General features: G+C 67.9%; 50 protein-coding genes, 1 tRNA gene and 1 pseudogene (2 of these 52 running past the window's edge). 26 read left to right on the top strand and 26 right to left on the bottom strand.

Features of this window, described 5'->3' with window-relative positions; all coding sequences use genetic code 11:
* Together IE187_RS04285 and IE187_RS04280 are read right to left on the bottom strand one after the other, a co-directional pair.
* Positions 1-467: the 5' end (the start) of a carboxylesterase/lipase family protein gene (locus IE187_RS04285; protein WP_189675228.1), read on the bottom strand. The gene continues 976 nt to the left of window position 1, outside the view; only the first 467 of its 1,443 coding nucleotides appear in the window; its start codon is at positions 465-467; the stop codon falls past the left edge of the window.
* 239 nt (positions 468-706) lie between these two features.
* Entirely contained in the window at positions 707-3,769 is a 3,063-nt protein-coding gene (locus tag IE187_RS04280; RefSeq protein ID WP_189675227.1) for a TonB-dependent receptor domain-containing protein, read from the bottom strand.
* A gap of 171 nt (positions 3,770-3,940) precedes the next feature.
* Here IE187_RS04280 and IE187_RS04275 point away from each other — a divergent pair, with 171 nt between their 5' ends.
* From IE187_RS04275 to nagE, 6 genes are read left to right on the top strand one after another with little or no spacing between them, the layout of a single operon-like run.
* Positions 3,941-4,948, top strand: a complete 1,008-nt coding sequence (locus IE187_RS04275; RefSeq protein ID WP_189675226.1) for a glycosylasparaginase — start codon at positions 3,941-3,943, stop codon at positions 4,946-4,948.
* 10 nt (positions 4,949-4,958) lie between these two features.
* On the top strand, positions 4,959-5,714 hold the full coding sequence (locus IE187_RS04270; protein ID WP_229839219.1) for a copper homeostasis protein CutC: 756 nt from the start codon (positions 4,959-4,961) through the stop codon (positions 5,712-5,714).
* Between the two features lie 50 nt (positions 5,715-5,764).
* The gene (locus IE187_RS04265) at positions 5,765-6,799 is read left to right on the top strand and encodes an SIS domain-containing protein (protein ID WP_189675225.1); all 1,035 of its coding nucleotides are present in this window, start codon (positions 5,765-5,767) and stop codon (positions 6,797-6,799) included.
* The gene (nagA, locus tag IE187_RS04260; RefSeq protein WP_189675224.1) at positions 6,796-7,953 is read left to right on the top strand and encodes an N-acetylglucosamine-6-phosphate deacetylase; all 1,158 of its coding nucleotides are present in this window, start codon (positions 6,796-6,798) and stop codon (positions 7,951-7,953) included. The genes IE187_RS04265 and nagA overlap by 4 nt, the downstream gene beginning before the upstream one ends.
* Before the next feature lie 27 nt (positions 7,954-7,980).
* The gene (gene ptsP, locus IE187_RS04255) at positions 7,981-10,476 is read left to right on the top strand and encodes a phosphoenolpyruvate--protein phosphotransferase (protein WP_189675223.1); all 2,496 of its coding nucleotides are present in this window, start codon (positions 7,981-7,983) and stop codon (positions 10,474-10,476) included.
* Positions 10,473-12,182 carry an N-acetylglucosamine-specific PTS transporter subunit IIBC gene (gene nagE, locus IE187_RS04250; protein ID WP_189675222.1) on the top strand — a complete coding sequence of 570 codons (1,710 nt, stop codon included), beginning with the start codon at positions 10,473-10,475 and terminating at the stop codon, positions 12,180-12,182. The genes ptsP and nagE overlap by 4 nt, the downstream gene beginning before the upstream one ends.
* Before the next feature lies 1 nt (position 12,183).
* Here nagE and galA read toward each other — a convergent pair whose 3' ends face one another.
* Positions 12,184-15,084 carry a beta-galactosidase GalA gene (galA, locus tag IE187_RS04245; protein ID WP_189675221.1) on the bottom strand — a complete coding sequence of 967 codons (2,901 nt, stop codon included), beginning with the start codon at positions 15,082-15,084 and terminating at the stop codon, positions 12,184-12,186.
* Positions 15,085-15,124: 40 nt separating this feature from the next.
* Positions 15,125-15,862, bottom strand: a complete 738-nt coding sequence (locus tag IE187_RS04240) for a GntR family transcriptional regulator (protein ID WP_133189314.1) — start codon at positions 15,860-15,862, stop codon at positions 15,125-15,127.
* A gap of 264 nt (positions 15,863-16,126) precedes the next feature.
* On the opposite strand from IE187_RS04240, the gene IE187_RS04235 reads away from it, so the two are divergent.
* From IE187_RS04235 to IE187_RS04210, 6 genes are read left to right on the top strand one after another with little or no spacing between them, the layout of a single operon-like run.
* Positions 16,127-18,487: a family 20 glycosylhydrolase gene (locus tag IE187_RS04235; protein ID WP_229839218.1), complete on the top strand. Its 2,361-nt coding sequence runs from the start codon at positions 16,127-16,129 to the stop codon at positions 18,485-18,487.
* The gene (locus tag IE187_RS04230) at positions 18,487-21,087 is read left to right on the top strand and encodes a beta-mannosidase (protein WP_189675220.1); all 2,601 of its coding nucleotides are present in this window, start codon (positions 18,487-18,489) and stop codon (positions 21,085-21,087) included. Before IE187_RS04235 ends, IE187_RS04230 begins: the two co-directional genes overlap by 1 nt.
* Positions 21,084-23,627 carry a glycoside hydrolase family 3 C-terminal domain-containing protein gene (locus IE187_RS04225; protein WP_189675219.1) on the top strand — a complete coding sequence of 848 codons (2,544 nt, stop codon included), beginning with the start codon at positions 21,084-21,086 and terminating at the stop codon, positions 23,625-23,627. The genes IE187_RS04230 and IE187_RS04225 overlap by 4 nt, the downstream gene beginning before the upstream one ends.
* A complete protein-coding gene (locus IE187_RS04220; RefSeq protein ID WP_189675218.1) occupies positions 23,624-25,057 on the top strand; it encodes a glycoside hydrolase family 125 protein in 1,434 nt (477 codons plus the stop codon). The genes IE187_RS04225 and IE187_RS04220 overlap by 4 nt, the downstream gene beginning before the upstream one ends.
* Positions 25,054-27,363, top strand: a complete 2,310-nt coding sequence (locus tag IE187_RS04215; RefSeq protein ID WP_189675217.1) for a GH92 family glycosyl hydrolase — start codon at positions 25,054-25,056, stop codon at positions 27,361-27,363. The genes IE187_RS04220 and IE187_RS04215 overlap by 4 nt, the downstream gene beginning before the upstream one ends.
* An 8-nt stretch (positions 27,364-27,371) precedes the next feature.
* Complete coding sequence (locus IE187_RS04210; protein ID WP_189675216.1) at positions 27,372-29,300, top strand: alpha-L-fucosidase; 1,929 nt, start codon at positions 27,372-27,374, stop codon at positions 29,298-29,300.
* Positions 29,301-29,348: 48 nt separating this feature from the next.
* Here IE187_RS04210 and IE187_RS04205 read toward each other — a convergent pair whose 3' ends face one another.
* The 10 genes from IE187_RS04205 to IE187_RS04160 form a co-directional block, all read right to left on the bottom strand.
* Entirely contained in the window at positions 29,349-30,230 is an 882-nt protein-coding gene (locus tag IE187_RS04205) for an SGNH/GDSL hydrolase family protein (protein WP_189675215.1), read from the bottom strand.
* Between the two features lie 139 nt (positions 30,231-30,369).
* Positions 30,370-30,813, bottom strand: a complete 444-nt coding sequence (gene msrB / locus IE187_RS04200) for a peptide-methionine (R)-S-oxide reductase MsrB (protein ID WP_189675214.1) — start codon at positions 30,811-30,813, stop codon at positions 30,370-30,372.
* 26 nt (positions 30,814-30,839) lie between these two features.
* Complete coding sequence (locus tag IE187_RS04195) at positions 30,840-31,367, bottom strand: DUF1440 domain-containing protein (protein WP_189675213.1); 528 nt, start codon at positions 31,365-31,367, stop codon at positions 30,840-30,842.
* 306 nt (positions 31,368-31,673) lie between these two features.
* Positions 31,674-33,983, bottom strand: coding sequence for a xanthine dehydrogenase family protein molybdopterin-binding subunit (locus IE187_RS04190; RefSeq protein WP_189675212.1), 2,310 nt, complete (start codon positions 33,981-33,983; stop codon positions 31,674-31,676).
* Positions 33,980-34,444, bottom strand: a complete 465-nt coding sequence (locus IE187_RS04185; RefSeq protein ID WP_133189294.1) for a (2Fe-2S)-binding protein — start codon at positions 34,442-34,444, stop codon at positions 33,980-33,982. Before IE187_RS04185 ends, IE187_RS04190 begins: the two co-directional genes overlap by 4 nt.
* On the bottom strand, positions 34,441-35,790 hold the full coding sequence (locus IE187_RS04180) for a c-type cytochrome (protein ID WP_229839216.1): 1,350 nt from the start codon (positions 35,788-35,790) through the stop codon (positions 34,441-34,443). The genes IE187_RS04185 and IE187_RS04180 overlap by 4 nt, the downstream gene beginning before the upstream one ends.
* 136 nt (positions 35,791-35,926) lie before the next feature.
* The gene (locus IE187_RS04175) at positions 35,927-36,142 is read right to left on the bottom strand and encodes an NADPH-dependent FMN reductase (RefSeq protein ID WP_189675211.1); all 216 of its coding nucleotides are present in this window, start codon (positions 36,140-36,142) and stop codon (positions 35,927-35,929) included.
* Positions 36,139-36,618 (bottom strand): nuclear transport factor 2 family protein, encoded by a 480-nt coding sequence (locus tag IE187_RS04170; RefSeq protein WP_189675210.1) that lies wholly within the window; start codon positions 36,616-36,618, stop codon positions 36,139-36,141. The genes IE187_RS04175 and IE187_RS04170 overlap by 4 nt, the downstream gene beginning before the upstream one ends.
* Positions 36,615-37,247 (bottom strand): pyridoxamine 5'-phosphate oxidase family protein, encoded by a 633-nt coding sequence (locus IE187_RS04165; RefSeq protein WP_189675209.1) that lies wholly within the window; start codon positions 37,245-37,247, stop codon positions 36,615-36,617. The genes IE187_RS04170 and IE187_RS04165 overlap by 4 nt, the downstream gene beginning before the upstream one ends.
* 69 nt (positions 37,248-37,316) lie before the next feature.
* Positions 37,317-37,862 (bottom strand): carboxymuconolactone decarboxylase family protein, encoded by a 546-nt coding sequence (locus tag IE187_RS04160; protein ID WP_189675208.1) that lies wholly within the window; start codon positions 37,860-37,862, stop codon positions 37,317-37,319.
* 114 nt (positions 37,863-37,976) lie between these two features.
* On the opposite strand from IE187_RS04160, the gene IE187_RS04155 reads away from it, so the two are divergent.
* The gene (locus tag IE187_RS04155) at positions 37,977-38,882 is read left to right on the top strand and encodes a LysR family transcriptional regulator (protein ID WP_189675207.1); all 906 of its coding nucleotides are present in this window, start codon (positions 37,977-37,979) and stop codon (positions 38,880-38,882) included.
* Positions 38,883-38,904: 22 nt separating this feature from the next.
* On the opposite strand, the gene IE187_RS04150 is transcribed toward IE187_RS04155, so the two are convergent.
* From IE187_RS04150 to IE187_RS04140, 3 genes are all read right to left on the bottom strand, one after another.
* Positions 38,905-39,591, bottom strand: a complete 687-nt coding sequence (locus tag IE187_RS04150) for a DUF1223 domain-containing protein (RefSeq protein ID WP_189675206.1) — start codon at positions 39,589-39,591, stop codon at positions 38,905-38,907.
* A gap of 1 nt (position 39,592) precedes the next feature.
* Positions 39,593-40,048, bottom strand: coding sequence for a DoxX family protein (locus IE187_RS04145; protein ID WP_189675205.1), 456 nt, complete (start codon positions 40,046-40,048; stop codon positions 39,593-39,595).
* A gap of 62 nt (positions 40,049-40,110) precedes the next feature.
* Positions 40,111-40,386 (bottom strand): BufA1 family periplasmic bufferin-type metallophore, encoded by a 276-nt coding sequence (locus IE187_RS04140; RefSeq protein WP_189675203.1) that lies wholly within the window; start codon positions 40,384-40,386, stop codon positions 40,111-40,113.
* Between the two features lie 234 nt (positions 40,387-40,620).
* On the opposite strand from IE187_RS04140, the gene IE187_RS04135 reads away from it, so the two are divergent.
* From IE187_RS04135 to IE187_RS04115, 5 genes and pseudogenes are all read left to right on the top strand, one after another.
* Complete coding sequence (locus IE187_RS04135) at positions 40,621-41,160, top strand: sigma-70 family RNA polymerase sigma factor (RefSeq protein WP_189675202.1); 540 nt, start codon at positions 40,621-40,623, stop codon at positions 41,158-41,160.
* On the top strand, positions 41,157-41,798 hold the full coding sequence (locus IE187_RS04130) for a DUF1109 domain-containing protein (RefSeq protein ID WP_133189272.1): 642 nt from the start codon (positions 41,157-41,159) through the stop codon (positions 41,796-41,798). Before IE187_RS04135 ends, IE187_RS04130 begins: the two co-directional genes overlap by 4 nt.
* Before the next feature lie 82 nt (positions 41,799-41,880).
* Positions 41,881-42,141 (top strand): BufA2 family periplasmic bufferin-type metallophore, encoded by a 261-nt coding sequence (gene bufA2 / locus IE187_RS04125; protein ID WP_189675201.1) that lies wholly within the window; start codon positions 41,881-41,883, stop codon positions 42,139-42,141.
* Positions 42,142-42,226: 85 nt separating this feature from the next.
* Positions 42,227-43,062 (top strand): annotated as a pseudogene (gene bufB, locus IE187_RS04120) (MNIO family bufferin maturase).
* Positions 43,059-43,817, top strand: coding sequence for an HvfC/BufC N-terminal domain-containing protein (locus IE187_RS04115; RefSeq protein WP_189675200.1), 759 nt, complete (start codon positions 43,059-43,061; stop codon positions 43,815-43,817). The pseudogene bufB and the gene IE187_RS04115 overlap by 4 nt, the downstream one beginning before the upstream one ends.
* Positions 43,818-43,891: 74 nt before the next feature.
* On the opposite strand, the gene IE187_RS04110 is transcribed toward IE187_RS04115, so the two are convergent.
* The 4 genes from IE187_RS04110 to IE187_RS04095 all read right to left on the bottom strand — a co-directional run bounded on the left by IE187_RS04110 (position 43,892) and on the right by IE187_RS04095 (position 46,365).
* Positions 43,892-43,967 (bottom strand) — tRNA-Thr (locus IE187_RS04110).
* Positions 43,968-43,985: 18 nt separating this feature from the next.
* Positions 43,986-44,846, bottom strand: a complete 861-nt coding sequence (locus IE187_RS04105) for a hypothetical protein (RefSeq protein ID WP_189675199.1) — start codon at positions 44,844-44,846, stop codon at positions 43,986-43,988.
* Positions 44,843-45,058 (bottom strand): hypothetical protein, encoded by a 216-nt coding sequence (locus tag IE187_RS04100; RefSeq protein ID WP_189675198.1) that lies wholly within the window; start codon positions 45,056-45,058, stop codon positions 44,843-44,845. The genes IE187_RS04105 and IE187_RS04100 overlap by 4 nt, the downstream gene beginning before the upstream one ends.
* Positions 45,055-46,365, bottom strand: coding sequence for a replication-associated recombination protein A (locus tag IE187_RS04095; RefSeq protein ID WP_189675582.1), 1,311 nt, complete (start codon positions 46,363-46,365; stop codon positions 45,055-45,057). The genes IE187_RS04100 and IE187_RS04095 overlap by 4 nt, the downstream gene beginning before the upstream one ends.
* Before the next feature lie 169 nt (positions 46,366-46,534).
* On the opposite strand from IE187_RS04095, the gene IE187_RS04090 reads away from it, so the two are divergent.
* Both IE187_RS04090 and IE187_RS04085 read left to right on the top strand, forming a co-directional pair.
* On the top strand, positions 46,535-47,155 hold the full coding sequence (locus tag IE187_RS04090; protein WP_438810913.1) for a PadR family transcriptional regulator: 621 nt from the start codon (positions 46,535-46,537) through the stop codon (positions 47,153-47,155).
* On the top strand, positions 47,155-47,469 hold the full coding sequence (locus IE187_RS04085; RefSeq protein ID WP_189675197.1) for a DUF2218 domain-containing protein: 315 nt from the start codon (positions 47,155-47,157) through the stop codon (positions 47,467-47,469). The genes IE187_RS04090 and IE187_RS04085 overlap by 1 nt, the downstream gene beginning before the upstream one ends.
* 75 nt (positions 47,470-47,544) lie before the next feature.
* Here IE187_RS04085 and IE187_RS04080 read toward each other — a convergent pair whose 3' ends face one another.
* Positions 47,545-48,723, bottom strand: coding sequence for a glycosyltransferase family 4 protein (locus tag IE187_RS04080; RefSeq protein WP_189675196.1), 1,179 nt, complete (start codon positions 48,721-48,723; stop codon positions 47,545-47,547).
* Between the two features lie 76 nt (positions 48,724-48,799).
* On the opposite strand from IE187_RS04080, the gene IE187_RS04075 reads away from it, so the two are divergent.
* Positions 48,800-49,504, top strand: coding sequence for a glutathione binding-like protein (locus tag IE187_RS04075; RefSeq protein WP_133189158.1), 705 nt, complete (start codon positions 48,800-48,802; stop codon positions 49,502-49,504).
* A 3-nt stretch (positions 49,505-49,507) separates the two neighbouring features.
* On the opposite strand, the gene IE187_RS04070 is transcribed toward IE187_RS04075, so the two are convergent.
* Complete coding sequence (locus tag IE187_RS04070; RefSeq protein WP_189675195.1) at positions 49,508-49,918, bottom strand: BLUF domain-containing protein; 411 nt, start codon at positions 49,916-49,918, stop codon at positions 49,508-49,510.
* 148 nt (positions 49,919-50,066) lie between these two features.
* Here IE187_RS04070 and radA point away from each other — a divergent pair, with 148 nt between their 5' ends.
* The 5 genes from radA to IE187_RS04045 are packed head-to-tail and all read left to right on the top strand — an operon-like array spanning position 50,067 to position 54,655.
* Positions 50,067-51,440 (top strand): DNA repair protein RadA, encoded by a 1,374-nt coding sequence (radA, locus tag IE187_RS04065; RefSeq protein WP_189675194.1) that lies wholly within the window; start codon positions 50,067-50,069, stop codon positions 51,438-51,440.
* 43 nt (positions 51,441-51,483) lie between these two features.
* On the top strand, positions 51,484-52,053 hold the full coding sequence (locus IE187_RS04060; protein WP_133189155.1) for a CvpA family protein: 570 nt from the start codon (positions 51,484-51,486) through the stop codon (positions 52,051-52,053).
* Positions 52,054-52,098: 45 nt separating this feature from the next.
* Complete coding sequence (locus IE187_RS04055; protein ID WP_189675193.1) at positions 52,099-52,533, top strand: iron-sulfur cluster assembly scaffold protein; 435 nt, start codon at positions 52,099-52,101, stop codon at positions 52,531-52,533.
* Complete coding sequence (locus IE187_RS04050; protein ID WP_189675192.1) at positions 52,530-54,329, top strand: cation:proton antiporter domain-containing protein; 1,800 nt, start codon at positions 52,530-52,532, stop codon at positions 54,327-54,329. Before IE187_RS04055 ends, IE187_RS04050 begins: the two co-directional genes overlap by 4 nt.
* Entirely contained in the window at positions 54,326-54,655 is a 330-nt protein-coding gene (locus IE187_RS04045) for a DUF423 domain-containing protein (RefSeq protein WP_189675191.1), read from the top strand. Before IE187_RS04050 ends, IE187_RS04045 begins: the two co-directional genes overlap by 4 nt.
* Before the next feature lie 269 nt (positions 54,656-54,924).
* Here the strand turns inward: IE187_RS04045 and IE187_RS04040 are convergent, their stop codons facing one another.
* The 3 genes in view from IE187_RS04040 to IE187_RS04030 are tightly spaced (at most 37 nt apart) and all read right to left on the bottom strand, a layout consistent with a single transcriptional unit that may run on beyond the window.
* Positions 54,925-55,074 carry a DUF2256 domain-containing protein gene (locus tag IE187_RS04040; protein WP_133189151.1) on the bottom strand — a complete coding sequence of 50 codons (150 nt, stop codon included), beginning with the start codon at positions 55,072-55,074 and terminating at the stop codon, positions 54,925-54,927.
* 37 nt (positions 55,075-55,111) lie between these two features.
* On the bottom strand, positions 55,112-56,203 hold the full coding sequence (aroB, locus tag IE187_RS04035) for a 3-dehydroquinate synthase (RefSeq protein WP_189675190.1): 1,092 nt from the start codon (positions 56,201-56,203) through the stop codon (positions 55,112-55,114).
* Positions 56,200-56,495: the 3' portion of a shikimate kinase gene (locus IE187_RS04030; protein ID WP_133192011.1), read on the bottom strand. 259 nt of this gene lie beyond the right edge of the window; 296 of the gene's 555 nt are visible here — the last part of the coding sequence; its start codon lies beyond the right edge, outside the window — the gene reads right to left on this strand; the stop codon is at positions 56,200-56,202. The genes aroB and IE187_RS04030 overlap by 4 nt, the downstream gene beginning before the upstream one ends.

The following is a 56,495-nucleotide window of genomic DNA, read 5'->3' as shown; positions in this document are numbered from 1 at the left end:
TTGAAGCTGACGAAGACGACCCCCTGCCGCGCGAGCGCCGCGCCGGCATAGGTCGGCGGCGAGGCCCCGCCATTGACGAACCCGCCGCCATAGATCCACACGATCACCGGCAGTTTGGCAGCCGCCGCAGCGGGTTTCCAGACATTGGCGTAGAGGCAGTCCTCGGCCGGCTGCGTGCCGAGAGGGGCGGCGTCGCTGGGGAAGGGCAGCTGCATGCAGTCGTGCGCATAGGCGGTCGCGTCGCGTACGCCTGTCCACGGCGATGCGGGTTGCGGTGCGCGCCAGCGCAACGCGCCGATCGGCGGCGCGGCAAAGGGAATACCCTTCCAGCTGGCGACGCCCTCGGTGAGGGCACCGCGAACGCTGCCCGTGTCGGTCTGCACGACTGGCAGCGTTTCGCTGTGCGCGACGGCAGGCGCGGCGAGGGCAAGGCCCGCAAGCAAGGCGATCAGGCGGTGCGATGTCATCTGGTGCGTCCCCTCGTTGAGCGGAGGACGCTACGCGATTGTCGGCAACGATGCGAGGTCGCTCCGTCGCGCGAATGGCGTGGGTGGATCAAGCGCGCAGGCGGGTAGCGACTTGCGGTGATCGGCACGACGAGCGGATACGCTCGATGGGGTGCGAGGTTCGGTGTCCTGACGGACTGACGTCCACGCGATCGCTGCGGACGAAGTGTAGGGGCGTTTGCACGCCCCTACACCGATCGTCAGAAGTTGGCGGTGAAGCCGATCGCGATGTTGCGGCCCAGGCTGTCGTAGCGCGCCGGGATGGTGTTGCTGCGCGCGAGGCTGATGTCGTACGAATTTGGCAGGATCGGCGCCGATTTGTCGAGCAGGTTGTTCGAGATGAGACGCAGGCTGTAGCGCTTGGCGATGTTGAAGGTCAGCGCGAGATCGAAATAGCTGATTGGAGCGATCCGATAGAAGGTCGTCTGCGCGCGGTCGGGCGTGCCGCCGATTGCAGGATCGCCCGAATTGTTGGCACTCGTCAACGAACCCACATAGCGCCAGTTGAACGAGGCGTTGAACACGCCGTTGGGCGTCGTGTAGGTCGTGCGCAGCCCGTGGCTCCACTTCGGCAGCAGCTGGCTGCAGCCATTGCCATAATAGCCCGCGCAGTTGCGCTGCGGCTGGAGCGGCGAATCCTGGCCGCCGGCAAAGGTGGTGAGCGAGCCGTTGAAGCTCATGTCGAGCTTGCCGACCGAGCCCAGGCGCACGCCGTACTGCCCCTGGAAATCATAGCCGCGCGAGATCGAGAAGTAATAATTGGTCGTGCCCGCGCGAATGAAGCCGCTGGTCGGATTGGTGTTGGCAGTTGCGTACAAGGTGCCATTGGCAGCGCGGACGATCCCCGAGCAGAAGAACGGATCGCCGTTCGAACGCATGCAGCCATCGGTGTAATAGCTGTCGTCGTTATAGCCGAGCGAGTTGTTGATCTTGATCCGATAGCGATCGACCGACAGGACCAGGCCAGGAATGAAGCTTGGCTTGAGGATGATGCCATAGGTCTGGGTGTAGGCGGTCTCGGGACTGGCGGTGAAGCCGCCCGACCGGACCGTGCACTGATTGTCCGGGCACAGCAGCAGCGCGCTGCCATACAGCGCGTCGGACAGGCCAGTCGCGCGGCACACCGCCTGCGACGCGAGCGGCGCGGTGGTGGTGATCGTCTGGCCGGGACGCGCCGGATCGGCGATCAGGCGCGGGACGGGCGCGCAGAAATCGTTTTGCGAGCCGCCCTGCTTGCTGAAGTTGATGTTGGTCGCCTGATACGTCTCGGTCACCGTCGGCGCGCGCTGCGCCTTGTTGAACGAGGCGCGCAGCACGATGTCGCGGACCGGTGAATAGAGGCCCTCGAGCTTCCACGTCGTGAATTTGTCGGGATTGGTATTGTACTTCGACAGGCGGAAGCCGCCATTGACTTGCAATTGCTCGATGAGCGGCTTGTGTTGTACGAGCGGCGCCTGGAGCTCGATATTGCCTTCCCAGACATGCTGGCTGAGGTTCGAATCCGACCCACCGTAATCGGCGCGGAACGCCGCGTTGCCGACCGAGGTCAGGCGGTCCTCGCGATATTCGACGCCCGCCGCGAAGGCGAGACCCTGCTCGGCGAAGGGCGAGGTGATGCCGTATTTGCCAAGGTCGCCGGTCACGTTGGCGAGCACGTTGGTCAGGGTATTGACCGTGCGCTGCTTTTCGGGATCGACGCCACCCGAGATGAAGTTGACGAACGCCTGGTTGGCGTTGCCCGCGCTGAACGCGTCGAACGGAACGCAGCCGGCCGCCGCGCCGACCGCGCAGGTCGGCGTGCCGCCGACGTTGACGACGTTGAGCGCCTGGTTGATGCGACTGAAGTTCGGCAGCGTTGCCGGCATCCAGTCCTGCTGGTTGCGCGCATAGACGCCGCCGACATCGTAGGTCCACGCCGTACCGATCTTGCCGCGGACGCCGCCGGTCGCACGAATGCCGGTGTTGATATAGGTGTCGACCAGGTCGGGCGCGTTAAGACGATAGCGAATGTCGAGCGGGACCAGCGCGCTGGTGCCCGCCGCCGCGCCGCACAATGCAGTTGCCTGCGAGCCTGACAGATACGGGTTGTTGCAGTTTACCTGGTACGGCGTCGAGCCATAGTTGTTGTAGGCGAAAACGCGCGTCGGGACATTGTTGGTCGACTTGTCGCGGAACCACAGGCCCGAACCGTACAACTCGATCTCGGGCGACAGCTTGAGCGAGGCGAAGCCACCGGCATTCACGCGCTCGTCGGCGCGCTGATACGAATAGTTGTCGTATGGGTTGGCGGCATTGTTGGGGCCCGGGCCGTACGGCACGAAGGTCCGCGTGCCATCCGGATTGTTGATATAGGCCGTGCCGTTGTTCGCGCCCGAACGCGGCGAGATGTAGCCGCTCTTGGAATAGCTCGACAGCGAGCAGCTGAGCGGGCCGTCCTTGCCGGTCTGGATGAGCTGGCACGCCGAGGTCGAACGGTTGCCATAGGGGACGAGGTCGGCGTGCTTGTAGTTGACGAAGCCCGACACCTTCAGCTTGTCGTCGAACAAGGCGGTGCCGGCGGTGAGCGTCAGGTCGGCGCGGCCGCCATCGGTGACCATCCCGGTATTGGTCGGGAAGCCGTTCTTCTGCGCTTGATCGGTGACGATGTTCGCGCGGTTGATATGGTTGTAGAAATTATAGTTGGCGTCGACGCGGATGCCCTTGAAGTCGGGCTTCAGGATGAAGTTGACCACGCCCGCGACCGCGTCCGAGCCGTAGACCGACGAGGCGCCGCCCGTCAGCACGTCGACGCGCTCGATCAGCGAGACCGGGATGATGCCGGCGTCTTCGCCGTTCTGCGTGCCGAGCCGCTTGCCGTCGACCAGGACCAGCGTGCGCTCGAAGCCGAGGCTGCGCAGCTTGATGCGCTGGCGACCATCCGAATCCTGGTAGTTCTGCTGGCTGTCGGGCGAGATCTGCGGAAGGCGGTTGAGCACTTCCTCGATGTTGCTCGGCGACTGTGCCTTGATGTCGGCCGAGGTGACCGACGTGATCGGTGCTGCTGCTGTGATGTTGGGACGCGATGGGATGCGCGTGCCGGTCACCATGATGTCGGCGCCGGTTTCCTCGGGGGCGGCCTGGCCGGTCATCACCGCGGTGCGGGTCGCGGTCGACTGGTCTTGGCTCGCGGACGAATCCGCTGACGTTTGTTGCGCGAACGCGGGGGTCGCAAAGACCAGTGCCGCGCTCAGCGCGCCCAAGGATACGGAATGTCGGAACACCATGGAGCTTCCCCTAATTCGACCAGCAGCGCGCATTTTGCGTCACCACATCTGGTCAGTAGGTTCTATTGGAATTGCTAGTCAGTCAATACCTAAATGATACCAGACCGAACCTCTTTTGACATTTATGTGGCATGTGGCATGATCGCATCATCGGTAGCGAAGGGGAACGGCATGACCAGTAGAAGATCATTGCTTGCGATGGTTGGCGCAGCGGCCGGCGCGTGGCCCGCTGCAAAGGTGCTTGGCGCGACCGGTGCTGGCGCGCCCGCGAGTGCACAGATCGTGTCGACCTGGGATTTCGGCGCCGCCGCCAATGACGCGGCGTTCGCGCGGCTGCGGCGTGGCGGCTCGCTGCTCGATGCGGTCGAGGCGGGCGCGATGGTGCCCGAGGCCGACCCCAACAATCACTCGGTCGGCTATAGCGGCTATCCCGACCGCGATGGCCATGTGACGCTCGACGCGGTCATCATGGACGACACCGGGCAAGTCGGCGCCGTCGCCGCGCTCGAGGATACGATGCACGCCATTTCGGTCGCGCGACGTGTGATGGAGAAGACGCCGCACACGCTGCTGGTCGGTGCCGGCGCAACGCGGTTCGCCAAGGATCAGGGTTTTCCGCAACAGACGCTGCTGACCCCCGAATCCGAGAAGGCGTGGCGCGAGTGGCTCAAGACCGCGCACTATAGCCCGCAGGCGAACAGCGAGAATGCGCCCTTCCACACGCCTGGCGGGGCGCTCGATCATGACACGATCGGCTTGCTCGCGCGCGATGCGCGGGGCCGGCTGGCGGGCGCCTGCACCACCTCGGGCATGGCGTTCAAGATGCGCGGGCGGGTCGGCGATTCGCCGCAGGTCGGTAGCGGGCTGTTCGTCGAGGCGGGCGTCGGCGGCGCGACGTCGACGGGTCTCGGCGAAGAAGTGACTCGTGTCGCGGGCAGCGCGCGCGTGATCGCCTCGATGCGCGCGGGGCGATCGCCGCAAGCGGCATGCGAGGAGGTCGTGCGCCACATCGCCACCCTGCGCGGCGCTGCGATCCGCGGCGTGCAGGTCGGATTCCTCGCGCTCGATCCGCGCGGAAATGTCGGCGCCTTTTGTTTGCTGCCGGGGTTCACCTATGCCGTGACCGACATGGCGGGACATACGGTGATCCACAAAGCGGCGTCGCTGTTCCAGGCATAGGCGGCACAGAGTGAAGGACCGGGTCATGCTCGAAGTGTGCGTCGAGACCGTCGCCGGAATCGGCGCGGCGGTGGCGGGTGGTGCCGATCGGATCGAACTGTGCGCGGCGCTGTCGGTCGGGGGGCTCACGCCGCCAGGTTCGCTGATCCGTGCGGCGGCAGAGGCGCCTTTGCCGGTTCATCTCCTGGCGCGGCCGCGCGCGGGCGGGTTCGTCTATGGTCCGGCCGAGCAGGCGTTGATTGCCGGGGATATGCGCGATGCTGCCGAGGCCGGGCTTGCGGGGGTGGTGATCGGCGCGTCGACCCCGGACTATTGCCTCGATACGACGCTGCTGGCGCAGTGGATCGCACTGGCCCGCGCGCTTGGCGCGGCGCGGGGCGTGCCGCTGTCGCTCACGCTGCATCGCGCGTTCGATCTGGTGCCCGATCCGGCGGCGGCGCTCGAGCAAGCGATCGCGCTCGGGTTCGATCGGATCCTGACCTCGGGCTGTGCGCCGCGCGCGATCGACGGCGTGGCGACGCTCGCCGCGCTGCAAGTGCAGGCCGCAGGGCGGATCGTCCTGCTTGCCGGGAGCGGGGTCACCCCCGCGACTGTCCCGGCGCTTCTCGCGACCGGAATCCGCGAAGTCCACGCCTCGGCGCGGACGCTCCACGATGTCGCCGAGGAGCTTGCCGAACGGCGTTTCGGCTTCCTCGGTCCGCAAGCGGGCGACACCGATGTCGCGCAGGTTGCCGCGCTCGCTGAAAAGTTGCGGTCCGCCCCTTGAGTAATACCAATATACAACCTATCCAGCCTGACCTCGCAGATGGATCGGGCATGCACGAAACCAAGTCTCCAGAGCCTGCGGGCGCCACGCTGATGTTCCAGGAGGCCGCCGACGCGGGCAACGCGGTTGCGCGGATGCTCGCCGCCAATGCAGCGACCTTTGCTGCGCTCGGCGCGCGGCTGCGCGCCGCGCCGCCGGCGGTGGTGGTGACGTGCGCGCGCGGGTCGTCCGACCATGCTGCGACCTTTGGCAAATATTTGATCGAAACCTATCTCGGCGTGCCGGTCGCCTCGGCCGCACCCTCGGTCGCCTCGGTTTATCATGCCCCGGCCGCGGCAGGGCGGGCGCTGTGCATCGCGATCTCGCAAAGCGGGCGCAGCAGCGACCTGTTGAGCACGGTTGCAGCACAGCAGGCAGCCGGCGGCCACGTGGTGGCGCTGGTCAACGATGTGGAATCTCCGCTCGCGCAGATGGCGGATACGCTGGTGCCGCTGTCGGCCGGGGTCGAGCGGTCGGTCGCAGCGACCAAATCGTATATCGCCGCGCTCGCCGCGCTCGCCGCGCTGGTCGCGGCGTGGCGCGAGGATGCGGCTTTGCAGGACGCGGTCGCGCGACTGCCCGAGACGCTGGCGCACGCCTGGACGCTCGATTGGCCCGAGGCCGCGGCGATGCTGCGGCCGGCGACCAACCTGTTCGTGATCGGTCGCGGGCTGGGGCTCGGCATCGCGCAGGAGGCTGCGCTCAAGCTCAAGGAAACCTGCGGGCTGCATGCCGAAGCGTTCAGCGCCGCCGAAGTGCGCCACGGTCCGATGGCGATCGTCGGCGCGGGGTTCCCGATCCTGGCCTTTGCCACCTCGGACCGGGCGGGCGACGACGTTCGCGCGGTCGCGGCCGAATTTGCCGCGCGCGGCGCGAACGTCGCGCTGTGCGATGCCGCCGCGGTGCCCGCGCTGCACGGTCATCCCGCCATCGAGCCGATCCTGATGATCCAGCGCTGCTATCGCATGGTCGATGCGCTCGCGCGGGCGCGCGGCTATGATCCCGACGCGCCAAGCCACCTCAGCAAGGTAACCATTACGCTATGACTTCGCATTCGTTCGTCAACGGTCATATCGTCACGCCGCGTGGGGTGCTCAGCGACGCGATGGTCGACGTCGAGGGCGGTATCATCGTCGCGATCGTCGACCGCGCCGGTCCAGGAGCGATCGATCTCGACGGCGGTTGGCTGATGCCCGGCTTCATCGATACACAGGTCAATGGCGGCGGCGGCGTCCTCTTCAACGACGCGCTGAGTGTCGAGGGCATTGCCGCGATCGGCGATGCGCATCGCCCGTTCGGCACAACCGCGTTCCTGCCGACGCTGATCAGCGATACCCACGAAGCGATCGCGCAAGCGCTCGACGCGACCGACGCGGCGATCGCGGCGGGCGTGCCGGGCGTGCTTGGTGCGCATATCGAGGGCCCGGTGATCAACATCGCGCGCAAGGGGATCCACGATCCTCGGCATTTCGGTGCGCTCGACGATGCGCTGATGGCGCTGCTGCTCAAGCCGCGGCGCGGCCAGGTGATGGTGACGCTCGCGCCCGAGCTGGCGCCGGCCGATCGAATCGCGGCACTGGCGCGGGCCGGGGTGCTGGTCAGCCTGGGACATAGCGACGCGACCTATGCCGAGGCGACCGCTGGGTTCGCCGCCGGGGTGACCGGCGTGACGCATCTGTTCAACGCGATGTCGCCGCTGGTCCACCGTGCACCGGGCGTGGTCGGTGCGGCGCTCGACGACAGCTATGTCTATTGCGGGCTGATCGTCGATGGCTTCCATGTCGACGATGCCGTGCTGCGGATCGCGCTGCGCGCACGACCGGCCGACCGGATGATGCTGGTGTCGGACGCGATGCCGTGCGTCAACGCGGCGACCAAGAGCTTCGTGCTGCAAGGGCGCGAGATCCATGTCGAGGGCGGGCGCTGCGTCGGCGCCGATGGCACGCTCGCCGGGTCCGACCTCGATATGGCGGCGGCGGTGCGCAACACCGTGGACCGCCTCGGCGTGCCTGCGGAACGAGCCGCGGCAATGGCGGCGACCAATCCCGCCGCATTCCTCGGCCTGTCGCGCGAACGCGGCACGATCGCGACCGGACGCCGCGCCGATTGGGTGCAGCTCGACGCCGGTCTCCATGCAGTGACGACGGTCATCGCCGGCGAGATCGCCGCGCACGCTCCGCCGCCATCGGTTGCGGCCTGAGCACGACCTACCTTTCTAGGAGAGACCATGGCGCCGATCCTGCTGTTCGCACCGCTGCAAGGCTGGGTCACTGCGCTCGAGGACGTTCCCGACGCGGTGTTCGCCGGCCGGATGCTCGGCGACGGGATCGCGATCGATCCGACCGGTACGTGCCTGTTCGCGCCGTGCGCCGGGCGCATCGTCGGCTTGCAGGCGACGCACCACGCGGTGACGCTCGAAGCCGATAACGGCGCGCAGATTATGATCCATCTCGGGATCGACACCGTCGCGCTGGGCGGGCGCGGTTTTACCGCGCGTGTCGCGGTCGGCGATGTGGTGGCGGCGGGCGATCCGCTGATCGACTTCGATCTCGACTTGCTGGTGCGCGAAGCGCGCGCGGTGGTGACGCCGATCCTGCTCGTCGAGGGCGTCGGGATCACGGTCGAGCGCACCGCCGATGTCGGCCTGATCGAAGTCGGCGCGCCGTTGATGACGTTGAGCGGTGGCCTCGGCGAGACCTTGGCCACCGATGCGACGGGGCCGACCGAGACGCGCCTGCTCCAGATCGCGCTGCCGCACGGCATCCACGCGCGCCCCGCCGGACGGATCGCGATGCTGGCGCGCAGTTTTACGGCGACCATTACGCTCGAGAAAGACGGGCAGGGGGCTCCGGCGACGAGCCCGACCGCGCTGCTCGCACTCGCCATCGGACGGGGCGATACGGTGCGGTTGATCGCGAGCGGGCAGGATTCGCTGGCGGCGCTCGATGCGCTGGTCGGATTGATCGAGAGTGGGATGGAGGAGCCGGTGGCGGCACCGACAGCGCCGGCCGCGGTCATGCCCCGCGACGTGCCCGACGGCGCGTTGGCCGGTGTCACCGCTGCGCCCGGCATCGCCATCGGGACGGTGCGGCATCACCGTGCGGTCGACCGCGAGGTTGCGCTCGAAGGCAATGGCATTGCTGCCGAGGAAACCGCCTTCCGGGCCGCACATGCCGCGCTGACTGGTGAGCTCGCCGAGCGCTCGGTCGCGGCGAGCGGCGCGGCGCGCGCCATTCTCGACGCGCATGCCGCGCTACTCGGCGACCCGGCGTTGCTCGATGCGACGCACGCCGGGATCGCGCGTGGCGAAAGCGCCGGCCATGCCTGGCGCAACGCGATCCGGCCGCAGGCTGACGCATTGCGCGGCGGCGGCGATGCCCGCCTCGCCGAGCGCGCCGATGATTTGCTCGATCTCGAACGACAGGTGCTGGCGCGGCTCGCCGGGGCGGAGTCGGGCACGGTGGAGTATCCCGCCGGGACAATCCTGCTTGCCGACGATCTGATGCCCTCGGACTTCCTCGCGGCAGGCGCAGGGCTGGCCGGGCTGTGCATTGCCAAGGGCGGGCCGACCTCGCATGTCGCGATCCTCGCCGCGGCGACGGGCGTGCCCGCGCTGGTCGCGATCGGTTCGGCTTTGCAGGGCGTGGCCGAGGGCACGCGCGTGATCCTCGATGCCTCGGCCGGCCTGTTGCACACCGCACCCTCGGCCGAGCAGTTCGCCGAAGCCGAACGCGCACAGGCCGTTGCCGCAACGCGTCGCGCCGACGCGCTCGCGCGTGCGCATACGCTGTGCCACACCGCCGATGGCGCGCGGATCGAAGTGGTCGCCAATCTCGGCCATCGCGCCGAGGCGGCGCCGGCAGTGGCGAACGGGGCCGAAGGCTGCGGGTTGCTGCGCACCGAATTCCTGTTCCTCGAACGCGCGACACCGCCGAGCGTGGCCGAACAGACCGCCGAGTATCAGGCGATCGCCGACGCGCTCGATGGGCGACCGTTGATCGTCCGCTTGCTCGACATCGGCGGCGACAAGCCCGCGCCTTATCTGCCGATCGCGCCCGAGGAAAACCCGGCGCTCGGCCTGCGCGGTATCCGCGTCGGATTGGCGCATCCCGATCTGCTCGAAGACCAGTTGCGCGCGATCCTGGCGGTGCGGCCGATCGGCCAGTGCCGGATCATGCTGCCGATGGTGGCGCGGATCGAGGAACTGCGCGCGGTGCGTGCCGTACTTGACCGGCTTCGTGGCGAACTGGCGATCGCCGAGCCCGTTGCGCTCGGCATCATGGTCGAAACCCCGGCGGCGGCAATCACCGCCGACCTGCTCGCGCGCGAGGCCGATTTCCTGTCGATCGGCACCAACGACCTGACGCAATATACGCTGGCGATGGACCGCGCCAATCCGGCGGTGGCGAGTGCGCTCGACGGGCTCCACCCCGCGGTCCTGCGGCTGATCGGCGAGACGTGTCGGGGTGGCGCGCGCCATGCGCGCTGGACCGGGGTGTGCGGCGGGCTCGCTTCCGATTCGCTCGCGGTGCCGATCCTGCTCGGGCTCGGCGTGACCGAATTGTCCGCGACCCCGGGTATGATCCCGACGATCAAGGCGCTGGTCGCCGGCCTGACGCTCGCCGCGTGCCGCACGCACGCCGCGCAAGCGCTTGAGTGCACCTCGGCCGATCACATCCGCGCGCTCGCGCGCGCCTTCGCCCCCCAGGAGATGCCGGCATGAAATCGATCCTCGGCGCGCTCCAGCCACTCGGTCGGGCGCTGATGCTGCCGATCGCCGTTCTGCCGATTGCCGGGCTCCTGCTGCGGCTCGGCCAGCCCGATCTCCACGGCCTGCCGTTCATCGGCGCGGCGGGGCAGGCGATCTTCGCGCATCTCGGGCTGCTGTTCGCGATCGGCGTGGCGACCGGTTTTGCGCGCGACGGCAATGGCGCGGCGTGCCTCGCCGGCGTGACCTGCTTCCTGGTGACGACCGAGGCGGGCAAGACCTTGCTGAGCGTTCCGCCAGAGGCCGCCGCCGGGTTCACCGGTGCGTCGATCGATCTCGCGGTCACGGCGTGGAAGGCCAAGGTGATGGCGCGGCTCGACGTTCCGATCGGCATTCTCTCGGGGCTGGTGGGGGGCCTGTTCTACAATCGGTTCGCGACGATCAAGCTGCCAGAATATCTCGCTTTCTTCGGTGGGCGCCGTTTCGTGCCGATCGTGGCGGGGCTGGCCGGGTTGCTGCTGGCGATGGTGGTCGGCTTCGGCTTTCAGACGATCAGCGGCGGGATCGACGCGCTGAGCTTTGCCGCGACCAGCGCCGGGGCGCCCGGCGTGTTCGCGTTCGGCGTGCTCAACCGGCTGCTGCTGGTGACCGGGCTGCATCACGTCCTCAACAACGTCGCCTGGTTCGTCGTCGGCGACTGGCACGGCACGACCGGCGATTTGCGGCGTTTCTTCGCCGGCGATCCGAGCGCGGGTAGCTTCATGGCGGGGTTCTTCCCGGTGATGATGTTCGGCCTGCCCGCGGCGTGCCTCGCCATGTATCACGCCGCCGCGCCCGACCGGCGCAAGGCCGTTGGGGGCATGCTGTTCAGCCTGGCGTTGACCTCGGCGCTGACCGGGGTGACCGAGCCGATCGAGTTCAGCTTCATGTTCCTCGCGCCATTGCTGTATGTGATCCACGCGCTGCTGACCGGCCTGTCGATGGCGGTGATGGATCTGCTCGGCGTGAAGCTCGGCTTCGGTTTCTCGGCCGGGCTGCTCGATTATGTCCTCAATTACGGCAAGGCGACGCGGCCGCTGCTGCTGTTGCCGGTCGGGGCGGTGTATTTCCTGCTCTATTACGGGCTGTTCCGCTTCTTCATCCGGCGCTTCGACTTGCCGACGCCGGGTCGCGAGCCGCTGCTCGGTACGCCGACGAGCGCGCCGCCGGTCGCGGCAGGCGGGCGCGGACGCGCGTTTGCGCAAGCGCTTGGTGGCAGCGCGAACCTCACCACGGTCAGCGCTTGCACGACGCGCCTGCGGCTGGTGGTGCGCGATCAGGCCGCGGTCGACGAGGCGGCGTTGAAGGCGCTCGGTGCGCGTGGGGTGATCCGTCCCTCTGCCACCGCACTGCAAGTCGTGCTGGGCCCGATCGCCGACCTGGTGGCGGTCGAGATCCGCGACGCGCTGGCAATGGGCGACGTCGCGGCGGCGACGCCGGTGGCGGACGAGACGGCCCCGCTGGTGCTGTCGGACCGGCTGATCGCGGCGCTGGGCGGTTCGGGCAATATCGCGGGCAGTTCACGGCATCATGGCCGGTTGCGGATCGCGCTCCGCAACGACGCCGCGGCCGATGCGGCGACGCTTGCCGCGCTTGGGCCGCACGGGATCGCGCGACCGGCGCCGGGGCTCGTGCATCTGCTTGGCAATGAGACCGCGCTGGCCGCGCTGGTGGTCGGCTGACCTAGTCGGCGGCCAGCGTCACCGGGCCGAGCAGCCCCGACGCGGTGTCGCGTTCGGCCTGAACCAGCAGCACGATGCGGCGACGCCCCGCGCCAGCGGGCATCCGGCCCGTTAGCGCAGCGGTTCCCGGGCCCTTGTCGGCGACGCGCTGCCCGTCGATCCACAGCTCGGCGCGCCCCGCGACCGACGCGAAGCGCAGCGTGCCGCCGCCAGCCGCCACCGCGCGCCATGGCTCGACGGACGCGCGATAGAGCTGCCAGCCGCCGGCCGCGTCAGGCGGGGATGGCGTTCCGGCGCGGACGAATGCCCAGCTGTTATTGTCGCCATCGGCCGGCGCCAGATCGGGCGAGGGGCGCTCGGCGAAGCGCATCGAGCGCCGCCACTGCGCAATCCGCTGCGCGCTTACCGTCACCGCAACTTGCGGCGGCGGCGCGATGGCCAAGCGGTCGATCGACAGCCGCGCGGGCTTCAGGCCGCCGGCGCGCGCCTCGATCAGCACCCGTCCGCGCCCGACATCGGCGCGGACGATCAGCTGCGCCAAGCCGTTGAACAGCGACCGTGCGCCGGCATGCGCGGCGGACTGCTCGGGCTCGTGGCAGTTGGGGTCGCCATTGCCGAGCCCGATGATCGCTGCACCCTGCACCGTGAAATCGACCGGCAGATTGGTGGTCGGCACATGGCGCCCGTGCGCGTCGATCGCATCGACCGTAATCGGCTGCACATCCTCGCCATCGCCTGCCATCACGTTGCGCGCAGGCGTCAGGCGCAATGCCACCGGCGGCCCGGCGGTCTCGTGCGCAGCCCGTGCGACGATCCGCCCGCTGCGCCGCGCGACGACGTCGATCCGGCCGGGGGCATAGGGCATTTTCCAGCTATTGCCGAGGAAGCGGTCGACCGGCTGCGTGCCGAGATCGCGCCCGTTGAGGCTGAGCGTCACCCGTTCGGCATTGCTCATCACCACGACATCGATGCTCTGCCCCTCACGCCCCGGCCAGGTCCAATGCGGGGCGAGGCTGACGACGGGCGCATCGTCGATCCATTGCGCGCTGCGCAAGCCGAAGGCGGTCTTGGGGAAGCCGCACAAATCGAGGATGCCGAACACGCTCGACGTGGTAGGCCAGTCATAGGGCGTCGGTTCGCCATGATAATCGAAGCCGGTCCAGACGAACCCGCCCGCGACGAACGGGCGATCGGCGATCATCTTCCAGCTCGGCCCATGCGGTGCGCCCCAGCCTGCCGCCTCGCGGTCATAGGACGTCGCGACATGCGCCTTCGGGTCGCTCTCGAACGCGCCGCGCGTCTGATAGGCGCTGGTGTCTTCGGTGCTGATGATCGGCTTGGTCGGGACCAGCCGATGGTAGACGTCATATTGGTCCTGATAATAATTGAACCCGGTGACATCGACTTCGGTCGAGGTGTTGACCGGATCGTTGAACGCGCCGTTCATTGCGACCGTCACCGGCCGCGCAGAGTCGAGCCGTTTGAGCGTCGCAACCATCCGCCGCGTCATTTCGACGCCCTGCGGTGTCGATTTGAGCGGTTCCTCGTTCCACAGCGTCCAGATGATGATGCTGGGGTGGTTGCGATCGCGCCGGACGAGCCATTCGAGCTGCGCCTTGTAATCGGGTGACGAGTTGAAGTGGCGGTTCTCGTTCATCACGAGCATCCCGATCCGGTCGCAATAGTCGAGCAGTTCGGCGGTCGGCGCATTGGACGACATGCGCACCGCATTGCAGCCCATCGCCTTCAGCCGTTGCAGCCGCCAGTAGAGCAGGGCATCGGGCATGGCGGTGCCGACGCCAGCGTGATCCTGATGGATGCACACGCCTTTGATCTTCACCGCGCGATCATTGAGGAAAAAGCCCTGCGCGGCATCGAAACGAATCGTGCGGAAGCCGATCGGGATTTGCCGCAGATCGACCACGGTGCCCTCGCGCAGCACGCGTACGCGGACGGTGTACAGCGTCGGCGTCTCGACCGACCACAGTTTTGGATCGCCGACGTCGAGCGTCAGCGCTGCATCGACCTGGTCGAGCACCGGCACGCTCACGGCGACGCTTGCGTGCGTCACTTCGCGGCCATCGGGGTCGAGCAGCGCGGCCTCGATCGTTACCGCCGCGGCTGCGCGCTCGATATTGCCGAGCGTCGCCACGACGGGAACGTGCCAGCGCCCTGCGGCATCGCGGCGCGGATCGCAATGCACACCGTCGCTGACGATCGCGACCGGCGCGCGGCGCACCAGCCAGGCGTGGCGATAGAGCCCGGCGCCTTCATACCACCAGCCTTCCCACGCGCTCGCATCGACGCGGATCGCGATGACATTGGGCTCGTCGCCATAGGTCGCGAACGGCGTGATGTCGGCATGGATGCTGGCATAGCCTGACCAGCTATGCGCGACGACGCTGCCATTGACCCAGATCGTGGCATTTGTCGCGATTCCGTCGAACTGCAGCTCGATCGTCTTGCCGCGATCCGCGGGGTCGAGCAGCAGCGTGCGGCGATACCAGCCAATCCCGCGAGGGCGATAGCCTTGCGAGACGTTCGCGCTGTGCACGTATGGCTGCGCTGCCGCCCAATCATGCGGCAAGCGCACCGCGGCCCAATCGCTATCGTCATACAGCACCGCCGCCGCGCCGATCGCGTTGCCCGCCATCGCCGAGAGATAGGTGTCGTTATGGCTGGCGGGCGCCGGCGCGGGAATGTCGCCTCCGTGGAACCGCCAACCGAGGTCGAGCAGCATGCGCGCCGGATCCTGTTGCGGCAGCCGGGGTGGCAGCTGCGTTTCGGGTTGCGGCATCGGGAAACCGTCGGTCTGTTTCGGCACGGCGGCAGCTGCCACGCCGGGAACGGCGCGCAAGGCACTCAGGCCCGCGCTGGCGAGCAGAAGCTGGCGACGGTTCATGGCAATACTCCGGGGAGGGAAATTCGGCTCGCGAACCCGGCTAAAGGTCGGACAGTTCGGCGACGAAATCATAGGCGTCGCCGCGATAGTAAGAGCGGGTGAATTCGGCGGCGCGGCCGTCCTTGAGGAACCCGCGGCGCTCGATCAGAAGCCCGGGTTGCCCTGGGTCGACGCCAAGCATCCGCGCATGCTCCGTGCCGAACGGGACGGCGCGCAAGCGCTGCAGCGCGCGCACCGGGCGGCTGCCGGCCTTTTCCAGCGCGGTGTAGAGCGAGTCCTCGACCGCGCCGAGATTGGGCAGGCAATAGCCGGCGATGGTCGAGAATTCGAGCGCCATCGGCTGATCGTCGGCAAGCCGGATGCGGTGGAAACGATAGACCGGCGTGCCGGGCGAGAGCCCGAGCGACATCGCTTCCTCGGGATCGACGGTACCGGCGGCGCGGCTGATCCAATGGGTCGAGGCGGTCTTGCCGCGCGCTGCCATATCCTCGGAGAAAGACGACAGTTTCGAAAAGTTCTTCTCGACGCGGCCGGTGACGAAGGTGCCCGCACCACGTCGGCGCGTGAGCAGACCCTCTTCGACCAACCCGCCGATCGCCTTGCGTACGGTGATGCGCGAAATGGCATATTCGGTCGCAAGGTCGCGCTCGGCGGGGATCGCGTCGCCTTGCGCGAGCAGATCCTGGCCGATCGCTTCACGGATAAGGTGCTGCAGCTGGATGTAGAGCGGCGCCGGGTTGCCCTTGCGGAAATGGCCGATCTGTTGCGAAAATTCCAAAGTCCGTCCCTCTTGCCCCGTACCGGCCCCCGCCTGCGTCGCGGGCCGCGACGCAGACATGGCGGCGAGCCTAATGCGTCGATGGCTGGTGAGCAATCGGGTTTGGTCGGAATCCAGATTGGTATTCTTGCTCAGGGCGCGTGCAATGCTGCGATTGCGCAAAAGGAGCCACTTCGGCTGCTTTGTCGCGCTTGCAAGTGGACTTATATTGGTTACACTTCATCGCAAGAGCACGCGCTGTCGCGTCGCAATGGGGGACGGTCGATGACGAACGGGACGCGCAGCAAGAGCCAGCGCGCCATGCGACGGATCGCTCGTCTCGCCGCCGCGGCGGCAGCCGTCACCCCGGCGCTGCTCGCCGCCCAGCAAGCGACGTTGCCGCTGCTTCCCATGCCCGCCAGCATCGTTCGCGGCGCTGGCAGTTTCATCGTGGCTGCTGGGGCGGGGATCAGTGTTCCGGCGGGCGACGCGGATGCCGAAGGCGCGGCGCAATTGCTGGTCGCGCAGGTCGCCGGCACACGCGGCCTCGCGCTGCGCCTGACGCGCGACGCCGCGCCGATCCGCTTCGAGCGCGATCCGGCGGTGGTCGGCGCGGAGGGTTATCGGCTCACGGTTGATGCGCACGGCATCCGCATTGCCGCGGCGACGCATGCCGGGCTGGTCTATGGCGCGATGACGCTGGCGCAATTGCTCAGCCCCGATGGCGCGCGCGGCGGTGCGGTCGCGGTGCCGCTGCTCGACATTCGCGATGCGCCGCGCTTTGCCTGGCGCGGGTTGATGATCGATCCCGCGCGACATTTTCAGCCGCTGCCGTCGCTCTACCGGATCGTCGACCAGATGGCGGCGGTGAAGCTCAACACGCTCCATTTGCATCTCACCGACGACCAGGGTTGGCGCTTCGAGGTCAAGCGCTATCCCAAGCTGACCGAGATTGGCGCGTGGCGGAAGGGGCCCAGCACCGGCGGCCCGGCGCCGACGACGCGCGTCGGCGGTTTCTACACCCAGGACGAACTGCGCGCGCTGGTGCGCTACGCCGCCGATCGCAGCATCACGATCGTTCCCGAGATCGACTTGCCGGGCCATGCGCAGGCTTTGGTCGCCGCCTATCCCGAAATGGGCGTGCTCGGCGACCGGCCGGTGGTGAGCCACGATTGGGGCGTCAATCCGTATCTGTTCGATCCCGGCCCCAAGGGCGTGGCCTTTGTCGAGAATGTGCTCGACGAACTGATCGCCGTCTTCCCCGGCAGCTTCGTCCATCTCGGTGGCGACGAAGCGGTCAAGGATCAGTGGCAGCGCTCGCCGCGCGTCCAGGCGCAAATGAAGACGCTCGGTCTCAAGGACGAGAATGCGCTGCAGAGCTGGATGATCGACACGTTCGGTCGCTATCTCGCGAGCAAGGGGCGGCGGCTGATCGGCTGGGACGAGATCCTCGAAGGCGGCCTGCCGCCGTCCGCCTCGGTGATGTCGTGGCGCGGCGAGAAGGGCGCGGTCGATGCCGCCAACCAGGGGCATGACGTGGTGCTGACGCCCGCGCCGACGCTGTATTTCGACAGCCTGCAAAGCGATCAGGCCGACGAGCCGCCCGGGCGCCTGTCGATCCAGACGCTCGCCGATGTCTACGCCTATGAGCCGATGCCCGCCGGGATCGATGCCGCCAAGGCCAAGCACGTGCTCGGCGCGCAGGGCAATGCGTGGAGCGAATATCTCGTCACGCCGTATCAGGTGCAGCACGCCGTCTTCCCGCGCGCCGCCGCGCTCGCCGAGACGACCTGGTCGACCGCGCCGCGCGATTTTCCCGGCTTCGTCGCGCGGCTGCGGCCGCAGGTGCTGCGCTGGCGGCAGGGCGGGATCGAGGTCGCCGACAGCGCCTTTGCCGTGACCTATCGCGTGCAGGGGACGCGCGGCGATGCGCTGCGGAGCGGCAAGCTGAACGTCGCGCTGGCGACGCAGGTGCCCGCCGGCACGATCCGCTACACGCTCGACGGCAGCGCGCCGGGCGCCCGGTCGCCCGCCTATGCCGCACCGCTGGCGCTCGCGTCCGGCGCGACGATCCGCGCGGCGGCGTTCGGCGACGACGGCGTCGCGATCGCCGGCGCGCGGGCGTTCGCGACCGACCGTGCGGCGCTGCTCCATCGCGCGGCGTCCGATCTGGTGGCGTGCCCGCGCGGCGCGCTCGGCTTGCGCGTGCCGTTGACGTCGGAGGCGCAGGGCAATGCGCCGGTGTTCAACATCAACCTGTTCGACACGTGCAGCGCCTATCCCGCCGCCCCGCTCGACGTGGCGAAGGGCTTTACGGTGCAAGTCGCGCGGCTCGCGCGGCATTACGGGCTGGCGCACGAAGCTTCGGCAGTGCGCGAGCATTACAACGTGACCGCGCATGGCGAGCTCGTCGTGCTCGCCGGCTGCCAGGCCGGGCGCAAGGGGCCGCCCGACAAGGATGCGCCCGCACCGGTGGTGGCGGCGAGCTTCCCCTTGCCCTATCCGGCGACCGCGCCGACGCTGCTGACCTTCTCGGGCGCGCTGCCTGCGATGGCGGGGGATCGCGACCTGTGCTTCCAGTTCACCTCGCCGGTCGCCGAACCCTATTATGCGGTGGCCGACGTCCAGCTGAAGGAAGCCCGCTGATGCGCGCGGTCCTCCGCGGGGTTGCGCTGGCGGCGTTGCTGTCGAGCGCGAGCTTCGTCGGCGCGGCACCGCGGCAGGCGATCACGCTCGACAGCGGATGGCAGGCACGGATCGCCCCCGGCGATACCGACGCGGTCGCCGCGCACCGGCGCGAGGCGCGTTGGTTTGCGGTGCAGGTGCCCGGCAGCATCCAGCAGGATCTGATCGCGCAGCACCGCGTGCCCGATCCGTTCCTCGCGACGAATGAAGCCGCGATCCAATGGGTCGGGCAGACCGACTGGCAGTATCGCCATACCCTCGTCGCGACGCCGGCGCTGCTGGCGCGCGATCATCTCGATCTGGTGTTCGACGGGCTCGACACCTTCGCGACCGTGACGATCAATGGGCAGGCCGTGCTCAGCGCCGACAATGCGCATCGTCGCTGGCGGATCGACGCCAAGCGCTACCTTAAGCCCGGCGCGAACACGATCCTGATCACCATCGCCGCGCCGATCCGCGTGCTCGCGCCAGTCGTGCTGGCGGCGAAGCGGTCGCTGCCGGGCGAGTATGACTCGGCGTTCGGCGATGATCCCGGCGGGCGCCAGACGTCGCCTTATATCCGCAAGCCGAAATACCAGTACGGGTGGGACTGGGGTCCGCGGATCATCGCGATCGGGCCGTGGCGCCCGGTTCGGCTCGAGGCGTGGGACAGCGCGCGGATCGACACGCTGCGCGTCGACCAGGATGCGCTGAACGATGCCGAGGCGCGGTTGTCGGCGCGCGCGACGGTGCAGGCGGATCGTGCCGGAGTGGCGACGCTGCGCGTGGTGCTGACCGCGCCCGACGGTTCGCATCAGACGGTGACGCAGCGCGTCACGCTGGCGGCGGGGGACAATGCGGTGACGTTGCCGCTCACCGTCGCGCAGCCGCAGCGCTGGCAGCCGGTCGGCTACGGCAAGCAGCCGCTCTACCGGGTGGCGGCGACGCTCGAGCAGGATGGCGCTGCGACCGACACGGCCGAACGGCGGATCGGCCTGCGCACGGTCCAGCTGATCCGCGATGGCGGCGCGATGGGCTTCCGCGTCAACGGCACGCCGATCTTCGCCAAGGGTGCCAACCTGATCCCGTTCGACAGCTTGCCGAAGCGGACCACCACGGAAACGATGCGCCCGCTGCTGCTCGCCGCACGCGACGCCAACATGAACATGCTGCGCGTCTGGGGCGGTGGCTATTATCTCGACGACGCCTTTTACGACATGGCCGACGAGCTCGGGCTGATGGTGTGGCAGGACTTCATGTTCGGCGGGGCGGTCACGCCGCCCGACGCTGCGTTTCGCGCCAATGTCCGCATCGAGGCGGAACAGCAGGTCGAACGGCTCGCCAATCACCCCTCGATCGTCCTGTGGGCGGGCGGCAATGAAGTGCTGTCGGGCTGGGAAAATTGGTCCGACCGCAAGGCCTATAAGCGCGCCGTCGGGCCCGACGAGCAGGAGCGCGTCGGCGCGGGGATGGCGGTGTTGTTCGATCGCGTGCTGCGCGACGCGGTGCTGACGCGATCGCCGGGCACGCCCTATTGGCCGGGCTCGCCGTCGACTGACTATGAGGGACCGGTCGATACCGATGATTCGGGCGACCGCCATTTCTGGGACGTCTGGTCGGGCTCGAAACCGGTCGAGCGCTATCTCGATGCGTGCCCGCGCTTCATGTCGGAATATGGCTTCCAGGCGATGCCTGACATGGCGACGATCCGCGACTTCGCCGGGCCGGGCGCGCTGACCCCGGACAGTCCGGTGCTGAAGGCGCACCAGAAGTTCCTGGCGGGCGAGGGCAATGCGCGGCTGCGGCTCTACATCCACGACCGGCTCGGCGAGCCCAGGGATCTCGGCGATTTCGTCTATTTGAGCCAGGTCAACCAGGCCGAGGCGATCGCGCTGGCGGCGCTGCATCACCGCGCGTGCCGCCCGGTGACGATGGGCTCGCTCTACTGGCAGCTCAACGATGTCTGGCCGGCAATTTCCTGGTCGAGCATCGATCATGCCGGCCGCTGGAAGCTGCTCCATTATGCCGCGCGCCGCTTCTTCGCGCCGCAGGTGATCGTCGCCGAACATGTTGGCGGGGCGACCCGGCTTGCCCTCGTGTCCGACGCGACCGCGCCGACGCCCGCTCGCTGGCGCATCCGGGCGTTCGACATGGCCGGCCGGCTGCTCGCTGAGCACGGCGCTGCCGTCACGCTGCCGCCGCTCTCCGCCACCGAGGCGGCGCGGATCGACGATGCCGCGCTGTTTGCCGGGGCCGACGCCAAAACGAGCTATGCGGTGGCCGAATTGCTGGTCGGCGATGCCCCGGTCAGCCGCGCGATCGTCGAGCTCGGGGTGCCCAGGGACATGGCCTATCCCGATCCCGGATTGCGCGCGACCTGGCATCGCCGCGAGGTGACCGTCACCGCGACGGCGCTCGCCCGTGCGGTGATGCTCGATTTCGGCGCAGTGGGCGCGCAGCCGTCCGACGACGGGTTCGACCTGCTGCCCGGCGAAAGCCGCACCGTCAGCGTCGCGTCGACGGCCTCGCCGGCCGCGTTGGCGCGGGCGCTGACGCTGCGCTCCTTGGGGTCGCGCCGATGATCTGGATGTTGCTCGCGGCACAGGCCGCGCAATTGGACCCCGCGGCGATGACGCCCGAGGAGAAGGCGGCGCAGCTGCAAAGCAGCGCGCCCGCCGATTCGAAGGCCGGGCTGCCGGCCTATGACTGGTGGAGCGAAGGGCTGCACGGCCTGGCGCGCGATGGCTATGCGACCGTCTTCCCGCAGGCGATCGGCATGGCGGCGACGTGGGACGCGCCGCTCGTCAAGCGCATCGGCGACGTCGTCGCGACCGAGGCGCGCGCCAAGTTCAACGCACGACCGGTCGATGCCGAGCGGCGGATCTACGAGGGGCTGACGATCTGGTCGCCCAACATCAACATCTTCCGCGATCCGCGCTGGGGGCGGGGGCAGGAGACTTACGGAGAGGACCCGTATCTGACCGGGCGGCTCGGTGTCGCCTTCGTCACCGGCCTGCAAGGGCCCGATCCGGCGCATCCCAAGGTGATCGCCACGCCGAAGCATTTCGCGGTCCACAGCGGCCCCGAGGCGGGGCGCGACGGCTTCGACGTCGATCCCTCGCCGCAGGATCTCGAGGCGACCTATCTCCCCGCGTTCCGCGCGGCGATCACCGAGGGCAAGGCGGGGTCGCTGATGTGTGCGTACAATGCGATCCACGGCGTTCCGGCCTGCGCCAGCGCTCCGCTGCTGGTCGAGCGGTTGCGGCACGACTGGGGGTTTACCGGCTTCACCGTGTCGGACTGCGATGCGGTCGGCAACGTCCAGCTGTTCCACCATTACCGGCTCGATGCGGCGGGTGCCGCGGCGGCGTCGCTCAGGGGCGGGACCGACCTCAATTGCGGCACGACCTATGCCGCGCTGCCGGCGGCGCTGCGGCGCGGGCTGGTTAGCGAAAGCGAGATCGACACCGCGCTGGCGCGTACCCAGGCGGCACGGCGCGCGCTCGGTATCGCTTATGGCGCGACCAGCCCGTGGTCGCGGATCGCGCCCGATCAGGTCGCGACCCCCGCGCATCAGGCGACTGCGCTCGAGGCGGCGCGCAAGTCGATCGTGCTGCTGCAAAATCGTGGCGACCGCCTCCCGCTCAAACCGGGGGTGCGGATCGCGGTGATCGGCGCCGATGCCGATGATCTCGGCGTGTTGCAGGGCAATTACCACGGTACCGCGGTGGCGCCGGTTACCCCGCTCGACGGCATCCGCCGCGCGTTCGGTGCGGGGAATGTGCGCTACGCCCAGGGGTCGGTGCTCGCCGATGGCGCGCCGGTGCCGGTGCCCGAGACGGCGCTTCGGGCGGACGGGGCCGCCGGCCTGCGTGCAGAGTATTTCGCGACGCACGATCTCACCGGCGCGCCGCTGGTGACGCGGCACGAACGGCGGATCGATCTCGACTTCAATCGCGCCGCGCCCGTCGCGGGGCTCGGTGCGACGTGGAGCGCGCGCTGGTCGGGCGAGCTCGTCCCGCCGGGGCCGGGGGCGTACCGGCTCGTCGTCGACGTTCCCGCCTGCTGGAAATATTGCAAGGCGCACGATGCCGTGCGGCTGTGGATCGACGGACGTCCGCTCGCGACGGGCGCGGTGGCGAAGGGGCGGATCGAAATCCCGCTGAACAGCGACGGCCGCTCGCTGTCGTTCAAGCTCGAGCTCGATCACAGCAGCGAGGATGAAGGGATCCGCTTGCTGTGGGAGCCACCGGCCGACGCGTTGCGCGGCGAGGCGGTGGCCGCGGCGAAGGACGCCGACGTGGTGGTGGCGGTGGTCGGCCTGTCGCCCGATCTCGAAGGCGAAGCACTGTCGGTCAGCGTGCCGGGCTTCGTCGGCGGCGATCGCACCGACATCGCGCTGCCGTTCGCGCAGCGCCGCTTGCTCGACGCGCTCAAGGCGACGGGCAAGCCGCTCGTGATCGTCCTGACCAGCGGCAGCGCGGTCGCGCTCGACCCGCAGGCCGCCGATGCGATCCTCGCCGCCTGGTATCCCGGCGAAGCGGGCGGCACCGCGATCGCCGAGACGCTCGCCGGGCGCAACAATCCTTCGGGGCGGCTGCCGGTGACCTTCTACGCCAGCACCAACGACCTGCCGGCGTTCGTCGATTACGGGATGAAGGAGCGCACCTATCGCTATTTCACCGGAACGCCGCTGTGGGGCTTCGGCCACGGCCTGAGCTACACGCGTTTCGCCTATGCCGCGCCGGTCGCCCGCGTCAGCGTCGTCGCCGGGCAGAGCGCGTCGATCCGCGTCCGCGTCCGCAACGTCGGGGCGCGGGCGGGCGAGGACGTGGTGCAGGCCTATCTCGTCCCGCCGGCCGGGGCAGGGGGCGGACTGACCACGCCGGTGCTGCAGCGCCAACTCGTCGGCTTCAGCCGCCTCGCGCTCGCACCCGGCAAGCACGGCGAGGCCAGCTTCACGCTCGATCCGCGTCGCCTCAGCCTGGTCGCGCGCGACGGGACGCGCGCGGTCGAGCCGGGCGCGTATCGGCTGTTCCTCGGTGGCGGCCAGCCGGGCGACGCTGCCGGTGTGTGGGTCGATCTCGCGATCACCGGCACGCGCCAGGTCTTGCCGAAGTGACGCTCACTCGCCGCGATGCGCTGGGCGTGGGCTTGGGCGGCGTCGCGCTGGCGGCGGCGGCGCCCGCCCGCGCCGCGCCGGCTTTCGCGAGCCTGCGTCCGGCCGCTGCCGCGAGATCGTTCGTCAGCCCGGCGGTCGAGCGCGAGATCGTGCGCGTCGGCGCGCTGATCGCCGACCCCAAGCTGCGCTGGATGTTCGCCAATTGCTATCCCAACACGCTCGACACGACGGTGCGGATGGGCGTGGTCGACGGCGCACCCGACGCGTTCGTCATCACCGGCGATATTCCGTGTATGTGGCTGCGCGATTCCTCGGCGCAGTTGACGCCCTATCTGCATCTCGTGCGCGGCGACCCCGCGCTCGCCACGCTGTTCCGCGGGCTGATCGCGCGGCAGGCGCGGTCGATCCTGATCGACCCCTATGCCAATGCCTTCCTCGAGGATCCTGCCGCGAAGACCGATCTCGACTGGGCGCTGCACGATCGCACCGAAATGAAGCCGGGCGTCGCCGAGCGCAAATGGGAGATAGACTCGCTCTGCTACCCGATGCGGCTCGCGCACGGCTATTGGCAGGCGACGAATGATCCGGCGCCGTTCGACGCGCAGTGGGCCGCCGCTGCCCGGTTGAGCGTCGCCACCTTCCGCGCGCAGCAGCGCAAGGACGGGCCGGGACCCTACCGCTTCCTGCGCGCCTCGGATCGCAATATCGAGACGGTGCCGCTCGAGGGATGGGGCAATCCGTCGCGTGCCGTAGGGTTGATCCACAGCGCGTTCCGGCCCTCGGACGATGCCTGTGTCTATCCGTTCCTGATCCCGTCCAACCTGTTCGCCGTCACCGCCTTGCGCGAGCTGGCGACGGTGGCAACCGGCGCGCGTCAGGACGCAAAGCTCGCCGCCGATGCGCGTGCGCTGGCGGACGAAGTCGAGCATGCGCTGCGAGCCTATGGCCGGATGCGGCTGCGCGACGGGCGCGAGGTCTGGGCGTATGAAGTCGATGGCTTCGGCAACGCGCTGTTCATGGATGATGCCAATGTCCCGTCGCTGTCGGGGCTCGCCTATCTCGGCTGCGCTGCGCTGCGCGATCCGCTGTGGCGGCGGACGCGCGATGCGGCGTGGAGCGACGCCAACCCCTATTTCTTCCGCGGCGCGGCCGGCGAGGGGATCGGCGGTCCGCATGTCGGCCTGCGCCAGATCTGGCCGATGTCGCTGATCGTCCGCGCGCTGTCGAGTGACGATCCGGCGGTCATCCGGCGCTGCCTCAAGACGTTGCGCGACAGCGACGCCGGCACCGGCTTCATCCACGAAAGCTTCGACCAGGACGATCCCGCGCGCTTCACGCGGCGCTGGTTCGCCTGGGCCAACGGGCTGTTCGGCGAGCTGATCGTGCGGCTCGCGACGTCCCGACCCGCGTTGCTGGGGCAGCCGCTATGACGATCGACCGACGGACCCTGCTCGGCAGCTCCGCGCTGGCGCTGCTCGCGAGCACGCTGCCTGGGCGCGGCGCGGCACGCACGCTAAGCGATGCACCCAATCTGCTGATCGGCACTGGCGGCGACGGGCATACCTATCCCGGCCCGACGCTGCCGTTCGGCATGGTCCAGCTCGGCCCCGATACCGATGTCGAGCGCTGGGCGACCTGCTCGGGCTATCACCATGGCGACGGCTCGATCATGGGGTTCAGCCATACCCATCTGTCGGGCACCGGGATCGGTGACATGCTCGACGTTATGCTGATGCCGGGGACGGGGCTGGTGCAGCTCGAGCCGGGGCCGTTGTCCGACCCCGACGCGGGCTATCGCCAACGCTTTTCGGACGAGCGGGCGGAGCCCGGCCTCTACCGTGTCGCGCTCGAATCGGGCGTGCGGGCCGAGCTGACGGTGACCGAGCGCACCGGCTGGCACCGCTATACCTTTCCCAATGGGGCAGGGCACGTCCTGCTCGACCTGTCGCACCTCATCGGCGATGCGCCCGGCGCGGCGCCACTCATCGACGAGGTCAGCGTAGCGATCGACGGCGACGGCACGATTACCGGCGGGCGCCGGGTGTTCCGCTGGGCCAAGGGGCGGCGCATCCACTTTGCGCTGCAAGCCTCGCGCCGGCCCGACCGGGTCAGTTTCTTCGGCGATAGCGATGTCGCGCAGCCCGCTGGCACGCGGCAGGTCGCGGGCAAACGGCTGAAGATGGTGCTGCACTGGGACGATGCCGGCGCCACGCCGATCGTGCTGCGCTGCGCGATTTCGGGCGTCGACGTCGCCGGCGCGCGGGCGAACCTGGCCAGCGAGGCCAGGGACTGGAATTTCGACGCCGTCGTCCACGCAGCCCGCGCAAAGTGGGCGAAGGCGCTCGATGCGGTGCGCGTCACCGGTGGCAGCGCCGACCAGCGCGCGATCCTGGCGACCGCGCTGTATCACGCGCAGCTCGCGCCGACGCTCTTCTCCGATATCGACGGGCGCTATGCCGGGCTCGACGGGCACGTCCACACCGTGCCCGCCGGCGGTGCGGCCTATAGCAGCTGGTCGCTGTGGGACACGTATCGCGCGCTGCATCCGCTGCTCACGCTGATCGATCCGGCGCGCACCAAAAGCCTGATCGACGATCTGATCCGCCAGACCACGCAATCGCGCTATGGCCCGCTGGTCTGGCCGTTGCAGGGCAAGGAGACGGGGACGATGATCGGCTGGCACGGCGTCGTCCCGCTCGCCGAGGCGCAGGCCAAGGGCGTGCCCGCCGACTATGCCGCGGCCTGGCCGGCGATCGCCAAGCGCAGCTTCGACTTCACCGCGCCCGACCGCAACAACAGCCGCGGCCGCGAGCTGTACGACCGGCTCGGCTATGTGCCCGCCGACGGGGTCGACGAAAGCGTCAGCCGTACGCAGGAATATGCCTATGACGACTGGGCGTCGTCGCACATCGCGCGCGCGGCCGGGGCAAGCGAAGCCGCCGATCGGCTGTTGCGACGCTCGGGCAACTGGAAGAACGTCATCGACACCGGCACCGGCTTTGCCCGGCCGCGCTTTGCCGATGGCAGCTGGTGGTCGCCCTACGATCCGATCCAGCTCGGCCACACGAGCCAATATCGCGACTATACCGAGGCCAATGGCTGGCAGGCGACCTTTCTCAACCAGCACGACATCTATGGCCGGATCGCGCACGGCGGCGGCGATGCTGCGTTCGCGGCGAAGCTCGACGCGCTCTTCTCGGCGCCGTCGACCTTGCCCGCCAACGCCCCGCCCGACATTTCCGGCCTGGTCGGGCAATATGCGCATGGCAACGAGCCCGACCAGCATGCCGCCTATCTCTATGCCTATGTCGGCCAGCCGTGGAAGACGCAGCGGCTGGTCCGGCGGCTTTGCACCGAGATGTACCGCAACGACCCCGACGGCATCATCGGCAATGACGATTGCGGGCAGATGAGCGCGTGGTTCGTCTTCTCGGCGCTGGGTTTCTATCCGGTCGACCCGATCGAGGCGGCCTATGTGTTCGGTTCGCCTCTGTTCGAGCGCGCCGACGTGCGGCTCGGCGACAAACGGCTGGTGATCGAGGCGCCCGGCAACCGCGCCGATACGCCCTACGTCGCCGCCGTCGCGTGGAACGGCGCGCCGTGGAGCAAAAGCTGGATCGACCATCGCACGCTGGCGGGGGGCGGCACGCTGCGCTTCACCATGTCGGCCACGCCCAATCCGCGCTTCGGCGAAGCGCGCGCCGATCGCCCGCCGTCGTTCGGCCACCCTGCCTGATTTTGGAGATGCCCGTGATCCGTCCTTCGCGCCGCCGCGTGCTTGCCTCCGGCCTGGCCGCCACTGCCGCCGCCACTGCCGTGCCCGCGCTCGCCAAGCGTGCGGTGGCACCGCCGCAGCCGTGGGGCGCGACGCCGTCGAAGCGGCAGTTCGCCTGGCATACGCGCGGGCAATATGCTTTCGTCCATTTCTCGATCAACACCTTCACCGACAAGGAATGGGGGTATGGCGACGAGGATCCGGCGCTGTTCGACCCGACCGATTTCTCGCCCGACCAGATCGTCGCGGCGGCGAAGGCGGCCGGCATGACGGGCATCATCCTCACCGCCAAGCACCATGACGGTTTCTGCCTGTGGCCGACGCATCTGACCGAGCGCTGCATCCGCAACACGCCGTACAAGCAGGGCAAGGGCGACGTGGTCGGCGAGATGGCGGCGGCGACGCGGCGCGCGGGGCTCGCCTTTGGCCTGTATCTCTCGCCGTGGGACCGGCATCATCCCGAGTACGGCCGGCCCGCCTATGTCGACTATTTCCGCAAGCAGATCGTCGAGCTCTGCACGCGCTATGGCGAGCTGTTCGAATTCTGGTTCGACGGCGCCAATGGCGGCGACGGCTATTACGGTGGCGCGCGCGAGACCCGCAAGATCGATGCGCCGGCCTATTACGACTGGCCCAAAACGGTCGCGCTGGTCCATCAGTATCAGCCGATGGCGTGTACCTTCGATCCGCTCGGCGCCGACCTGCGCTGGGTCGGCAATGAGGACGGCGTCGCGGGCGATCCGTGCTGGCCGACGATGCCGAACCACCTCTACGTCCAGTCCGAGGGCAATAGCGGGGTGCGCGGCGGCGCCTTGTGGTGGCCGGCCGAGACCGACGTGTCGATCCGCCCCGGCTGGTTCTACCACGCCGACGAGGATGCCAAGGTCAAGACGCCCGCGCAGTTGCTGGAGCTGTACGACACCTCGGTCGGGCGCGGCACCAACCTCAACCTCAATCTGCCGCCCGATCGGCGCGGGCGGCTGGCCGATGGCGACGTCGCGGTGCTCCGCGCCTTCGGCGCCGCGCAGGCCGCGACCTATGCGCGCGACCTCGCACAGGGCGCGATCGCGAGCGCGAGCGACACGCGCGGCCCGGCTTTTGCCGCCGCACGCGTGCTCGACGGCCGGCGCGACAGCTATTGGTCGAGCGGCGACGCGGTGACGACGCCGAGCCTGACGCTCGATCTTCCGCCGGGGCGGCGCTTCGACGTGATTCGCTTACGCGAATATCTGCCGCTCGGCGCGCGCGTCACACGCTTTGCGGTCGATGCCGAGGTCGACGGCGCGTGGCAGACGCTCGCCGAGCAGGAGGCGATCGGACCGCAGCGCATCATCCGGTTGCCGCAGCCGATCACGGCGCGGCGGGTCCGTCTCCGCATCGTCGCGGCGCCGGTCTGCCCGGCGATCAGCGAAGTCGCGCTGTTCCTGCAAGTCCAGCCGGCAGCCGTCGTGCCCGTGCGCGCGCACGACGCGACGACACTTTCGAGCGCGGGCTGGCGGATCATGACCGCCTCGGGCCCCGGCGCCGAAGCTCTGCTCGACGACGACGCGGCGACGCGCTGGACCGTGCCTGCCCCGACGCCGGGCCGGCCCGCCAGCGTGACGATCGACATGGGTGCGGTGGCAGCGCTCGCTGGCATCAGCGTAACGCCGTCGCGGACGATCGCCAAAGGCGTGGCGCCGCCGCGCGATTATCGGTGCGAGACGAGCCTCGACGGCGTGCGCTGGGAGCTCGCGGCGGCGGGCGAACTTCCCAACATCGCCTATGCGCTGGCGACGCAGCGGATCGCGTTCGGCACAACGCGGCCGGCGCGGTGGTTGCGCCTCAGCTTCACGGAAACCGCCGTTCCCGCCGATAGGCTTGCGCTCGCAGGCGTCGGGGCGTTCCTCAAACGGTAGGGCGGCGGTCAGGGTTCGCCGGTTGGTCGCGGCGTCTGCGCTTGCGCCTCACGTCGTCCGCGATTGGATTTGCCGGCCGAGCGCCTCGGCGATCGCGGCCATTCCGCGGGCGTTCGGGTGATATGGCACGAAGCTCGGTCCGCCGGGCAGGGGGAAGCCATTGACCCACGGCTCGGCGCTGCACGCGGTGTGGGCGCTCGACAGGTCGGATGCTTTCAGGACTTCGGATCCAGTCTCGGCTGCGACGCGCGCGGTCAGCACCGCAAGCCGTCGCGCCGTGGCGCGGCCGGTATCGGCCTCGGCGCGGGACAGCGGTACGCTCGCGCACGTCTCGACCGGCGGCAATACCGCGACATAATCGACGAAGATCAATCGCGCCATGGGCGCGCGGCGATGCACCTCGGCCGCAATGCTGCGCAGCGCGGTGTCGAGCTTTGCCCAGTCGGCCTCAAGGACCTGCGGGGGCGCGGGGCATCGGCCTCCCGGCGTTCCGGATGGCGGCGCAGCAAAGCTGCGGCACGAGGCCGATCCGAGGCCGCCGATATAGCCGACATCGTTGCCGCCGATCGTGATCGTCACCAGCCCGGTATCGCGGGTCAGCGCGTCGATCTGCGGCGGCAGCGCGTCCCAGGGCCCGAGAATATGCGCCGTGGTCGCGCCGCTGCAGCTCACATCGTCGAGCTGCAAGCCGAGCTTGCGCGCGAGGAGATGCGCATAATTGTCTGTCGAACGGGCGCAACGCGTGGCGGGCTGGTCGGCTGATGACGTGACTCCGGGCCCTGCCGCAAACGAGCTTCCCATTGCGACATAGCGGGCGCCGGGCGCCACCATGCCGGCCTGGGGATGCAAGCTGGTCGTACAGGCCACGAGCAACGCGGACACGCCGACCACCAGACCTGCCCGCCAGCGTGAACCGTTTGGATACGTCATGCTCTCAACTCCCGGCCGCCGTTGATAGCACGGGACCCCTCATGCTCGTTACGAGCCTGAAACGTCACGGTCACGCGATTGTCAAAGGGTCTGCGCTGAGCGTCCGTCTGCGGAGGAAGCGGTGGCGCAGAAGCGGCGTTCAACCCTCGACTTGATCGAGATACGCACCATAGCCCTCAGCTTCCATCGCTGCGCGGGGTACGAAGCGCAAGGATGCCGAGTTGATGCAATAGCGTAGCCCGCCGCGATCCCGCGGGCCGTCATTGAAAACGTGTCCCAGGTGGCTGTCACCGTTGGCGGAACGGACTTCTGTGCGGACCATGCCGAGCGTAACATCGCGCAACTCGGCAACATTGGCGGGCTCGATCGGCTTGGTGAAGCTCGGCCAGCCACAGTGCGATTCGTATTCGTCGGCGGACGCGAACAACGGCTCCCCCGAAACGATGTCGACATAGATGCCGGCATCCGTGGTGTGGAGATATTCGCCCGTACCGGGACGCTCGGTGCCGCTTTTTTGCGTCACGCGATATTGTTCGGGGGAGAGCCGCGCGATTGCGGCGTCGGTCTTGCGATAATCAGCCATGGTCATGCTCCTTGCGTTGCTATCGTTCAGTCGCCCTGGCGGGGAATCAGCGTACCGGCGACGTGCCGGCGTACGATCTCGCTCACGCCGCCGAAGACGATATGCGAGGCGTAGGAATACACATTGCTTGCGATCCCGGCGTTCCACGGCGCGCTGCCGAGCCCGGTCGCGGGAACGGCGGCTTCGTCGAGCACCGTTGCGGTGCCGAGCCCAAACCCCAGCCCATAGCCGGAGGTGACCGACGGGCGAAACTCCGCTGCGATGCCATAGGCCGCGCCGAGCGCAATACCGACGGCATAGTGGACGGCCTGGCCGGCAAGCGGTTTGTCCGCGGCGGCGACGGCTTGCCCCGTAAGGCTCTCCGACACCGCATCGGCGGCTTTTTCCGTCGCGGGCTCGGAATCGCTCCCGCTCGACGGAAGCAACGGCGATACCGCGGCCTGGAACCGGTCCATCGCAAAGGATGCCACGGCGCCCGCTATCACGCCCGCTACGGCACCTCTTGCCAGCCTTGCGGCAACGCTCTCATCGGTCTTGGCTGGGGTCGAGGCCATCGCATATCTCCTGGGGTCTGCCGCGCGACAACGACGGAGCGGCAGACGGGTTGCGACGGGAACGCTTGCGATGGCGTTTTGCCTCGGCCGCTTCGGTTGGCACGCTCGACTATCGGCTGCACGGTGCGGACGTGCAAGCGAGCGGCCCTAAGGAGACCGCTCGACGGGTCGAGGCATTCGGCCAGCTTCCAGCTTTCGTCCGGCATCGCGACGCGATGGAGCCCGGGGCAAAAGGTCAGAGTGCCGACGATCGCGGGCGATACAGGGCTCCCGTGAGCGGCGTTGTCAGCCGCCGCGAGCGTACATCTACCGCGCTTTCAATGCGGCCAGGACCGCGGCCGGGGTGATGGGAATGTGGCGCAATCGGATCCCAGTCGCGGCGTAGATCGCATTGCCGATCGCGGGGCCGACGACCGTCGTGGCGGGCTCGCCCAACCCGACGGGCACGTTTTCGCTCTCGACAAAACTGATGTCGAGTTGTGGCACGTCGGCGATGCGCAGCGGGGTGTAGGTGTTGAGATTGGTGTCCTTCACCTGGCCCGCGGCGAATTCGGTGCTCTCGTGCAGCGCCATGCTCAGGCCCCACAGCGCGCCGCCCTGCACCTGCGCCAGCGCGCCGTCGGGATCGACGATCGTGCCGGCGTCGACCACGAGCGTCAGCTTCTCCACGCGGACGATGCCGGTCGCGCGATCGACATGGATTTGCGCCGCGCACGCCACCCAGGTCGGCATGTCGCGTTCCTGCCCGAAGCTGGTGGCGACGCCGAGCCCGGTATCGGCGGGACGTTTTGCGCCCCAGCCGGCCTTTTCGGCGACGCGGCGTACCACCTCGGCTTGGCGGAGCGCGCCGCCGACCGCGTTGGGCGCGGAGCCGGCGTTGCGGCCCTTGCCGGTCAGCAGCTTCAACCGGAACGCCACCGGGTCAATCTTGGTGTGGTGCGCCGCTTCGTCGATGAAGCTCTCGAGCGCCCAGTTGGTCCAGCCTGGTCCCACCGAGCGCAGCCAGCCCGGGCGGAAGGTGGCGTTGGCGAGATCGTTGGCGACCGCGCGGACCTGCTGGTGGCCGACATCATACCAATGGTCCGCACCCGAGATCGCGAAGGGATCGTATTGGCCGCCCTTCTTGGTCTTGGCGAGCAAGGTCGGCCCGGCGATCACCTGTGTCGGCCAGCCGGCGCAGGCGTGATGCTCCATTGCCTGGATCTGGCCGCTGCCGTCGAACTGCATCCGCAACCGCTGCACCGAGGGCGAGCGCACCGAATCGAAGCGCGCATCGTCCTCGCGCGTCATGATCATCTTGACCGGGCGGCCAAGCGCCTTGGTCGCGAGCGCAGCCGGGATCGTATAGTCGCCGTTGAGCCGCCGGCCGAAGCCGCCGCCGAGCAGATAGCTGCGGAGCACCACCTTGGTCTCGGCCACGCCGAGCGCCTTGGCGAGCGTCGGCAGGATCAGGCTCTGCCACTGGTTGCCGGTGTGGATTTCGAACACGCCGTCCTTTTCGAACGCGAGCGCGTTGAGCGGCTCGAGCTGGAAATGGAGCACGGTCGCGGTGGTGTAGATCTGCTCGATCGTGCTCGCCGCAGCGGCGGTGAAGTTCGGCGTGCTGTCGTCGTCGGCGATGTCGAGCAGAATGCCGCCATCGGCCTTGGCGACGAGCGCGCGGGCATGGTCCTGCAGCGTCTGCTCGCTCATGTCCGCGCCGGGGCCGGGCGTCCAGGTGACGTCGAGCAGGTCGGTCGCCTTGAGCGCGGCATAATAGGTGGTCGCGATCACCATCACCCAGCCGGGCACGGTGTCCGACGGATCGTCGAGCACCAGATAGCGCAGATAGCCTTTGACCTTCTTGGCCGCGGCGTCGTCGACCGACACGACCTTCGATCCGTTGCGCGTCGGCGGCAGCTTGGGGCGGGCATAGACCATCCCCGGCAGCTTGGCGTCGATGCCGTAGACCGCGGTGCCGTTGGTCTTGGCGTCGATGTCGAGCCCGTGCGTCTCGCGCCCGATCAGGCGGCGCTCCTTGACCGGCTTGATCGGCAGCGCCTTGAGCTCGTCGGGGGTGAATTGCCGCGCGACGGTGCCGCTTTTGGCGATGTCGCCATACGACATCGAACGCCCGCCGGCATGGACCGCGCCGCCTTTAGCCGTGCAGTTCGCGGGGTTTGCGCCCATCAGCTTGGCGCCGGCTTCGATCAGCGCGATCCGCCCGGCGGCGCCCGCCTGGCTGAACACCGGGAAGGTCTGCCACACCGACCAGCTGCCGCCGGTGACCATCAGGCCCCATTTCGGATCGCTGTCGACATGGACGATGCGCACCTTGTCCCAATCCGCTTCGAGCTCGTCGGCGAGGATGCGCGCGAGCGCGGTGCCGACGTGCTGGCCCATCTCGGCGCGGATGATGTTGACGGTGACGATACCCGCCGCGTCGATCCCGAACCAGATCGTCGGTTCGAATTGCGGCCCGGTGGCGGAGGCGGGTACGCTGCCCGGCACCGCCGGATCGATCGCCGCCAGCACGCGCGAGAAGCCGAATGCGACCCCCGCCGCGCCGCTCGCCACGAGGAAGCCACGCCGGCTGAACGGCGCCGTCGCTTCGGCGCGCGTGATGAGGCGGCTCATGCCTTGGTTCCCATCTCGGCGGCTGCCTGTTTGATCGCCGCGCGGATGCGGACATAGGTCATGCAGCGGCACAGACTCCCGGTCATCACCGCGTCGATCTCGTCGTCGCTGGGGGCGGGAAAATCCTGCAGCATCGCCGCCGCCTGCATGATCTGGCCCGACTGGCAGTAGCCGCATTGCGGCACCTGCAGCGCGCGCCACGCTTGTTGCAGCGGGTGATTTGCGGCGGGGTCGAGCCCTTCGATCGTCGTGATGGCGGCGCCCTCGACCGACGCGAGCGGGGTGATGCAGGAGCGCGTCGCGCGGCCGCCGACATGGACGGTGCAGGCGCCGCACATCCCGATCCCGCAGCCGAACTTCGTGCCGGTCAGCCCGATATGATCGCGGATCACCCACAAGAGCGGGGTGTCGTCCTCGACGTCGGTGGTCACCGCGCGGCCGTTGATGGTGAAGCTGGTCATTGGCCCTGGCCTTGCGCGCGGATGGTGGCGACTTTTGTCTCGAGATCGGCCCAGGCCGGCTTGGTCGTCCGGGTCGCCCGCAGATAGGCGGAGATCCGTGCGACGTCGGCGTTGGTGAAGCCGTGCGCGAAGCCCGGCATTACCACGCCCGGCGCGCCGTCCTGCGCGCTCACCCCATAGAGGATGACGCGGATCAGATTGGTCGGATCGTCGAGGTTGACCGCGCTGTTGAGCGCGAGATCGGGGCGCAGCGGGTTGAGCTGGCGCCCATTATAGTGGCACGACGCGCACGCGCCGGCATAGAGCCGCGCGGCGGGATCGTAGGTCAGCCCGGAACCGATCTTGTCGGCGACCAAGGCCTTCACGATCGCGGCATCGCCCTGCGCGCCTTGGCTCGCCGATCCGTTGCGGCTGGCGAAATAGGTGGCGATCGCGGCGACGTCTGCAGCGGGGAGGTGGGAGAGACCGCGCGGAACCGCGCCCATCGGCCCGGCGGCGGTGCCATGATAGCGGCTGATGCCGGTACCGAGATAGGCGACCAGCTCGGCGTGCGTCCACGGCACGGGCGAGGGGTTGGTCTTGTCGAGCGGCGGCGCGATCCAGCCGTCGATCGGTGCGCCTGCATAAGCGCGATCCCGGATCTCGGCGCCGAGCACGCCGCGCGGCGTGTGGCAGGCGCCGCAATGGCTGATGCCCTCGGCAAGATAGGCGCCCCGATTCCATTCGGCGCTTTGTGTCGGCTGGGGCTGGAAGCGGCCGGTGGTGAAGAACAGCAGCTTCCACCCGGCCTGCAACAGGCGGATGTTGAGCGGGAAGGGTACGGTGTTGTCGCTGGCTTCCTGGCGCACGGGCGCGCGGGTCATGAAATACGCATACAGCGCGGCCACGTCGCCGTCGGTCAGCTTGGTGAAATGGTCGTAGGGAAACGCCGGCAACAAATGCGCGCCGTTGCGCGACACCCCCTCATGCATCGCCCGCCGGAACGCGGGTTCGGACCATTTACCGATCCCCGTCGCGGGATCGGGCGTGATGTTGGTCGAATAGATCGTGCCGAACTGCGTCGCCATCGGATAGCCGCCGGCGAACGGCTTGCCGTGCTTGGCGGTATGGCATGCAGAGCAATAGCCGGCGCTGGCCAGAACTTCGCCCTGTGCGACCAGCGCGGGCGCGAAGCTGCCGGGCGCGGGCGGGGCGATCTCGGCGATCGCTGGGCGCCACGCGAAGACGCAGAACGCGACGAGTCCGACGACGATGACGCCGATGAGACCGAGAAGCAGGCGCTTCAGCACGGTGAACAGGATCTCATGCGCAGCCCTTCGATCGGATGATCCGAGGCCTGGCCTCATCGGCCTCTTACGCTGTCGCGTCTAGTGGCCGTTTGAGCGGTGTATTCCTGTATTGCGCAGAGTGATTTTGAGGTCAGCCGCACGCAGGACCGCAATTAAGCCTATCGCTCGTGCGCATATTCCGGGCTCGCCACGATCACCCCGTCCGCGGCAACAATCGTTGCGCGCAAGACCTTGACGGCTTCGGGCAGATCCGTCTCCAAATCGGGTTGAACAGCGGCAGCGCGCCGAGCGAAACCAGCTCGACGGTAACGCCCTCGGGCGCTCCAGATGCGATCGTGCGCAGCAATGCCGTGTTGATCGAACTTGCCCGCAGGCTGCCCGATACGGCCGCAATGCGGATCGCGGTCATCCGTTTACGCCGGCCAAGCCGGGATACGCCTGCGGACGCGGTGCGGGGGCATCCCACAGGAAGCGACGCTCCCCCTCCGCGATCGCGAGATCGTTCACCGACGCTTCGCGCCGCCGCATCAGTCCGTTTTCGGCAAACTCCCACTGCTCGTTGCCGTAGCTCCGATACCACTGACCAGCGATGCGGCACTCGTATTGAAACCGCACCGCGATCCGGTTGTCGGTGAACGCCCACAGGTCCTTGACCAAGCGATAGTCCTGCTCGCGCGACCATTTGGCGCTCAGCAGGGCGATAATGGCGGGTCGCCCCGTGACGAAGCTGTCCCGGTTTCGCCACGCGCTGTCGGTCGTATAGGCCAGCGCCACCCGCTCGGGATCGCGGCTGTTCCAGGCATCCTCCGCCGCCCGCACCTTGAGCACGGCGCTCTCGCGCGTGAAGGGCGGCAGCGGGGGGCGTGGAGTTTCTAGCGTGCTCATGCGGGCAGGTCCTTTTCGGCAAGCGCTGTACGCAGCGCGATGTTTTCGGCTTCGAGCGCCGCGAGTCTGGCGTGGAGTGGCGCAGATGCCGCGGCGATCTCGGCCTCGGTAAAGCGCGGGGTGATATGCTGCGGGCAATTCCAATCGAACGCTGCGAGGTGCAGTAGGAATACGCGTTCGGGCACGCCACGATAGCTCGGCAGGTCAAGCTTGCTCGCCAGCACGGGATCGGTCGAGAGATCACGCGCCTCGATCCGGGCATAGAGCTTCAGTCGGCGACGGCGCGGATAGTCCATCAGGAAAATCGCCACGCGGTTGTTCGCCGCCACGTTGCCAAGGCTGATATATTGGCGATTGCCCCGAAAGTCCGCGAAGGCGAGCGTCGTTTCGTCAAGCACCTTGAGGAAACCCGCCGGGCCGCCGCGATGCTGGACATAGGGCCAGCCGCTTTCCGATACGCTCGCCAGGTAGAAGCTGTCGCGCTCGGCGATGAACTGGACTTCGGCTGGTCCGAAACGGTCCGCTGGCCGGCGCCCGCCGATGGTGTCGTAAAGCCCGGCACTCCCATTCGCTACCTGTGCCGCGAGCACGCTCGGCGTCGTCGCAAGGGTGAGGAAGGCATTGGCCATGATCGAGCTCCGGTTGCTGCATGGCGGCGTCGGCGGGCGCATCGAGCGCAAACCGCCGACGCCGGACCATCAAGCGGCTTCGGCCGCCAGGACGACTGGGAAGTCGATGTCGGTTCTGGCGACATTGTTGATGTAGTTGGTCAGCACGTTGAGCGCGACCGACGCGACGATCTCGATCACTTGCGCCTCGCTGAAGCCGGCCAGACGCACTTCGGCGAGGTCGGCGTCGCTGACCTGGCCGCGCGCCTCGTGGACCTTGCGGGCGAAGCCGACGGCCGCATCGGCCTTGGCGTCGCCCGAATGACCGGCGCGGTTCAGCGCGATCTCGGCGGCGTCGATCTTGGCGAGGTTCAGGCCGAGGTAGGTATGCGCCGACAGGCAGTAATCGCAGCCATTGGCTTGCGCGATCGCAAGCGCGATGCGTTCGCGGGTCTTGGCGTCGAGTGTGCGGCCCAGTGCGCCGTTGAGGCCGAGATAGCCCTCCAGCGCAGCCGGGCTGCTGCCGACGAGCCGGAACAGGTTGGGGACCATGCCAAGCTGCTTTTCGACCGCATCAAGCAGCGGCTGCGATTTTGCGGGGGAATCTTCGCGGGTGGGGATGGCGATGCGGGACACGTCTTTTCTCCGGGTAGGCGGCTGGATGCGGCCTGCCCAGGGAAGATGCGCTTTGGGCTAGGATGTGATAATCCGTTCCTTCGACACTTCACTCATGCGCAAATCGGGACAATCATGGATCGGCTCGACATGCTGCGCACCTTCGTCGCCGTCGCCGATCATGCGAGCTTTGCGGAGGCCGCGCGCCGACTGCGCGTTTCGCCTACGGCGGCGAGCCGGGCAGTCGCGGCGCTGGAGCTTGATCTCGGAACACCCTTGTTGCGGCGGACGACGCGATCGGTGCGGCTGACCGACGAGGGCGCGGCGTATCTCGAGCGCTGCCGCGCCGCGCTGACCGAACTCGACGATGCAGCGCTGGCGTTGCGCGGCACCGGTGCTTTGCCGGGAGGCAATCTTGTCGTCACCGCGCCGGTGACCTTTGGACGGCTCCATATCCTGCCGATCACGACCAGCCTGTTGCGCAACCATTCGCGGTTAGGTGTCGAACTGACTTTGATCGATCGCGTCGTCCGCCTGGTTGAAGAGGGGATCGATGTCGCCGTGCGGATCGGCGATCTGTCAGACAGCGCGCTCCATGCCCTCAAGGTTGCGGAAGTGCGGCGCGTGCTCGTCGCCAGCCCTGGCTATATCGCGGCACGCGGAACGCCAGTGACCGTGCCAGCGCTGCATGACCGCGCCTTGATCTCTTTCACCGAAATTGATCGAGCGCACGAATGGCGCTTCGGAGCGACTGGCAAGACCGCCATCCGGATCGAACCAAGGCTGACCGTCAACACCGCCGATGCGGCGATTGCGGCTGCGGCCGATGGCGTGGGGATCGCGCGGGTGCTGTCCTATCAGGCGCTTGCGGCCGTCGCGTCGGGCCGCTTGGTCACGCTGCTCGACGAAGCCGCGCCGCCGCCCGTACCGGTCCACCTCGTCTATCAGGCCAATCGACGCACATCGGTCAACGTGCGCGCCTTCATCGATGCAGCGCGCGCGCATTTCAGCGGATTGGATCTGACCGGTCGCGCTGCGTAGAATCCGATGTCGGTTCGACGTGTCAAATGCGGGATGCGGCCACGATCCTCCCGCCACGTCCTGCTTGCACAAGCACGGCTGATTTGAGGTTGGGATCGGAATTCGTCGGGATCGCCACCGTTTTCGACGTCCCGTTCCACGTTCCGATGATGCTGAGCGACCGCACGACGTTGCGATGCACAAGCGTTAGGCCGCCATTCTCGCCCGCACGAATGGGAACGCTGAGCGCCCTTGCATCGTAGCGTACGAGCCAGATCGTCGCGGGCTGCGCGGTCGCGGCTTTCCCAATCGTCACCGTGCCGGGCGCAGCCTCGATGGCCGGGCCAGCCGGACCACGATCCTGCGCGCGGATTGCCGCCACCAGTTGCGCACGATTGCCGCCATTGACGGAGGCTCGGCCATTGATGACCGTCTGCGGCGTGGCGAACTGGCTGATGCCGGTGCGGGCATAATCGCGTTCGCGCTCGGTGAATTCGGGCTTGGCGAAGCTGTCCTTCCACCCGAGCTGATCCCAATACGTGACCGCGAAGGTCAGCGCGAGGATCTCCGGGCGATCGGCGATGCCGTTGATATTTGCGATCGCGGGCGGGCAGGACGAACAACCCTGGCTTTGGAACAGCTCGACGACGGTCGGATGCGTGGGGTCATTGGCCAAGGCCGGCGCGCCGCTCGCGATCACTGCAAGCGCGGGAAGGAGTCCGAACTTCATTTTACTGTTCCTTTTCGGTCGGAAGCGTCGGCAGCACGCGGTCGAGCGACCACGCTCCGCCGCCGCGGGCAAGCAGCGGCAACAGAATCGCCGCCCAGCTGAGATGCGTCGGCCAGGCATCGGGATAGACGAAGATCTCGATCGTCAGCGTCATCAGCAACAAGGCGGCTGCCGAGAACCGTGTCGCGAGGCCCAGGACGAGCAGGATCGAGAAGAGATGCTCCGAATAGGTCGCGGCGACCGCCGCGATCGCGGGCGGAACCAGTGGCAGCGCATAGTCGGTGCGAAACAGTTCGTAGGTGCTGTCCGTGATCTGCAGCAGCCCGTCGACCTTGGTCCGGCCCGACAGGAAGAACACCGCTGCGATCCCCAACCGGGCGATCAGCAGCAGCGCCGCATCGGGGAGCAAGGCAGCCGCGCGTCGAACGGTGCGATCGTACAAGGCGACGAGCGACATGATGGGCGTCTCCGAAAAAATGGCCGGCGCGCGCGGGCGACACCTCGGCTCTGGGCTGGCGATTACGCCTTGGGCGTCAGCGAACCAGTGCCCTTGGGCGTCTTGATCGAGACGCAGGTGCCCGCCTTGACGAGCTTCCAGGCATTGCCCTGATAATCGGCCCTGGACGTGCCCGCGCAGCTGGTGCCGGCTCCGGCCTTGCAGTCATTCTTGCCGGCAAGCGCGACCCCGTAACATTTCTCCATCGCGGGCGCGGCGTGGGCAACACCGGAAAGCGTGGCACCGCCGGCCACGGCGAGGGCAAGGCTGGCGGCGAGTGCGGCATGGGTCGGATGCACGAGATGTTTCCTTCGATGATGGAAGCCTCTGCGGCGCGTGGTTCGGCGATGGGGGACCGCCGAACCACGCGGTGACCAGGAAGGAGGCGTCGGGGCAAACCCGGTCACATGGGCCAATTCGGCGGAACGGCTGGTTCGGTTACGCAAAAGCTGGCGCGAAAGAATTTTCCGCCGCTCGCGCGCTCCGGTGTAACCTTCTGGCCATGTCGCACGAACACATCCTCGGGAGGGCTCATGCGAGCAAGTGAGGAACAGTTGCGCGGATTGATGATCGCTGGGCTCGACGGCAATGCCGACGACCACGCGGCGTTGCTGCGCTTGCTGGTCCCCATGCTTCGGGGATTCTACCGGCGTCGTGCAAGCGGCGACGGCGACGATATCGAGGATTTGGTGCAGGATACGCTGATCGCGGTTCATACCCGCCGTTCGACCTACGACCGCGACCGCCCGTTCACCGCGTGGCTGTTCGCGATCGCACGCTACAAGATGATCGATCATTTCCGCCGTAACCGTCGGACTCAGCCGATCGAAGGGCTGGAAGACATATTGATCGCCGAAGGGTTCGAGGACGCCAGTTCCGCGCGCATGGACGTGGACGATTTGCTCGACACGCTTCCGCCCAAACAGGCGCGGATGATCCGCGCGACCAGGATCGAGGGGCTGAGTGTCGCCGAGGCTGCCAATACGCATGGTGTTGGCGAATCCGACGTGAAGATCTCGGTCCATCGCGGGCTCAAGACCTTGATGGCGCGCATCCAGGGAGGACGGGCATGAACACCGACGACCTGATCGCGACGCTCGCCAGCGATGTCCCGCCCGTGAAGCGCAGTGCGGTGGGTCGACGGCTCGTGCTTGGTATCGCGGCGGGTGCGGCCGTGTCGGCAAGCTATGTGTTGCTGATGTGGGGCGCGCGGCCTGATCTGGCGGTGGCGATGCACGGTTTCTATTTCTGGATGAAGTGGGCGTACACGATTTCGCTCGCCTTCGGGGCGTTGGCGCTGACCGCGCAATTGGCGCGTCCCGAAACGCATCGGTTGCGATGGCTGTGGCTGCTGGCGATCCCGGTACTGCTGCTGGCCAGCGTCGGCGTGTTCGAGCTCCTCCACACACCGCAGACCCAATGGTTGGCGATGTGGTTGGGCCAAAGCTGGAAACAATGTCCTTGGCGCGTACTCTCGCTCGCGATGCCGATCTTCATCGGGCTGCTCTGGTCGTTCAGGCGACTCGCGCCAACGCGATTGCGTCTGGCCGGCGCGGCGGCAGGATTGGCGGCGGGCGCGTTCGCCGCCACCGTCTATTGCCTGCATTGCCCCGAAGCTTCGGCGATTTTCGTCCTGACCTGGTATTCGCTCGGCATCCTGCTCGCCGCATCGTTCGGCGCGCTGGTGGGGCCGCGCCTGTTGCGCTGGTAAGTTTTGGCGAAGCTGTAACCGTCGATCGTGAACCCGCGAATTGGAGGAGCCAATCCGGCAAACCCCTTCCGGGAGATTTTCCATGCTTACCCTTCGTACCGGCATCAGCTTCGCCGCCGCCGCCGCCGTCGTCGCCATCAGTGCTGCGGCCCCGACCGTCGCGGTCGCAAAGGATGGCGACACGGTGCACTGCTACGGCATCAATACCTGCAAGGGCACGTCGGACTGCAAGACCGCCAAGAACGAGTGCAAGGGCCAGAATGACTGCAAGGGACAGGGCTTCAAGGCGCTGTCGGCGAAGCAGTGCACCAAGGCCGGTGGCAGCCTTACGGCGCCGAACTGATCGCGGGACTCGGCCCGGTCGCCGTCAGGGGACCGGACCGACCTTCTCTTCAGCACGGATCAGGACGGACCCCATGCCAAAGCCCATGGCCTTGCCCATCACGCCCTTTGCCGGTTTCGGGCTCGGCTTGCGTAAACCGCATTATGTCGAATTTCTCGAACGCCGCGTCGCGGTCGATTTCGTCGAAGTGATTTCCGAGAATTTCATGGTCGATGGCGGCAAGCCGCGCCAGATCCTGCGCGATGTCCGCGCGTCCTATCCGGTGGCGCTGCACGGCGTTTCGATGTCGGTCGGATCGGCCGACGGACTGGACGGGGCCTATCTCGCCCGGCTGCGCGCGCTGGTCGATGAGATCGAGCCGTTGTTCGTATCCGATCATCTCAGCTGGACTCGGATAGAGGGCTTCAGTTCGCACGATCTGCTTCCCTTGCCCTACACAGACGAAGCCCTCGCCCTGGTCTGCGCCAATATCGGCCGCGCGCAGGACGCGTTAGGCCGCACGATGCTAATCGAGAATCCCTCCACCTATATCGCGTTCGAGGGTGCCGACATGACCGAATGGCAGTTCCTGGATGCGATGTGCGCGCGCAGCGGCTGCGGACTGCTGCTCGACGTCAACAATGTGTTCGTCAGCGCGACCAACCACGGCTTCGATCCGATCGCCTATCTCAACGGCGTGCCGCACGAACGCGTGCGGCAGATTCATCTGGCCGGGCACAGCCGCGGACAGGACATGCTGATCGACACGCACGATCAGCCGGTGCCGACCTATGGGACCTGTACGCGCATGTCTTGCCGATGCTCGGGCCGGTCGCGACGATGATCGAGCGTGACGACGACATCCCGCCGTTGCACGAGCTTCTCGCCGAGCTGGACCTTGCCCGGCGGATCGGCGGACAGCCCTTGGCCAAAGCGGCATGAGCTTGCTCGCGCTCCAGCGCGATATGCGCGCGTGGCTCGTCGCTGCGGATGCCGACGCGGCAAGCCGCTATGGCAGCGCGGCCGCAGCCGGCTTGCTGGTCTATCAAAACACGTATCGCGCCCAACTGGTCGCGTGCCTTGAGGAAAGCTTTGTGCAGACGCGCGCCTGGGTTGGCGGCGAGGCGTTTCATCATGCCGTCGTCGCCCATATCGAGCGCGTGCCACCGACGAGCTGGACGCTCGACGCCTATCCGCGGGATTTTCCGGCAACGCTTGCGGTGCTGTATCCCGATGATCCCGAAGTCGCCGAGCTTGCGTGGATCGAATACGCGCTCGGGGAGGCGTTTGTCGGTCCCGATAGCGCAACCCTTGACGTGGGCGCGTTGGCGTACATCGATTGGGATACGGCGAAGCTGCAATTTACGCCAACGCTACGCCTGCGCGCGCTGACCACCAACGCGCCTGCAATCTGGTCGGCATTATTCGCAGAAGAGGCGCCGCCGGCGGTTCAGGTGCTGCCCAAGCCGGGTGCGATCCTGGTCTGGCGGCGCGATCAGGTCTCGCTGTTCCGCGCGATCGACTGCACCGAGCGCGATGCGCTGCTGCGAGCGACCGCGGGCGTGGCGTTTCCCGATCTGTGTGCGGAATTGGTCGAGGTCCATGGTGAGCACACCGGCATAACGCGCGCCGGGACCATGCTGGGCCAGTGGCTTGCCGACGGGTTGATCGTGGGGGTCACCATCTTACAGCGTTGACCACGGACACCCAAATGGTCGCCCTTAAGTCTTCTGGATCAGTGCGTTGCGGCCCGAATCTCGAGGATTCGAAGTGGTGCCGGCTGCAGGAATCGAACCCGCGACATCCAGTTTACAAAACTGGCGCTCTACCAACTGAGCTAAGCCGGCACGTTGTCGCTCAATGCGTCAGGTTATGCCGAAGGTCCAGCCCTCGGTGCGCGCAATTTGGGGGGTCAGCGCGCTTGGGTGCCAAAAATCGGTGCGGGCCGCGTTCGCGCGGAGCCAGGCGGCGGTGAGGATCGCGTCGGTCGCGTGATCGGTATAGCGCGCGAGCGGCGTGTGCGCGCGGCTGCCGAGCGTGGCGAGCGCAGTGTCGAGCGCGGCGGCATCGCGCAGCTTGCTGCGTCCCTTGCGCACCCCGGCGGCGCGCGCGGCGATCGTCGTGTAGATTTCGACGACGCAGGCACCGGTGTGGGGGGCGGGGTCGATCGGCCAGACCGGGATGGCTGGCGCGAGATGGTGGAGCAGCCTCATGCCGGCAAAGCTCGCCTTGGCGACCTGCGCTGCGCCGATCGCATCGTAGACGGTCGAGGGCTTGCCGAACCCGGCGGCATTGTGATGCGCCTCGCAGCGGCGGAAGTGGAGGAAATCGGCCTTCGTGCCGTCGGCGGCGCCAAGATAGAAATGCGTCCCGCGGCGCGATTCGAGGAACGAGGCAGCGCCGAGATCGGCATCGGGGGCGTGCGCATCGACATAGCCCCAGAAGGCGCGCGCGGTCGTGGGCGCAGCCTCGCCGGGCAGATAGGCGCCGCGCTCGACATAGGGTGGCGCAAAGCTGAAGTCGAAGCCGACGAGCAGCGGCGTCTCGGCCTGATCGCGCAGCCAGTGCAGGATGTCGGCGCGCGACCAGACACCGCGCGGCGGCGAGACGAGCGTCGGGGCCGCCGCGCCAGTCTCGCACAGCGCTAGCGCGATGCCGGGGTGGCGCGCGCCCTTCGCTCCGGACCAATCGATCGCGGCAAAGCGAGTGAAGTGCGTCGGGATCACGCCCTTGTTCGCGGTTTGCTGCGTTTGCGCGCAGCCGCCTGGACGCGGTCGGGATCGTCGCTGCCGTGGCGGACGAGCAAGGTGGGCCAGCCGATCGAGACGAAGGTCCGGCCGTCCGATCCGACCTTCACCGCCGCGCCGTCATCAGGCGTCGCGGCGATCGTGTCGGGCAAGGTCAACGCGGCGGCGGCGCGCGAAGCCCAGTCCTTCATTGCGCGTCTTTCAAGCTCGCCCACCACGCCATGCGGTCTGCGATGCGCTTTTCGACGCCGCGATCGGTCGGGACATAGAAGGTCTGCGGCTCCATCTCCGCAGGCCAATAGTTCGATCCTGAGAAGCCATCGGCCGTATCGTGATCGTAGGCATAGCCCTTGCCGTAGCCGATCTCCTTCATCAGCTTGGTCGGGGCGTTCAGGATGTTCTCGGGTGGCATCAGCGATCCGGTCTCGCGTGCCGATTTCCACGCCGCCTTTTGCGCCTTGTAGGCGGCATTCGATTTTGGGGCGGTGGCGAGGTAGAGGCATGCCTGCGCGATCGCGAGCTCACCCTCGGGCGATCCCAGGAAATCGTAGGCGTCTTTGGCGGCGAGGCACTGCGTCAGCGCGTTCGGATCGGCAAGGCCGATATCCTCGACCGCCATGCGGACCATCCGGCGCAGCAGATAGAGCGGTTCCTCGCCCGCGGTGAGCATGCGCGCGAGATAGTAGAGCGCGGCCTGCGGGTCCGATCCGCGCACCGCTTTGTGGAGCGCGGAGATGAGATTGTAATGCCCCTCGCGATCCTTGTCGTAGACCGCGACGCGACGCTGCAGGAAGGCGGAAAGGCCGGCGGGGTCGAGCGGCTCGGGCAGGTTGACCGCGAACAGCGTCTCGGCCTGGTTGAGCAGGAAGCGGCCGTCGCCATCGGCGCTGGCGATCATCGCATCGCGCGCGGGCGCGGTGAGCGGAAGCGGCTGGTCCTCGATCTCCTCGGCGCGGTCGAGCAACTTGCCGAGCGCGGCGTGGTCGAGCCGGTGGAGGATCAGCACTTGCGCGCGGCTGAGCACGGCGGCGTTGAGCTCGAACGACGGATTTTCGGTCGTCGCGCCGACCAGGGTGACGGTGCCGTCCTCGACATAGGGCAGGAAGCCGTCCTGCTGCGCGCGATTGAAGCGGTGGATCTCGTCGACGAACAGCAAGGTCCGCTTGCCCAGCCGGGCATGGTCGCGCGCCTCGGCGAACGCTTTCTTGAGGTCGGCGACGCCTGAAAACACCGCCGAGATCGCGACGAAGCGCAAGCCGACGGCATCGGCGAGCAACCGCGCGATCGTCGTCTTGCCGGTGCCGGGCGGTCCCCACAGGATCATCGACGACAGGCGGCCGGCCGCGACCATCCGCCCGATCGCGCCCTCGGGGCCAGTGATGTGCTCCTGCCCGACGACCTCGGCGAGCGTGGTCGGGCGGAGGCGATCGGCGAGCGGGGCAGTCGCGCTGACAGCCTCGGCGGCGGGCGGATCGAAGGCGGCGAAAAGATCGGGCATCCAGGCAAGATAGGCGTTCCGACGCACGCTAACCACCCGTGGCGGATGGGGCCTGGGCTGGCTCGCGTGGGAGAGGCGCGAGCAGGGTCTCAAAAAAGTGCGCGGCAGCCCTTGCGAAGAGTGCATTAAGATATATCTTAGTGCTATCGTGTTATACAGAAGGAACGATATGTTTGGATTTTCAGAACGCGGCAGCCACGGCTGCCAACCCGGGCACGGCCGTATGGGCATGCGCGGTGGACCGGGCGGCGGGCGGCACTTCGGTGGCGGGCGCGGCGCCGGGCATGGCAGCGGTCGGGGCGAGGGTGAGGGGCGCGGTGGCCCGCGCGGCCGGCGGATGTTCGACGGCGGCGAGCTGCGGCTCGTCTTGCTCAAGCTGATCGCCGACGAGCCGCGCCACGGCTATGACCTGATCCGCTCGATCGAGGATCTCACCGGTGGCGCCTACGCGCCGAGCCCGGGGGTGGTCTATCCGACGCTGACGCTGCTCGACGAAATGGAGCTGATCGAAGCGCGGCAGGCCGAGGGGGCGAAAAAGCTCTTCGCGATCACCGAGGGCGGGACGGCGCTGCTCGCCGAGAATGGCGAATTGGTCGAGGCGCTGTTCGCGCGGCTCGCCGAGGTCGGTGCCGAGCGGGCGCGGACCGAGAGTTCGGCGGTGCGCCGCGCGATGGGCAATCTGCGCGAGGTGCTGGTGCACAAGCTGCGCCACGAGCAGGTCGAGCAGGAAACGCTCCACCAGATCGTCGCGCTGATCGACGACGCCGCGCAGAAGATCGAGCGGCTGTGATGGCCTATACCGCAACCGCCCGCGTGCCGACCGCCTCGGCGAGCAAATACCTCCAGCAGACGTGCAAGCATTGGGAGCACAATCTGGCGGTGGTCTTCACCCCCGAACACGGGACGATCGTCTTCCCCAGGGATGCGCGTGGCGCCGCGCATCCCGGTGATGCGACGGTGACGTTCGATGCGCATCCCGATGTGCTTGAGGTGCGGATCGACGCGACGTCGGTCGAGCAGCTCGATGGCCTGAAGGGTGCCGTCGCGCGCCATCTCGATCGCTTCGCGTTTCGCGAGGCGCCGCTGAGCTATGACTGGCGCTAGGCCCTGACCGCCGTGTGGTTGACCCGCGATCCGCGCTTCCCACAGGGGAGGGCCGGATCGCGGGCAACGACCGTTTTACGCGGCGTGCGCGGCGCCGGTCGGATGCCCGGACGCGCGGCGCTCGAGTACCTTGAGATAGGTGTCGAGCACGACCTGGTTGATCCGCTCCCATTGATACGTCGCCGCTTCGGCATGACCTGCCGCGCCGGCGCTGCGGCGGAACGCGTCATCCTCGCAGAAGCGCTGGAGCGCATCGGCATAGCCTTCGATATCGGTCGGCGGGACGATCAGCCCGGTCACGCCGTCGGCGATCAGCCCGACCGCGCCCGACGCGCGCGCCGCGACCACGGGCACGCCCGCCGCCATCGCCTCGAGCGTGACATTGCCGAAGGTCTCGGTGAGGCTCGGGTTGAAGAACACATCCATCGACGCGACCGCACGCCCGAGATCGTCGCCGGTCAGATAGCCCGCGAACACCGCATTGGGCGCCTGCTGCGCGAACCAGTCGCGCGCGGGGCCTTCGCCGACGACGAAGGTGCGATGCTTGACGCCGCGCTGGTCGAGCGCGCGGAGCGCCTGCGCGAACACGTCGAGGCCCTTTTCCTTGACCAGCCGGCCGAGGAACCCGACCGCGATCTCGTCATCGGCGATGCCGAGGCTGCGGCGCCACGCGAGATCGCGCCGCGCGGGATTGAAGCGTTCGTGATTGACGCCGCGCGACCAGCGCGTGACCGGCGTCGGCACGCCCCAGTCGTGCAAGATCTCGCCCATCATCTGGCTCGGCGCGAGCACTTCGTCGACGCGGCTGTAGAAGCGCTGTTGCGCGCGGATCATCATCGGCACGAGGAACCCGAGCCCGTAATAGCTCATATAGGTCTCGAAGCGCGTATGGTACGAAGCGACGCACGCGATGTCGTGCTTCTCGGCATAAGCGAGCGCCTTGTGGCCGAGCCAGTCGGGCGCCGACAGGTGGATCAGGTTCGGCGCGAACGCCGCCAGATCGCGCCGCACGCGATTGCCCATGCCGCGCGTCAGCTTGTATTCGCCGCGCAGCGGGATCTTGATCGAGGGTGCGCTGACGAGGTCGCCGGTCGGCGGAAAGGCTGGCGTGCGGCTGGTGGGGGCATAGACGCGCACCTTGACGCCGCGGCTCAGCAAATGGCCGACGAGCAAATTGAGCGTCTGGTTCGCACCATCGCGGGTATAGTTATAGTTGCCGCTGAAGAGCGCGACACGGAGATCGGAAGCTTGCATCGGATGGCGCCATAGCGAAGCGCGGGGCGCGTGACTATCTCCTGCACGCCATCGTGGCGCGCCAAAGGAGTTCGCAATGCCCGATCTTTCCGCTTTCCCGATCACCAAGCGCTGGCCGGCACAGCATCCCGAGCGGTTGCAGCTCTATTCGTTGCCGACCCCGAATGGCGTCAAGGTCTCGATCATGCTCGAGGAAACCGGGTTGGCGTACGAGCCGCACCTGGTCGATTTCGCCAAGGACGACCAGAAGACCCCCGAATTTGAATCGCTCAACCCCAATGGCAAGATCCCCGCGATCCTCGATCCCGACGGCCCGGGCGGCACGCCGCTGGCCTTGTTCGAATCGGGCGCGATCCTGCTCTACCTTGCCGAGAAGACCGGCCGGTTCCTGCCGAGCGACCCGGTCGCGCGGCTTCAGGCGATCCAATGGGTGATGTTCCAGATGGGCGGCGTCGGCCCGATGTTCGGCCAGATGGGCTTCTTCGTGAAGTTCGCCGGCAAGGACTTCGAGGACAAGCGCCCGCGCGACCGCTATGTGGCAGAAACCAGGCGATTGCTCGGCGTGATGGATGTCGCGCTCGCCGACAAGCGCTGGTTTGTTGGCGCGGACTATACAATCGCCGATATCGCGATGCTGGGTTGGGTGAACGCGGTTGTCGACTTTTACGGTGCGGGCGCGCTTGTCGGGTTCGACGACTTTGCCAACGTCAAGGCGTGGCTCGCGCGTGGGCTCGCGCGGCCGGCGGTGCAGCGCGGGCTCACCATCCCGGCGCGCGGGTAGCGCTCACGCGGCGGCGTGGACTTGCGCAAAGCCTTCGAAATAGCCGCGCACGGTCGGGTCGGTGATCGGCTCGACCAGCGTGGCGACAGTTTCGGGGAGCGTTATTGCATCGCCGCCGCCCGTGCCGCCGCGGTTGAAGCCCATCGCCCATTGGCCAAAGGTCGGCGTGTCGATTGTCGTGCGCGAGAGGATGACGACGGCGTGGTGGCGCGGATCGGCCTTGATCCTGTTGAAGACGGTCTCGACGGCAGCTTCCGGGCCTTCGAGCGCCTGGAGGAAGCGGCGTCCACCCGCGACGAGCAGGCCGGTCACGCCGACGGCGGCATTGTTACGGCGTGAGGCGATCAGGATAGCATCGAGTTCCGCCGTCGTGAGCGGGGATCTCGTGCTGCTGATATAGATGAGACGCTGCATGCTTACGCTCCAGACCTGGAACATCCGGTTTCTGCGCAAAGCGCGAAAGAACGGTTAAGATCTCGCGCTACGACATTTTGAAAGCGCATAAAGGTACAGCGTCGGAAAATCTGTTCCCCTCTCGTTCTCCGCTCGCTATGCTCGTCCCATGGCCAAACTTCAAAAACGCTATGTCTGCCAGGCCTGTGGATCGGTGTCGCACCGCTGGCAGGGGCAGTGCGCCGACTGCGCCGAATGGAACACGCTGGTCGAGGAAGCAGGCGGCGGCACCGTGACGCCGTTCCAGGCCAAGCATAACCTCCAGTCGGGTGGGCGTACGATGACGCTGGTCGGGCTCGATGCCGAGATCGCGCTGCCCGAACGGATGACATCGGGGATCGCCGAGCTCGACCGCGCACTTGGCGGTGGCTTCGTCGAGGGATCGGCGACGCTGATCGGCGGTGATCCCGGGATCGGCAAGTCGACGTTGCTGCTCCAGGCGGCGGCGAAGATGGCGCTCGCGGGCCTGAGCGTTGCGTACGTCTCGGGCGAGGAAGCTGCCGATCAGGTCCGCCTGCGCGCGCGACGTCTGGGATTGGGGCACGCGCCGGTTCAGCTCGCGGCGGCGAGTTCGACGCGCGATATCCTGACGACCTTGGGGCAGGGGCAGCCGCCTGCCTTGCTCGTGATCGATTCGATCCAGACGATGCACAGCGATCTGATCGAAGGCGCGCCGGGCACCGTCAGCCAGGTGCGCGCGTCGGCACAGGAGCTGATCCGCTTCGCCAAGGAGCGCGGGACGGCGGTGGTGCTGGTTGGCCATGTCACCAAGGACGGGTCGATCGCGGGGCCGCGCGTGCTCGAACATATGGTCGACACCGTGCTGAGCTTCGAGGGCGAGCGCAGCCACCAATATCGCATCCTGCGCGCGATCAAGAACCGCTTCGGCGGGACCGACGAGATCGGCGTGTTCGCGATGGTCTCGGAAGGCTTGTCCGAGGTCGGCAATCCCTCGGCGCTGTTCCTGACGCAGCGCGACGAGGGGATGACGGGGACGACGGTGTTCCCCGCGCTCGAGGGGACGCGGCCGGTGTTGGTCGAGATCCAGGCGCTGGTGGTCCGGCTCGCGAGCGGGGCGACGCCGCGGCGCGCGGTGGTCGGCTGGGACAGCGGGCGGCTGGCGATGGTGCTCGCGGTGCTCGAGGCGCGCTGTGGCCTGAGTTTCTCGTCGAGCGAAGTCTATCTCAACATTGCCGGCGGCTACCGCGTGCAGGATCCGGCGGCCGATCTGGCGGTGGCGGCGGCGTTGATCTCGGCGCTGTCCGAGCGGCCGGTGCCCGCCGATGCGGTGGTGTTCGGCGAGCTTGCGCTGTCGGGCGAAGTGCGGCCGGTCGCGCACGGCGCCTTGCGACTGAAGGAAGCGGGCAAGCTCGGTTTCGAGCGCGCGCTGCTGCCTGCGGCGGTGCAGGACGACAAGAGCGGGTTGAAGCTGACCGGCTTCCGCACGCTCGGGAGTTTCGTCGAGCATATGCTTGGACGATAGCAGCCCCTCGACTTAACCCATCGCTCGGCGATAAGGCGCGGGGATGCATCTTACCGCGCTCGATATCCTTGTCCTGCTCACCGTCGGCGGATCGGCCACGCTCGGGCTCGTGCGCGGGTTCGTCACCGAAGTGCTCTCGCTGTTCGCCTGGGTGGCGATCGTCTTTGCGCTCAAGCTGTTCCATGTGCCGCTGACGCACGCGCTGACCGGCATGGTCGGCACCACCACGGGCGCTGCGGTGCTCGCCTTTGCGATCCTTGGCGGCGTGACCTATTTCGGGGGGCGGATGGTCGCCAATGCGATCGGTGCGCGCACGCGCGATTCGATTCTCGGGCCGGTCGACCGTGCGCTCGGCTTCGGCTTCGGTGCGCTGAAGGGGCTGATCTTGGCGAGCCTCGCCTTCCTGCTCGTCGTGCTGATGACCGACACGATGAGCGGCGGCCCGACGCACCGGCCCGAATGGCTGACCCAGGCCAAGGTCTATCCGTTGCTCAACACGACGAGCGCGAGCATCGCCGACTTCGTCGACCGTCGGCGCCGTGGCGAGCCGGTGTTCGGCCCGGCCCATGTGCGGACGCCGCGCGCCGCCGAGCCCGACAACGCCGCCGACTGACCGCGGCGGGGTGACGCGCGCGGCGAGCCCGCCTACATAGGCGACATGACCGCGCCGCTCTACACCACCGAGATCCTCCGCCTCTCGACGACGATTCCGCACCATCAGCGTTTGCCCGATCCGATGGGCTCATCGGAGAAGCGCTCGCCGGTGTGCGGCAGCCGCGTGACGGTCGACGTCAACATGGATCGCGACGGGCGTGTCGCTGAGCTCGGGATGCTGGTGCGCGCCTGTGCGCTGGGCCAGGCTTCGGCATCGCTGATGGGGGCCGAGGTGATCGGCAAGACTCCCGCCGAACTCGTCGCAGCGCGCGATGCGCTGGCCGCTTGGCTGGCGAGCGAGGGGCCGCCGCCGAGCTGGACGGGGCTCGAGCTGTTCGCGCCCGCGCTGCCGCACAGCGCGCGCCATGCCTCGATCCGGCTCGCCTTCGAGGCTGCGGCCGAGGCGGCGCAAGCCGCTGCCACCAAGGCACCGGCATGAGCGAATCGCTGCTGCTCGATGGCGTCATCCTCGGCGGCTTCGCGCTCGTCTTCGTCCTGATCTTCCGCCGCTTCGGGCTCGGTGCGACGCTCGGTTATCTGGTCGCGGGCGCGGTGGTCGGGCCGCAAGTGCTGCATCTTGTCGGCAATGCCGAATCGAAGATGGGCATCGCCGAGCTCGGCATCACGTTGCTGCTGTTCATCGTCGGCTTAGAACTCAACCCGACGCGGCTGTGGGCGCTCAAGAAGGAAATCTTCGGGCTTGGCCTGATGCAGGTCGTGCTGTGCGGGCTCGCGGTGACGGGCGTGGTCTGGCTCTCGACGCGGCTCGGCGGATCGCCGCAGCATTTCTCTTGGGCCGCCGCTCTCGTGCTCGGCCTACCGCTCGCGCTGTCGTCGACCGCGCAGGTATTGCCGATGCTGCAATCGGCGGGGCGGCTGCGCACACCGTTCGGGGAGCGCGCCTTTTCGATCCTGCTGTTCCAGGATCTTTCGATCGTTCCGTTGATCACGCTGGTCACGGTCTTGTCGCGCAATCCCGCCGATGCCGGTGGGCCGCCGGGCTGGCTGTTGTTCCTCTACACCGTCGGTGCGGTGGCGGGGCTGGTCGCCGCCGGACGCTTCCTGCTGCGGCCGCTGTTCCGCATCATCGGCAATATGGGCGAGCGCGAGATGTTCGTGTTTGCCGCTTTGTTCACCGTGATCGGCGCGGCGGCGATCATGGAATCGCTTGGCCTGTCGACCGCGCTCGGTGCGTTCGTCGCGGGCGTGATGCTCGCCGACAGCCCGTATCGGCATGAACTGGAAGCAGACGTCGAGCCGTTCCGCTCGATCCTGCTCGGGCTGTTCTTCCTCGCGGTCGGGATGATGCTCGACCTTCATGCGATCGCCGAGCGGCCGTTCTTCGTCATCGGCATGGCGCTCGCGCTGATCGCGACCAAGGCGCTGATCATCTTCGGCATCGGCATCCTGTTCAAGATGAAGTGGCGCGCGGCGCTCGCGCTCGGGCTGTTGCTGAGCCAGGGCGGCGAGTTCGGCTTCGTGCTGTTCGCGCAGGCGCAGCACGCCTTCCTGATCGCGCCCGAGGCGGCGAGCCTGTTCGGCGCGATCGTCACGCTGTCGATGGCAACGACGCCGTTCCTGATGATGATCACGCAGCGCATCCGCGAGGAGCCGATCATCGCCGGCGAGCGCGACGGGCCGACCGCGGACGGCGCCAATGCGTTGATCGTCGGCTATGGGCGCTTCGGCCAGACCGTCGCGCAGATGCTGATCGCGCAAGGGGTGCCCGTCACGCTGATCGACACCGATATCGAGATGATCGACATCGCGAGCGAATTTGGCGCCAAGGTCTATTACGGCGACGGGACACGGCTCGACATGCTGCGCCAGGCGGGGGCGGGCGAGGCCGAGCTGATCATGTTCTGCATGGATGGCGACCAGATTTCTGCCGATCTCGTCAAGGGCGTGAAGGAGGCGTTTCCGCACGCCTCGATCTACGTCCGCGCCTATGATCGCCGCGCGGTGATCAAGCTCAAGGGCGCGCCGCTCGACGGGGTGGTGCGCGAAGTGCTCGAATCGGCGGTCAAGATGGGACGGATGGCGCTCAAGAGCATCGGCGTCGATCAGGCCGAGATCGACCGTACCGAGGACACCTATCGCCGCAAGGACAAGGAGCGGCTGCGCGCGCAAGTCGCCGCGGGCGACATCCGCGCCGCGCGCGAGAAGATCATCACGCAGGACGAACGCGAATCGGCGCTGCCCGAGGACGAAGCATCGGTGGAGGGACCACGATGAACTGGATTGCCATTCTCGCTGCGCTGTCGGGGGCGCTGGCGATCGGCGCGGGCGCGTTCGGCGCGCATGGCGCGGGCAAGGACGCGGCCGAATGGCTCAAGACCGGAGCGCATTATCAGCTGATCCATGCGGTCGCGGCGCTCGTCGCGCTGAAGCTGGAAGCGCGCGGGCCGGCGTGGCTGTTCCTCGCCGGTGGCGCGATCTTTGCGGGCTCGCTCTACCTGATGGCGCTCGGCGCGCCGCGCTGGTTCGGCGCGATCACGCCGATCGGCGGCGCAGCGCTCATCGCCGGCTGGCTGTGGCTGGCCTGGATCGCCCGGGGGTAAGCGCCGCGCGGATCGGTTGACTCGATGGCCCCCTAGACGCGTGATTGACCGGGGCGATCGTTTCCGTTTTTGTACCGATGTCGGATCCCGAATGGTGTGCGCCCAATCGTGACGACGAGCCGGGATAGTGCTGGATCATCTTCACGCTCGAGGTGGGGTTTGTGTTGCTGTCGCTGGCGGTCTTTGCGAGCCTGATAGCGTAACGAGCCCGAGTGGCGAGGTCGGTGGGATTGCCACCAGCGATCGCCGCCAAACCCTTCCGCGCGCCGTCACCCGCTCTTTGCGGCGCGGCGACAGCGTTCCGAGCAATAGACGACGTTGTCCCAGTCGCGCGCCCATTTCTTGCGCCAGGCGAAGGGGCGCTGGCAGACCGGGCAGGTCTTTTCGGGCAGGTTCGCCTTGGCGATGCCTTGGGGCATGAAGGGGGCCTTCCTGGTGCTGCGCGTGGACCGACGCTCAGGCGTCGAGAAACGCCCGGACGTCGACGAGGTTCACCGATGTGTCGAGGTAGGTCCCGCCGATCCCGCGCGCGAGCAGGAAAGGGAGCTTGCCCGCGTCCATCTTCTTGTCGTGGAGCATGTGCGCGACGAGCGTCTCGCCATCGGCCTTTATCCCAGCCGCCGCTACGCCATCGGGCAAGCCGATCGCGCGCAAATGCGCCGCGACGCGATCGGCATCGGCGGCGGGGGCGAGCCCGTGCGCCGCCGAATAGCCGAAAGCCAGCGCCATCCCGGCAGCGACGCCCTCGCCGTGGAGCAAGCGGTCGGAGAAGCCAGCCTCGGCCTCGAGCGCATGGCCGAAGGTGTGGCCGAGATTGAGCAGCGCGCGCTTGCCGGTCGTCTCGCGCTCGTCTTCGGCGACGATCCGCGCCTTGGCGGCGACCGAATGCCCGATGGCGTAGGCGCGCGCGGCGGGATCACCGGCGAGCAAGGCGGGCGCGTTCGCCTCGCACCAGTCGAAAAAGGCGGGGTCGTCGATCAACCCGTATTTCACGACCTCGGCATAGCCCGCGCGGACGTGGCGCAGCGGCAGCGTGTCGAGCACATCCGGGTCGATCAGCACCAACGCAGGCTGGTGGAACGCGCCGACCAAGTTCTTGCCGGCGCGGGAGTTAATCGCGGTCTTGCCGCCGACCGACGAATCGACCTGTGCGAGCAGCGTCGTCGGGATCTGGACGAAGCCGCAGCCGCGCTTGACGATGCTGCAGGCGAAGCCGACGAGATCACCGATCACGCCGCCGCCAAGCGCCACGACATGATCGCCGCGCTCGATGCCGAGGTCGAGCAGCCGGTCGGTGAGCTGTTCGAGCATCGCCCAGCTCTTGGTGCCTTCGCCCGGCGGGAGCACGATTGCTTCGCTTTCGACGCCCGCCGTGGTGAGCGACGCCTGCAGCGTCGCCAGGTGCGGCAGGACGTTCTCGTCGGTGACGATCGCCATCCGCCGGCCGCGCGACAAGGGCTTCAGCCAATCGGCCGCACGCGCGAGCACGCCGGCTTCGATCACGACGTCGTAACTGCGCGAACCGAGCGCTACGGGGATGGTCGTCATATCTTGCCGAGCGCTTTCAGGATGGCGTTGACGGTCGCGTCGTGCGGCGCACGGTGGCTCGAGACGCGGAGGTGTGCCGTCGCGTAGAACGGGTTGCGCACGCGCGCCAGTTCTTCGAGCACCGCGAGCGGATCGCGGTTGCGCAGCAGCGGGCGGGTGTCGCGGCGCGAGACGCGCTCGACCAGCACCGCAGGCTTGGCGTCAAGCCAGATCGCAAAGCCGTTCGACAGGATCGCGGCGCGCGTCTGCGGATCGACAAAGGCGCCGCCGCCGGTCGCGATGACGCGGCGCT

Origin of the sequence: Sphingomonas glacialis (assembly GCF_014653575.1) — a bacterium.
GTDB classification, from domain to species: Bacteria; Pseudomonadota; Alphaproteobacteria; order Sphingomonadales; family Sphingomonadaceae; genus Sphingomonas; species Sphingomonas glacialis.
This window is presented reverse-complemented; position numbering and strand designations above follow the sequence as displayed.

What these genes read in the sequence shown, in the direction of transcription:
- IE187_RS04280 (WP_189675227.1), bottom strand. Translation starts at nt 3,769, where the DNA reads ATGGTGTTCCGACATTCCGTATCCTTGGGCGCGCTGAGCGCGGCACTG.
- IE187_RS04275 (WP_189675226.1), top strand. Translation starts at nt 3,941, where the DNA reads ATGACCAGTAGAAGATCATTGCTTGCGATGGTTGGCGCAGCGGCCGGC.
- IE187_RS04265 (WP_189675225.1), top strand. Translation starts at nt 5,765, where the DNA reads ATGCACGAAACCAAGTCTCCAGAGCCTGCGGGCGCCACGCTGATGTTC.
- nagA (WP_189675224.1), top strand. Translation starts at nt 6,796, where the DNA reads ATGACTTCGCATTCGTTCGTCAACGGTCATATCGTCACGCCGCGTGGG.
- ptsP (WP_189675223.1), top strand. Translation starts at nt 7,981, where the DNA reads ATGGCGCCGATCCTGCTGTTCGCACCGCTGCAAGGCTGGGTCACTGCG.
- nagE (WP_189675222.1), top strand. Translation starts at nt 10,473, where the DNA reads ATGAAATCGATCCTCGGCGCGCTCCAGCCACTCGGTCGGGCGCTGATG.
- galA (WP_189675221.1), bottom strand. Translation starts at nt 15,084, where the DNA reads ATGAACCGTCGCCAGCTTCTGCTCGCCAGCGCGGGCCTGAGTGCCTTG.
- IE187_RS04235 (WP_229839218.1), top strand. Translation starts at nt 16,127, where the DNA reads ATGACGAACGGGACGCGCAGCAAGAGCCAGCGCGCCATGCGACGGATC.
- IE187_RS04230 (WP_189675220.1), top strand. Translation starts at nt 18,487, where the DNA reads ATGCGCGCGGTCCTCCGCGGGGTTGCGCTGGCGGCGTTGCTGTCGAGC.
- IE187_RS04225 (WP_189675219.1), top strand. Translation starts at nt 21,084, where the DNA reads ATGATCTGGATGTTGCTCGCGGCACAGGCCGCGCAATTGGACCCCGCG.
- IE187_RS04215 (WP_189675217.1), top strand. Translation starts at nt 25,054, where the DNA reads ATGACGATCGACCGACGGACCCTGCTCGGCAGCTCCGCGCTGGCGCTG.
- IE187_RS04210 (WP_189675216.1), top strand. Translation starts at nt 27,372, where the DNA reads ATGCCCGTGATCCGTCCTTCGCGCCGCCGCGTGCTTGCCTCCGGCCTG.
- IE187_RS04205 (WP_189675215.1), bottom strand. Translation starts at nt 30,230, where the DNA reads ATGACGTATCCAAACGGTTCACGCTGGCGGGCAGGTCTGGTGGTCGGC.
- msrB (WP_189675214.1), bottom strand. Translation starts at nt 30,813, where the DNA reads ATGGCTGATTATCGCAAGACCGACGCCGCAATCGCGCGGCTCTCCCCC.
- IE187_RS04195 (WP_189675213.1), bottom strand. Translation starts at nt 31,367, where the DNA reads ATGGCCTCGACCCCAGCCAAGACCGATGAGAGCGTTGCCGCAAGGCTG.
- IE187_RS04190 (WP_189675212.1), bottom strand. Translation starts at nt 33,983, where the DNA reads ATGAGCCGCCTCATCACGCGCGCCGAAGCGACGGCGCCGTTCAGCCGG.
- IE187_RS04185 (WP_133189294.1), bottom strand. Translation starts at nt 34,444, where the DNA reads ATGACCAGCTTCACCATCAACGGCCGCGCGGTGACCACCGACGTCGAG.
- IE187_RS04180 (WP_229839216.1), bottom strand. Translation starts at nt 35,790, where the DNA reads ATGAGGCCAGGCCTCGGATCATCCGATCGAAGGGCTGCGCATGAGATC.
- IE187_RS04175 (WP_189675211.1), bottom strand. Translation starts at nt 36,142, where the DNA reads ATGACCGCGATCCGCATTGCGGCCGTATCGGGCAGCCTGCGGGCAAGT.
- IE187_RS04170 (WP_189675210.1), bottom strand. Translation starts at nt 36,618, where the DNA reads ATGAGCACGCTAGAAACTCCACGCCCCCCGCTGCCGCCCTTCACGCGC.
- IE187_RS04165 (WP_189675209.1), bottom strand. Translation starts at nt 37,247, where the DNA reads ATGGCCAATGCCTTCCTCACCCTTGCGACGACGCCGAGCGTGCTCGCG.
- IE187_RS04155 (WP_189675207.1), top strand. Translation starts at nt 37,977, where the DNA reads ATGGATCGGCTCGACATGCTGCGCACCTTCGTCGCCGTCGCCGATCAT.
- IE187_RS04150 (WP_189675206.1), bottom strand. Translation starts at nt 39,591, where the DNA reads ATGAAGTTCGGACTCCTTCCCGCGCTTGCAGTGATCGCGAGCGGCGCG.
- IE187_RS04145 (WP_189675205.1), bottom strand. Translation starts at nt 40,048, where the DNA reads ATGTCGCTCGTCGCCTTGTACGATCGCACCGTTCGACGCGCGGCTGCC.
- IE187_RS04135 (WP_189675202.1), top strand. Translation starts at nt 40,621, where the DNA reads ATGCGAGCAAGTGAGGAACAGTTGCGCGGATTGATGATCGCTGGGCTC.
- IE187_RS04130 (WP_133189272.1), top strand. Translation starts at nt 41,157, where the DNA reads ATGAACACCGACGACCTGATCGCGACGCTCGCCAGCGATGTCCCGCCC.
- bufA2 (WP_189675201.1), top strand. Translation starts at nt 41,881, where the DNA reads ATGCTTACCCTTCGTACCGGCATCAGCTTCGCCGCCGCCGCCGCCGTC.
- IE187_RS04115 (WP_189675200.1), top strand. Translation starts at nt 43,059, where the DNA reads ATGAGCTTGCTCGCGCTCCAGCGCGATATGCGCGCGTGGCTCGTCGCT.
- IE187_RS04100 (WP_189675198.1), bottom strand. Translation starts at nt 45,058, where the DNA reads ATGAAGGACTGGGCTTCGCGCGCCGCCGCCGCGTTGACCTTGCCCGAC.
- IE187_RS04095 (WP_189675582.1), bottom strand. Translation starts at nt 46,365, where the DNA reads ATGCCCGATCTTTTCGCCGCCTTCGATCCGCCCGCCGCCGAGGCTGTC.
- IE187_RS04090 (WP_438810913.1), top strand. Translation starts at nt 46,535, where the DNA reads ATGTTTGGATTTTCAGAACGCGGCAGCCACGGCTGCCAACCCGGGCAC.
- IE187_RS04085 (WP_189675197.1), top strand. Translation starts at nt 47,155, where the DNA reads ATGGCCTATACCGCAACCGCCCGCGTGCCGACCGCCTCGGCGAGCAAA.
- IE187_RS04080 (WP_189675196.1), bottom strand. Translation starts at nt 48,723, where the DNA reads ATGCAAGCTTCCGATCTCCGTGTCGCGCTCTTCAGCGGCAACTATAAC.
- IE187_RS04075 (WP_133189158.1), top strand. Translation starts at nt 48,800, where the DNA reads ATGCCCGATCTTTCCGCTTTCCCGATCACCAAGCGCTGGCCGGCACAG.
- IE187_RS04070 (WP_189675195.1), bottom strand. Translation starts at nt 49,918, where the DNA reads ATGCAGCGTCTCATCTATATCAGCAGCACGAGATCCCCGCTCACGACG.
- radA (WP_189675194.1), top strand. Translation starts at nt 50,067, where the DNA reads ATGGCCAAACTTCAAAAACGCTATGTCTGCCAGGCCTGTGGATCGGTG.
- IE187_RS04060 (WP_133189155.1), top strand. Translation starts at nt 51,484, where the DNA reads ATGCATCTTACCGCGCTCGATATCCTTGTCCTGCTCACCGTCGGCGGA.
- IE187_RS04055 (WP_189675193.1), top strand. Translation starts at nt 52,099, where the DNA reads ATGACCGCGCCGCTCTACACCACCGAGATCCTCCGCCTCTCGACGACG.
- IE187_RS04050 (WP_189675192.1), top strand. Translation starts at nt 52,530, where the DNA reads ATGAGCGAATCGCTGCTGCTCGATGGCGTCATCCTCGGCGGCTTCGCG.
- IE187_RS04045 (WP_189675191.1), top strand. Translation starts at nt 54,326, where the DNA reads ATGAACTGGATTGCCATTCTCGCTGCGCTGTCGGGGGCGCTGGCGATC.
- IE187_RS04040 (WP_133189151.1), bottom strand. Translation starts at nt 55,074, where the DNA reads ATGCCCCAAGGCATCGCCAAGGCGAACCTGCCCGAAAAGACCTGCCCG.
- aroB (WP_189675190.1), bottom strand. Translation starts at nt 56,203, where the DNA reads ATGACGACCATCCCCGTAGCGCTCGGTTCGCGCAGTTACGACGTCGTG.